Consider the following 55,763-nt stretch of genomic DNA (forward strand, 5'->3'; position numbering starts at 1 on the left):
GTTCAGCAATAGCTACTTCGGCTCCGGCAGTTTCTTCAGAGGTGTTCCGGTCCGAAGAACGGCAGGCGTTTCCTGCCCTTTCGCTGGCTTCCGGACCAAGCGTCGACGGAGTCTGCGTCCAGCTAGCAAAGGCGGGGTCGCCACCCATGACAACCGGTACAGCAATCATTCCCAAGGCGGCCGCAGCTGCAGCCGCGACAAGAATCCGCCTGCGGTTCCGCCGGGGCCGGCCCAGCTGCGGCAGGCTCGGTTGCCCGCGGTTCTGTCGCTGCAGGCTCGGTACAGGCCGTGAATCCGCAGCGGTTGCATCGCCGGCAAGAATGCGCTCCAGATCCTGCCTGCTGCGCTCAGTACCGGCACGGGGGGCCCCAGCTGCATCGAGAGACTTCAGCAGCACATCAATTTCCCGGTCTCGCATCATCACGGTTTCCTTCCAACGGCAGGCGGCTGAACAGCCGCAGAAGGCGGCACAACACCATACGGCGGCACAACACCAGGCGGCCGCACATCGCCCGACGGGGGCACATCGCCCGACGGCGGCACAACCCTGGACACGGGCAGATGGTCCAGCAGCAGCCGCAGCGCCCGGCGGGCGCGGGTGAGCCGAATTCGGTAGGCAACCGGGGAGATGCCGAGGACGGCTGCAGCCTGCGGGCCGGTAAGTTCTTCAAACACCGCCAGTCCCAGGGCCTCCTGATGAACTTCGGAGAGCTGCCGCCAGGCGCGGGCAAGGTCCAGCCGCTGCTCGACCAGGTCGATTTCGGGCGAGGTCAGATCAATGCCGGCCGAGGAACCGGGAATAGAAGCAGCAAGTCGCACGCCAAGGGCATTCCGCCGCTGGTCTCCGCGCCGGCCGTTGAGCATGATGTTGCGGCAGATGCCGAAGATCCAGGCACGACTGTCACCAGCGTCAGACGGCACGTCTTCAAAGCGCCGCCAGACCACCAGAAACGTCTCCGCCACCAGGTCTTCGGCATTCTCTGCACCCGTGCGCCGCTGCACGAACTTCAGCAGGTCCGGGTACACGGCCGCATAGAGCACCCTAAAGCGCGCCTCACGGTCCGGCTTTCCTGGGAACTGGGTCATACCCCGTACCTGTCCACCATGCGCCCGAGTGTTTCACACGGGCCGCAAACAAGCGGCAGACGCAGTACTACCCGGCGTACTGGCGCTTCAGGTCGGCCTTGCGGATCTTGCCGCTGGCGGTGCGCGGGAAGTCAGCCACGATCTCCACGGTCTTGGGGATCTTGTACCGCGCCAGGCGACCGTTCAGATGGGCTGCCACCTCCGCCGGATCGAGGCTGAAACCGTCACGGAGAGTGATGAGTGCCTTCGGCACTTCACCCCATCTCTCGTCCGCCACTCCGATCACGGCCACGCCGCTCACCGCGTCCAGCTCGCTGATGATCTGCTCCACCTCGGCGGGGTAGATGTTTTCCCCGCCCGAAATGATCATGTCCTTGAGCCGGTCGGAGATAAAGAGGAAGCCGTCGCCGTCGTAATAGCCCATGTCTCCCGAACGGAACCAGTCCCCGCCGTCGAAGGCGGACTCCGTGGCGTCGGGACGGTTCCAGTAGGACCGGATGACGTTTGGCCCACTGATCTGGACCTCCCCCACTTCACCGGGTTCGGCGGTACTGCCGTCGGGGCGCGCAACGCGGACGGACGTGAAAAAGTGCGGAATGCCGGCGGAACCGGCCTTTTCCCGGGAGTACGACGGCGGGAGGGCAGTAGCGCCCGGAGCTGTCTCTGTCATTCCGTAGCCGCCGGAGAAACTCAGGCCGCGCTCTTCATAGGCGTCGATGACACGCAGCGGCACGGCCGAACCGCCGCAGGTGAGCTTCCGCAGCGAACTGATATCCCGCTTCGCCCAGTCCGGATGTTCACAGAGCAGCTGGTAGGTGGTGGGCACGCCGCTGATGTAGCTGACACGGTACTTTTCGATAAGTTCCAGGGTGCGCCCGGGCTCGAACCGGGTCTCCAGGACGACCGTTGCTCCTTTGAGCAGGTTCGGAAGCACCCCCATGTCCAGCGACGCAACGTGGAACAGCGGGGAAATCATCAGCGCGATGTCGTTCTCCGCGACGTCATAGTCGACCAGGACGTTGAAACAGTTCCAGGCCAGGTTCGCGTGGGTGAGGAGCGCACCCTTGGGCTGGCCGGTGGTGCCGGAGGTATAGAGGATGATCGCGCCGTCCTCGAGCGCCACCGGAGCGTCCGCGAACCCTGCCGGATCGCCCAAGGCCGAGTCATAGGGCTGAGCCGGCGAACCCGATTCAGCCCGGGCGGCCCCGCTTCCGTCGTCGACAATCAGCCGAAGCCCGACGGCGGTGTCCACTGAGCCGCGCACGGCCAGCTCGTCGAGGGCCAGCGTGTTGACCAGTACGGTACTGCCGGAATCCTGCAGCGCAAACTGGATTTCAGGCGGAGCCAGACGGGTGTTCAGAGGCACAAACACCGCGCCGATCGAGCCGGCAGCAAAGAAGGTCTCAAGGAAGGAGGGGTGATTGTCACCGAGGAACGCCACGCGCGTTCCGTGCTCGACGCCGGCGGCCCGCAGTGCTGCGGCCAGGCGGTTGATCCGCTCATCCAGCTGCGCATACGTTGTTGCCTGGTCGCGGAAGACAAGCGCCGTCCTGGCTCCGGACTTGATGCGCTGCCGGTGGATCCATGAGCCAAGGCCCTGGTTCTGCATTTTCCAAACGTCCTTCGTCCGTACCGGAGGTGCCGAATATGCCGGATGTCCCGTGGGATTAGGTGGTAGTGCCGGAGCCCGCCTGAGGAGGTACAGACGGGCCCCGGCACGGCTCTTTATTCGACCGTCATGGCCTGCAGATCGGGGGCCTTCTCGACGAACTTGTACTTGAGCATCAGTTCGCCCAAGTCGTTGAGCTGTTCGGTGCGCAGCTCGGCGTCGTACTCCTCCATCTTCAGGTTGGCCGCAACTTCGGCCGGCATGTTCATAAAGGCGGGCAGAACTGCCTTGACGTCATCGATGTTGGCTTCGGCCTGCGGCAGGAGCTCTTCCATGGCGTCCTTGAACTTCTGGACCGTTTCCGCGTTGGCCGAGGCGTAGTTGCCGGAGGTGAAGGTCACCATGGTGGGCATGCCGGGAATGGCCTCCTGGTTGGAGTAACCCACCAGGACGTTGTCCGGGTTGGAAAGTGCCTTGCTGAGGAAGGGCTCCGGAATCCAGATCGCATCTGTGTTCCCCAGATCCAGCTGCGCTTCCATATCCTGGAACGGCATTTCGGAGAACTTGATCTGGGTGGGATCCGCGCCGGCCATGGAGGCTGCTTCCATGATCGTCAGGTCGCCCTGGGTGTTCACGGCGTTGACGCTGGCAGTCTTGCCCTCCAGGTCTGCGAAGCTTGTGATCCCAGAATCCGCCCTGGCCACAACGCCGTTGATGTCCTCGCCTTCGGCATAGGAGTTGGAGTAACCGGTGACGATCTTCATGTCCAGGCCCTTGTCCTTGGCCACCATGACGGTCAGCGGGTTGCCGACGGCGAAGTTCATTTCGCCGGTTGAGACAGCCGGCAGCATAGCCGCACCGCCCTGGCCGGTCTGGAGTTCGACGTCGAGCCCGTGCTCCTCGAAGATGCCCTCATCGACGCCGTACTGCATGGCCGCGGAAGGTGCGATGCCAATAACGCCGACCACAATCTGCTCGAGTTCGCCGTTAGCCGCAGCGGACCCCGAAGCGGACGGGGATGAGCTGGACTCGTCGCCTGACAGGCTGCCTCCGCCGCAGCCGGCCAGGGCCAGGGTTGCAACGGCGCCAAGGGCGAAGGCCCTCGCGGCCCGCCGGGAAATGAAGTGCCTCATGACTTTCCTCTTCCTTGAGGGGAGAAATGGATACTGCTGGGGAGTAGTGCCGGTACTGCGTTGGTGCTGCCCGGACCGCGGACGGGGCCGGGAGTGCGGGTTGGATCAGGAGTAGAAGCGGGCCAGGAACTCGGCGACGACGGCGGGGCGTTCCTCGCCGTCGATCTCGATGGTGTTGGACGTCTTGATCTGCACGCCGCCCTTGACCTCGGTGACCTCGGAGATCACCGAGTGGAGGCGGACCTTGGAGCCCACTTTCACCGGGTTGGTGAACCGGACCCGGTCCAGACCGTAGTTGACCTTGGTCTTCACTCCTTCCACGTCGAAGAGTGAGCTCCAGAGCGGAATGATCAGGGACAGTGTCAGGAACCCGTGCGCAATCGGCGCGCCGAAGGGCCCGTCTTTGGCCTTCTCCGGATCGGTGTGGATCCACTGGTGATCATCTGTGGCATCGGCAAAAGTGTTGACCTGGTTCTGGGTGATTTCGATGTAGTCGGTGTAGCCCAGGTCCCGGCCCACCAGAGAGGGCAGTTCTTCAAGGGTGACAACAGTGGCACTCATGTGGTTTTCCTAGCGGTTAGTTGGTGGCGGTCTCGGGCTGGAGGTCGGCCGGCAGCGGCGGGAATTTCTCCCCCACACTCTGCTGATTGCCGGTAAAGGGGAAGGCTTCGGCGAGTTCCGCATAGGTCCAGCCGCCGTCCCGGTATTCGGAAGCGACTGCTTCGGGGTGGGACCAGAGCTGCAGCCGGTCGCCGCCCACGCCGATCGCCTGGCCGGTAATCCCGGCAGCTTCATCGGAGGCCAGGAACGCAATCAGGCCGGCGACGTCGTCCGCGGTGCCGAAGCCCAGCGTCTTGCGGAAGAAGTCCGGCATGGCCTCTCCGCGCTCATCAGCTTCCACGGCGGCCGCAAAGTACGGGACGGTCTTGGTCATGGCCGTGGCAGCCACGGGAATGACGGCGTTCGCGGTGACTCCGGCCTTCTTCATTTCCATCGCCCAGGTCCGCACCATTCCCACGATCCCTGCCTTCGCGGCAGCGTAGTTCGTCTGGCCGAAGTTCCCGCGCTGGCCGGTGGGAGAACCGATGGCGATGATCCTTCCCGCCACGTTGTTCTCCTTGAAATACGCGTACGCTTCCCGGACGCAGGTGAAGGTTCCGCGCAGGTGCACGTTGATCACCAGATCGAAATCCTCGTCCGTCATCTTCAGCAGGGACTTGTCCCGCAGCACCCCGGCGTTGGTGACCAGGATGTCCAGTCCGCCGAAGTTCTCCACCGCGGCAGCCACCAGGGCCTTCGCGGTTTCCGTAGAGCCAACCGGGGCCACAACCGCAACGGCGCGGCCGCCCTCGGCCGCAATGGAGGCGGCGGCTTTTTCTGCAACGGCCTGGTCGACGTCGTTGACGACCACTGCCGCGCCCTGCCGGGCCAGCTCACGGGCGTAGGCCAAGCCCAGGCCCCGTCCACTGCCCGTAACGATCGCAACTTTGCCCTGAAGGGACATTCGAACTCCTCAGATATGTGTCCTGTCTCACACCATGACAACCGAGATAGTTGAGAAAGTCAACAGTTGAAATCGGGCGTACTCTTGATCCATGACTGAGACCGCCGATGCATCTGTGCGTAATGCAGCCCCGCCCGCAGAAGCTGGAATCGAGCGCCTGTATTCGTCGGAGCTGGCGAACGAGACGGAATTTCTGGCAGCACGCACGCGCTCGGTGGGTTCCCGCCGGGCGAATGAGGAATTGGCCTCGCTGGACTTGAAGGTCCGCTCCTATTCCGTCCTTTCCCTCGCCTGCAGCGGCCTGAATCCCTCCCAGCGTGAGCTGGCGGAGTTCCTGTTCCTGGATCCGAGCCAGATCGTTGCGCTGGTAGACCAGCTGGAGAAACGCGGCGCGGTGAAGCGCAAAGCCGACCCGCGTGACCGCAGGTCCAACATCATTACCCCGACGGCGGCGGGCAAAAGGCTGTACGCCGAGGCAGCCGCCGTCGTCCAGGCTGCCGGGGAAGGCGCGCTGAGCGCCTTGACCCCGGCCGAACGCGACCAGCTGCGCGACCTGCTGCGGCGGGTGGCGTTCGCCGACCAGCAGGACTAGCTAACCGGCACCCAGCGCTGCGTTCATGACCCGCGTCAGGGAAAGGAACCGCGGGTTGGCTGCCAGATCCTCAATCAGCACCGGCTTCCCGTCCGGCCCGGCCAGCGGAATACACCAGTTGGGGTATTCGCGTGAAGTGCCGGGCTGGTTCTGAGTGCGCCGTTCGCCTACGGCATCCACCAGTCCGACGCCGACCAGGGCGGAGGGGCTCAGCGCGATGAGCCGGTGCAGGGCTTCCACTGTCTCCTGCTCCGAGGCGTTTTCACCCAGCAGGCCGTGCCGGCGGGCCAGGTCGAGGATGCCCCGGGTCGCTGCACTGTCCAGTTCCCGTTCCTCCTCGACCGGACGGTTCAGCAGCCCGAGCGAATCCCGCAATGTGACGTGTTCCCCGGCGAGGTAGCCCGCGGCCGGCGGCAGGTCGTGCGTGCCAATCGTGGCCAGCGCGCTCGGACGGTAATCTGCCGGTTCGCGGGGCCCGTCGCCGGTCTGCTCAAACCATAGAATCGAAGTTCCCAGCACGCCGCGTTCAGCCAGATAGCCCTGAACCCAGGGTTCAAAGACGCCCAGGTCTTCACCGATGACGACGGCACCGGCACGCTGCGCCTCCAGCGCCAGGATTCCCACGAGGGCCTCATGGTCGTAATACACGTAGGCGCCCTGGCCGGGCTCCTGCCCCCGCGGAATCCACCAGAGGCGGAACAGCCCCAGGATGTGGTCCACCCGGACTCCGCCGGCATGCCGCAGGATGGTGCGCAGCATGTCCCGATATGCTCCGTAGCCGCTTTCGGCCAGCCGGTCCGGATCCCAGGGCGGCTGGCTCCAGTCCTGCCCAATCTGGTTGAACATGTCCGGGGGCGCGCCGACCGAGACGTCGGGTGACAGCACGTCACGCAGCGTCCAGGCATCAGCTCCGCCGGGATGGACGCCCACCGCGAGGTCGTGCACGATTCCGATTTTCATGCCTGCACTGACAGCTGCCCGCTGGGCGGATTCAAGCTGCTCATCGCAGATGAACTGCAGCCACTGGTAGAACGCGATTTCGTCTGCCAGTTCGGCGGATTTGGCCGCAGCCATGTCGCTGTGGAGGCCTTCCTGCCATTCGGGCGAATCCGGCGGGAATTCGGCGGCCAGCGCGCACCAAAGCGCAAAGCTGTCCAGACCGGGACCGGCGTCGCGGACAAAAGCCTCAAGCTGCTGGGCCCGCGCGGGGCTTCTGTGCACCTGGTAGACCTGGCGGAGGGCCTGCAGCTTCGCGGCGTAGGACGAGTTGCGGTCAAGCAGACGGGCATCGCGGTCAACGGCCTGCCGGCCGGCTGCCAGGGCTTCGACGGCGGCTCGTTCCGAGGCTGGAAGGTAGGCGTATTCTTCGATGGCTTCCACCCGGATGTAGAGCGGGTTGAAGAAGCGGCGGGTGGCCGGCAGGTAGGGCGAGTCTTCCACCGGGGGCACCGGTTCGGCTGCATGCAGCGGGTTGATGAGCATAAAGGCAGCCCCGGCGGTGCCGGACACGGCTGAGAGATCCGCCAGGTCTGTCAGGTCTCCGATTCCCCAGGACCGTTCGGACCGCACCGAGTACAGCTGGGCCATCATGCCCCATGCCCGTCCCCCCGTTTTGGGAGCCGGCAGCCGGTCAGGGGTAACGGCCAGCACGGCTTCGGCTTCCTGTCCGCCACCGGAAACATGCAGCACATGCCAGCCAAGCGGAAGACCCGCCGGTATCTGCAGCTGCCGGGCTTCCAGCTCAGTCCCGTCCACAATCGCCGTTTCCACGGCCTGGCCCGGGCCTGGCAATCCGGGAAGCGGCACGGAACTACCGTCCTCCAGCGTGATCCAGGCCTGGGCCTGCGCATCGCGGGGCAGGCGGACCGCTACCGGTACAGGCTGCTGCTGCCGGACCACCACGGCGGGTGGCAGTGTGCGCCGCCAGGGCGCCAGGGCAGCCTCTTCCAGAGATGCCTCGGCCTGTTCCTGAGTCCAGGCAGGTGCTCCGCGGGCCGCCAGGACACTGCTCAGGGAGGCGTCGGAGACCTGCTGGACACCGCCGTCCCAGCCGGTGAAGGTTGTGGCAACACTCTTGGCCTCGGCCAGCTGCTCCAGCAGCTCCCTTGCCGGTGCGGCGCCGTCGTTAAGTTCGGTCATCGGGTCTCCACTGTCATGCGTGCCAATCTAGGCGTTATGGCATGCCAAAGACAGTGGCGGCATGGTACGGACCGCCAAAGCACCGCGGTGCTGGACGTCAGGGCCGTTTTTCCACCAGCCGCCAGACGTCCTGGTAGTCCACGTGCTCCGCATACGGAGCAGCGAGGGCGGCGAGCGCCAGCGTGGTCCATTCCAGTTCATCCGCATAGCTTCGGCTGTCTGCCTCTGCGTCCTGGAGCATGCGGGAGAGGGCGTTGCGTCGGGCACCGCCAATGATGTCGATCAGCATCAGCTTCGCCTCGCATTCGCGCAGGAGCCGCTCCTCATACCAGCGGTCAGAGAGTGAGATCTCGGAACCGCCCAGCAGTTTGCGTGACTCCGCGGCGTCTTCGTGAAAGCGCGTCAGCAGGAAATCCACGATGTCCATGCCCAGACTTTACGCGCCGGAGAGTGCCTGCGTCAGGAGTCCGTGAGCGTTCCGGGAATATTTCCGGGTACTTGTCCGGTTGACATAACTAGGTCCCCTTCCGAATATCACAGGAGTTCAGTTTGCCCTCAGCATGCGCATCCCCGTCCCGTTCCGCTGCCCCTGCCCGCCGCGTCCGGAACATCAGTTCAATTCGGCGCGGAGACTACGTCGAAGCCCGCAGTGGTGAGAATGTCTATTACCGCGGCGAGGTGCGCGACACGGCACCCGGACTCGCGACCCTGTGGCTCAACGATGAGGAGTCCGGCATGCACACCGCAGTGAGCACCGAGGACTTCTCCATCTGGCGGACCCGCCGCTGACGGCATCCCGCCGCCCCGCCCGGGGAGTAAGGCTGCCTACTCAATCAGCGCTCCGGCGCTGATGTTGATTGTGGCGCCGGTGATGCTTGCGGCCATGTCCGAGGCCGCGAACACGGCGGCGTTGCCGACGTCCTGAAGCGTGGCGGCCCGGTTCAGCAGCGTCGCTGAGGCAATGGCCCCGGCAATTTCCTCCCGGCCTTCCATGTCCTGCGGCAGTGATTCCGGTACGCCGCCGGAGCGCAGTGTCACCACCCGGATGCCGTACGGGCCCAGCTCAATGGCCAGCTGGCGCCGCATCGATTCAATGGTTTCCAGCGCGGTGACCAGGCCGCCCAGATACTGTCCGCGGTCCTCGGTTCCGGAGCCTCCGAAGGCCAGGATCACCCCGGACTTCTGCTCCATCATGTGCCGTGCAGCAGCCTGGGCCGTAATGAACGTTGTCTGCACGGCTGTGGATACCGGCCGCAGATAGTCCTCCAGGTACATGGCAGCCATGGGTGTGCCCTGCACGTCCCCGTGCTGAATGACGTTCAGGGAGATGTCCAGGCTGCCCGCCGACTCCGCGACGTCGTCGGCGTGCGCATTGACCGCTTCCTGGTTCAGTGCATCCAGGACCGCGGTTTCAACAAGTCCGCCGCCCGCCCGGATGTCCGCTGCAACCTCCTGCAGCGGTTCCGGATGCCGTCCGGCGAGGAAAACACGGGCACCTTCCCTGGCGAAGGCACGCGCCGCCGCCCCGCCAATCGATCCGCCGCCGCCGTAGATAACCGCGTTCCTGCCGTTGAGCAGCATACCGGTGTCCTTGTCTGAAAAGATGGGGCCGAAGTGCGCCCATTCTGGCACCGCTCAGATCAGAGGGCCAGAGTCCAGGTCACGTCCCGGGGATCAACGTCGTCAAGCCGCGCAGGATTCCACTGCGGCTGGTCCCGGTCCAGCAGGCGGGCACGCACACCTTCACGGAAGTCGGGGCGGCCGATCATTCTCTCGGCCATCATCAGGTCCCGCTGCAGTACCTTGGCCAGATCCGGTTCGGCGGCGGCGGCCCGGACCGCGGCGAGGGCCACGGAAACGGAGAACGGCGCCATGCCGCGGATAGTCCGTGCTGCGTCGCGGGCAGCCGGGGCCGGGTGCCCGTCCAGGTTCGCCAGAATGTCAGCAACGTTGCCGCCGGTGTAGCACTCATCGATCCAGTCCTGCTCAGCAGCCAGCGGCGCTGCCGGAAGCTCGAGGGCAAACTTCGCTGCGACCTCTGCGGCATCATTCCCCGCTGATTCAAGTGCCGCCAGCAGGGCCGGCAGGGATTCTGAGGGGATGTAGAGATCCGCAAACCCGCACAGCACGGCGTCAGGCCCGGTCATCGTTCCGGCGGTCAGGGCCAGATGTGTGCCAAGTTCGCCGGGCGCCCGGGCCAGCAACAGGGAGCCCGCGCAGTCGGGACTGAAGCCGATGCGCACTTCCGGCATCGCAGCTTTGGTCCGCTCGGTGGCAATCCGGATCCCGGCATGCCCGGAAACGCCGACGCCGCCGCCCATCACAACGCCGTCCATCACTGCCACATACGGTTTGGGAAACGCTGCAACGCGAGCATTCAAAGCATATTCAGCGGTCCAGAATTCCATGGCCTGGGCGTCCGTGCCCGAGGCAATGGCCCTGATGTCTCCGCCTGCACACAGGCCGCGTTCCCCGGCGCCGTAGAGCACCACGGCCTGAACGTCGTCATCCGTCTCCCAGTCCTGCAGGACACGGTCCATGGCCCGGACCATGTCCAGCGTCATGGCGTTAAGGGCCTGCGGACGGTTCAGCCGGATGGTACCGAGAGTTCCCGATGCCCACGCTTGGAGCTCCTCCGTGGCATACGGGGAGGTGCGGACCGATGAAGGGGCAGACGAAGAATTCATGCCCGCTAGCATCCCAAGTTTTTCCGCCCGGCCCAACTCCGCGCCGTTCCGAAACATGAAGCCGCCGGCTGCGGGCGGTGCTGCCTGCGGCCGGCGGTTTCATGGTTTATCCAGTGATCCCTGCTTACCAGCGGACCTTGCGTTCGCGCCGGCCCTGCCTGCCGTTGGCATGGCTGGGCTTGCTGCCTTTGCCCAGGCTTTGCCAGCCGGGCAGGCCGACTTCCTGCTGCCGGGCTGCCGCGAGGCGCTGCAGCCCTTCCTCGCTGAGCCGGCGGGCGGCTGCGGGGGCGATGTTGACCTGCAGCTCCGCTTCCTCAGACGGCGGACGAATCAGGCCCGCCGGATCGACGGGATTCGGTGACGGGTTGTTTGTAGGTTCGGTCATGGTTTAGCTCCAGTTCATCTCTGGCTTGGCTGGGCCAGGGCGAAGCCCTTCCGGGCACACCGGGGCTGTACGCCACCGGCGGGTTTTCGAGCTGCAGACGGAAGGACGCGCAAGGCCATTGGCCTCGACAAGCGGTTTGTGTGGGTCTGCGTAGAGCGGTTTGCGCCGTAACGATCCAGCCGGGGATCCCGGCCGGGCGCAGTTCGCTACTCGAAAATGAGCATGTCCATGAGCAGGACCCTAACAAGCCTGGCCCGCGTTGAGAAGGGCAAATTCAAAACGTATTAGCGAAACCCTCCGTCGCTGCTCAGGACCTGCCCCACCATCCACCGTCCCTCGTCGCTGACCAGCCAGGCGATGAGCCGGGCCGGATCATCCGGTTCGCCAAACCGGCCTGCGGGGAAATGTGCCAGGACCTCGGCGATGACTTCCGGGGGCCGGTCGGCGGTGTCCAGGTTCAGGTAGCCCGTATTGACCGGTCCCGGGTTGACGGTGTTCAGGAGGATTCCGTGACGTGCCAGGTCAGCCGCCACGGACGGGGTGATGCCCGCCAGGGCCGCCTTTGAGGTGGCGTAGGCAATCTCCGAGTCCATGACCCCGCCGTTGATCTGCCCCGAAGTCATCCAGATAACCCGTCCTCCGGGCCTGCCGTCATGCCGGGCGGCGAACTCCCTTGTGGCCAGCAGCGTGGAACGCGTGTTGACCTGCCAATGAGCATCGAGCTTCTCCGGGGTCATCTCCGCCAGCGGACCGTCGCCGCCGCTGCGGGCATGGTTGCAGATCAGGATGTCCAGGTGCCCCAGTTCGGCAGAGGCCTCCCGAATCAACTCCTCGGCGGCACCCGCCTCCGAAAGGTCAATGCTGCGGTGGGCCAGTACGGCGCCGTCGCTGAGCTGTTCCCGCAGGCCGTCGGCAACGGCGGGAATCGAGTCCCCGCCCCAGGGCTGGTCGAGGTCGTGCGGCCGGTAATGGGCGGTGAACAGGCTTGCCCCCATGCGGGCGAGCCTGGATGCCACGGCATAGCCGATGCCCTGGCGGCGGCTCACGCCGGTTACGACGGCGGTGCGTCCTGCCAGCGGCAGCGGACTATCCATTCTTACGGCCTTCCGGGTTCAGTGTCGGCAATGGGGCTGGGGGTTCCGAAGCGGTGGGCGGTGATGCTGATGGCCTGCTCATGCAGGAACGGCAGCAGTTCCACCCGGCCGGATTCGGTAACCGGCTGGGCGTACACGGCACAGTCCGGCCGGCCGCCCAGGGCTGCTGCTAGTGTGCTCCGGTCTCCGCCCAGCAAACGGATCCGGGACGGAGGTATTTCCAGAGCCGCCAGCCGGGAGAGCCACTCGGCGTCGTTCTCCACGCTGACGGAACAGGAGAAGGCTGCCAGGGCGGCGGTGATACCGGGTGAAAGCGCCTCCGGCACAGACACCGTGACCGGGGATCCGGCGGTCAGCGCCGCGGACAGGACGCGCAGCACGGACGGCTGCGGCTCCGCTTCCGCCAGCCGGATGTGGACGGGAACCGGGAGGTAACGGAACAGATTCCGTTCCGCGCTGAGTTCGGAGACGTCTTTGGTCAGCCCGTATTCACGGGCCCAGGCGGCAGCATCTGAGGAAGCAGACCGGTCCAGGAACTGCAGGTCTTCGCGGGACAGGACGGACGTATTCCGAACCTGCTCCAGCAGGGCAGCGGGTTTCTCTGCCGGAGCGGCAGCTGCGTTTGAGGGGGCAGTGCTCCAGTTCCCCAGCCCCAGCAGGTAGTTGGGCCCGCCGGCCTTGGTCCCGGGACCTACGGAGGATTTCTTCCAGCCGCCGAATGGCTGGCGGCGGACGATGGCTCCGGTGATTCCCCGGTTCACGTAGAGGTTGCCGGCCTCAACGGTCCCGGTCCAGTAGTGGATCTCTTCCGGGTCCAGCGAGTGCAGTCCGGCGGTGAGCCCGTACTCCACCTGGTTCTGCAGCCGGACTGCGTCTTGGAGCGTTTCGGCGCGCATCACACCCAGGACGGGGCCAAAGTATTCGGTCAGATGGAATTCGGAGCCGGGCTGCACCCCGGCCCGGATGCCAGGGGACCAGACCCGACCCTCGGCGTCGAGCTTTTGAGGCTGAAGCACCCAGGTCTCCCCCGGACCCAGCTCGGTTAGCCCGCGGAGCAATTTGCCGGACGCAGGTTCAATGACCGACCCCATCTGCGTCCGCGGATCTTCCGGCTTCCCCACCACCAGGGACTGCACGGCGTCCAGAAGCTGGTGGTGGAAGCGGCGGGATTCGGCCGCGGAGCCCACCAGGATCACCAGTGAGGCGGCGGAACATTTCTGCCCGGCGTGACCAAAAGCCGATGCCGCCACGTCCCTTGCGGCCAGGTCAAAGTCGGCGCTGGGGGTTACCACAATGGCGTTTTTGCCGGAGGTTTCCGCCAGCAGTTCCAGCTCCGGCCGGAAAGACCGGAACAGTTCAGCCGTTTCATAGGCCCCGGTCAGGATGACCCGGTCCACCTGAGGGTGGGAGATGAGCTGGCGGCCGAGCTCGGACTCGCCCAGCTGCACAAACCGCAGGACGTCGCGGGGCACCCCGGCTTCCCAAAGCGCTTCGGCCAGCACCGCGCCGCACCGCGACGCCGGTCCCGCCGGCTTGAGCACCACGGCCGCACCAGCAGCGAGTGCAGCGAGGGTGGAACCGGCCGGAATGGCAACGGGAAAGTTCCACGGCGGGGTTACCAGCGTGAGCCGGGCCGGGTGGAATTCTGCGCCGTCGATGCTGTCCAGTTCCCGCGCCCGCTCAGCGTAGTAGCGGGCGAAGTCAATCGCTTCGGACACTTCCGGATCACCCTGGTCCAGGGTCTTGCCTGCCTCGGCTGCCATGACTTCCAGCAGCTGCGCGCGGCGGGCTTCGAGAATGTCCCCGGCCCGGTGCAGGATGTCCGCCCGGCCGGCACCGCCCAGCGCTGCCCAGTGTTCGGACGCTGCCGCGGCGCCGGAAATGAGCTCTTCGAGCTGTTCTTCAGTTTCGATCCGTGACGCGGCCAGGAGCTCCAGACCCAAATCCGATCCGGGCACGCGGGACAGGATGTCACGTCCCCAGCGCCGGTTGGCGGGCAGGGAGGGGTCCGTGTCCGGAGTGTTGGCGAAGTCCTCCGGCGCCGGTTCCGGCGGGCGGGTGCGGTCCTGCTGCCGCCGCGGTGCGGGGACGTTGCTGTCTGCTGCTGCCAGGGAAGCCAGGAACCGCTGTTTCTCTCGTTCAAAGAGCTGTTCCTGGTCCGCCAGGTCAAAGACTGCGGACATAAAGTTCTCGCTGCTGGCGCCTTCTTCGAGGCGCCGCACCAGGTAGGCGATCGCGACGTCGAACTCCTGTGGGTGCACCACCGGCGTATAGAGCAGCAGCGAACCTACTTCCTTCCGAACCACCTCGGCCTGCGCTGCGGCCATGCCGAGCAGCATCTCCACATCGATCCCGTCCCGGACTCCGCGGGTCCCGGCGAGCAGCCAGGCGTAGGCAATGTCGAAGAGGTTGTGGCCGGCGACGCCGATGCGGACGTTGCGGATCCGTCCCGGATGCAGTGAGTAGTCCAGCACGCGCTTGTAATTGGCATCTGTTTCGAGTTTTGATCCCCAGGTGGCCAGCGGCCAGCCGTGCAGCGAGGCTTCCACCTGTTCCATGGGAAGGTTGGCGCCCTTAACCAAGCGCACCTTGATGGGAGCACCGCCTGCGGCGCGGCGGGCGGCGGCGAAATCCTGCAGCCGCTGCATCGCTGCCAGCGCGTCAGGCAGGTAGGCCTGCAGCACCAGCCCGGCCTCAAGGTGGTGGAATTCGGGACGGGAGAGCAGCTCCATGAACACTGCCATGGTCAGCTCAAGGTCCTTGTATTCCTCCATGTCCAGGTTGATGAACTTGGACATGGGGGATTCGGCGGCGAGCCGGTACAGCGGTGCGAGGGTTTCGGTGACGTCCAGGACGGCTTCGTCGAAGGCCCAGGGTGCGTGGGGTGCCACGGTGGAGGAAACCTTGATGCTGACGTAGTCGACGTCGGCACGTTCGAGCAGCCGGCGGGTTCCGTCCAGCCGCCGTTCGGCTTCCCGGCGGCCCAGCACTGCCTCGCCGAGCAGGTTCATGTTCAGCCGGATGCCGTCGCGGCGCAGACGCTGGATGGACCGGCCGAGCCGTTGCTCTGAGGCATCAATAATCAGGTGGCCCACCATGCTGCGCAGTGCCCTGCGCGCAGCAGGGACCACTACTGCAGGAGCGGCCTGTCCAAGCACTCCGCCCGCACGGACGGCAGCTTTCAGATACCAGGGCAGGAAACCCGGAACCCGGGGCGCGAGCTGGGCGAGGTTCCGTGCGGCGACCTGCAGGTCCTCGGGCCGGATCACTCCGTCTACGAAGCCGACGGTAAAGGCAAGTCCTCCGGGGTCTTTGAGGATTCCGGCCAGTTGCGCAGCAGAGGCGTCCACTTCGAGAGTGGACGCCTCTGCGAGCCAGGATCGAACCAGCCGGATAGATTCCTCCGCGAGGTCGGCGGTTTCGGAATCGGAGCTGTACGGGGCATCATTGCCGGGGTGTGGCGATGTGGTGTGGGTCATGCTCCCAGTATTGGAGTCTTTGCTCCGAACGGGAAGGGGCTACCCGTTTCACCTGCGGATATGCTCCCTGGACCCTGCGTCGGCTACGACTGGTGCGGAGCCTGCGGGTACGCTCCGTGCTGCTGGGCTCCGGCATCGAACCGGGCGCCTTCAGGCTTGCTCGGCATCAGCGAGAAGACCAGGATGATGAGGCCGCCAAGGAACGGGATGAGCCCCAGCAGGATGAACCAGCCGTTGAAACCGCCGTCATGGAGTCGGCGCACGATCAGCGCGAGACCGGGAACCAGGATGGCCAGGGACCAGATCATCAGCAGAACGTAGGGGACCATAAAGCCGGGGCTGGACAGTGCACCCGTGGAGGGATCCACGCTGCCGGCCGCGGCGATACCGGTCCAGCTGCTCAGAACGGTGATGACTACGAAGTTCACCAGCATCCACCACCAGTATTCGCTGCGGCTCGCACGGCCGGAGAACGTGGCGTACTTCTTGAAGAAACGCTTTACTGCGTCGCCGAGGCCGGCGCCGTACAGCGGCTGGGACAGGTCGGGTGTGCCGGGCTGGGCCGGAGCATACGGGTTTTGTGCAGAGTGCTGTGACATTTCGGTTTCCCCCTGTGGACATTACGAACAAAAATGAAGGTCGCTTACTAATTAGGCGATCGAAGGGATAGTAGCCCACGATCACGCCGCCGTCGAGCTCGTTTGCGCACGTCAGCGGCTGGTTCATGCGGACGCATGGGCTTTGCTGGCCGGGCCCGCCTCCAACGGCTTATCCCCGGCCGGCAGCGCCGAACAGCGGCGCACCCCCGGTGAGTTCCTTCAGCGGCGTCGGACCGGCAATTTCGCCGGTGAAACCGCCGTTTTGGAATCCGAAAAGCACCCATTCGCCGTCGCGCTTCTGCACCAGCTGCGCCGCGTAGACGCCCTCGAGGTAGAACTCGGCGCTTTCCTCGAGTTTCCAGGGACCCAGCAGGGACCCGCCGGGCGCGATCCAGGTGCCCGTGGGAACCCGCGGCGCATCGACGCCGGGGGCGAATTCGGGCAGGCAGGAGAAGATCAGGACCGGCTGCCCGTCCACCATCCGTGACTGAATGACTTCCATCTCACCGAAGCCGGCGGGCGCAGACAGGGGCGGACGCACTTCCCAGTCCTCAAGATCAGTGCTGACGGCGTGGCCCACTACTGCACGGCCGGCCGGATCACCTTCATTGGAGCGGGCAGTTACCAGCATGTGCCACAGGACCGTGTCCTCGTCCCAGAACACGAACGGATCCCGCCAGGCCTCATCCGGCCAGGTCCCCTCCCCCAGCTTCTCGTACCAGCGCGGGTCCGCTTCCAGCGGCGGGCGGTCACAGCGGGTCCAGGTGACCAGGTCATCCGAGACCGCTTTGCCGATGCGCTGCTGCAGCCCGTCCTCTGCCCGGCTGACACCCGTGTAGAAGAGGTGCCAGCGTCCGTCCGACCCCTGCACGGTGCAGCCTGTCCAGGTGGCGAGGTCATCCCAGGCTGGCGCGTCCGCGGCTACCAGCGCGTCCGGCAGGAGGGACCAGTCCTCCAGATCCTTCGACACAGCATGGCCGATCGACGCGCGGTAATGCCGCCGCTGCGGATCCTGCAGGGCACGGGAGGCCCGCAGGAAGAACAGGTGGTACTGCTCGCCGTCGTCAGCCAGCCAGCTGTCCCAGGCCCAGTGATCGTTGAGTTTGAAAACCATTCTTATCCCTTCACGGCGGAGGAGGCGACGCCCTCAATGAACCAGCGCTGGAAGACCAGGAACACAACCAGTACGGGCAGCACCAGCAGCACGCCAAAGGCCATGACCTGCCCCCAGGCCGGTGGCAGCTGGCCGGCGAACACGCTGATCTGCAGCGGCAGCGGGCGGAGGTTCGGTTCGGAAACCATCAGCACCGGCCACAGGAAGGCGCCCCATTGGGTCAGGAAGGTCAGGATGGCCACCGATGCGTACACGGGCTTGCTCATGGGCGCGATGATCTGCGCGAAGATCCGCCAGGGTCCGGCACCGTCCAGGCGGGCCGCCTCGTCGATGCTGCGCGGGATGCCGGAGAAGAAAGAGTAGAACAGGAAGATCGAGAGCGCGTTGCCGATGAACGGGACGATCTGGATCCAGAGGGTGTTCCGCGCATCGTTGTACAGGTAGAACATCGGAACGGCGACGGCTTCGAAAGGCACGATGAGCAGCATCAGGATGCCCAGCAGGGCAATCCCCCGCCCCTTCCACTCCAGCCTGGAGAGCGCGAACGCGGCCATCGAGTTGACCACCAGCCCCAGGCCGACGACGGCGACTGTCACCGTGAAGGAAACCAGGAAGAACCGCCAGAGATGCCCGGTGCTGTCCGATGACAGGCTGGACGTGACGCCCGAGTAGTTGTGCAGTCCCCACTGGGTGACATCGAAGACCTTGAAACCGGCCAGGGTGTCCGACGCCGGCGCGAAGGACGCGGCGACCATGTAGGCCACCGGCGCCAAAAACACCAGGCTGGTGGTGACCAGCGCAACGTAGTGCGCGGTGATTCCGGCGCGGTGCCGCGGGCTGCTTCGGCGCAGCCTGGGTGCAGCGGGAGCCCCGCCACGGACGGCGCTGCTCCGCGGTCCGCTGTTTTGGATTGTGGTTGCCATTGCCTAGGCCTCCCGTTCGCGCGTGAGCCTGCGCTGGATCAGGGACAGGATCAGCACCAGGATGAAAAAGACCACCGAGATGGCGCTGGCCCGGCCAATGTTGTTCTGGTCGAAGGCTGAGGTAACGGCCTGGTACATAACGGTTCGCGTGGCGTCCTCATTGAGCCCGCCGCCTGATTTGGCCAGGACGTAGATCTGGTCGAAGACACGCAGCGAGAGGATGGTCGTGTAGAGCGCCACGAAGACGAGCGTGGTGCGGATGCCGGGCAGGGTTACGTGCAGCAGCCGCTGCCAGCCATTGGCCCGGTCCAGCTCAGCGGCCTCGTACAGCTCACCGGGAACCTGTTGCAGGGCCGCCAGGAGGATGACCATCTGGAAGCCGCAGCCCTGCCAGATTGACAGCACAATCACTGAGCCCAGGGCTGTCAGTTCCGAGCCGAGCCAGTCCTGGGCACCAAAGTTTCCACCGGAGAAGAAGTCAAGGGTGGCGTTGAGCAGGCCCTGGTCGCCGCGGGCCAGGATCAGCCGCCAGATGATGGCCACCAGTGCCATCGGAAAGATCACCGGAAGAAAGTACACCGCACGGAAAACTGCCATACCCGGCAGTGCCCGCTTGACCAGCATCGCCAGAGCCAGGGCCAGGGCGGTCTGTACTGGAACCACGATCACGGCGAAGATCAGGTTGTGCCCCAGGGAACTGAGGAACTGCGCGGAAACATCCGGATCCGTCAGGATCCGGGCGTACTGGGTGAGCCCCATAAAGCTGGGGTCTCGCGGATCCCCCAGCCGGACGTTGTACAGCGAGAATCCGATGGCGGCCACGAAGGGCACCGCCACGAACAGGATGAGCAGCAGCATGGCCGGTGCAGCCATGGCGGGCCCGGCGGCGCCGCGGCGTCTGGCCGGGCGTGCAGGTGCCGGCGGCTTACCGCTCCTGGGCGGCAGCAGTGACGTGGTGGTCATGGCGGGTTCCTCCATCCCGATCGCCGCGGGGCCGGGCACATGCTGTACCCGGCCCCGCCGCAGACGGGATTATTCGTCTTCGTAGCCGTTGTTGTCGGTGAAGTCGGAGTCGATCGCGCGGGCGGCCTTGTCCAGCTCTTCCTTCACATCCGCGCCGCCCCAGATGGCGAGCAGGGCACTGCCCACGGAGCTCGTCACCGTCGGGTAACCCGGAGTTAGGGGACGGGCGACGGCGATGCACTCGGCGGTGACGTCCTCGGAACCGCAGGCGGCGGCAAGGTTGTCTGCGAACAGGGCAAGCGGCTTGCTTTCGCCGTAAAGTTCGCTGGTTTCCAGGGCTGAGGTGCTGCCCGGGATCGCGGCGTTGGCGGCGGTCATCGTGGTGATTGATTCATCCGACATCAGGAAGTCCAGGAAGGCACCGGCAGCTTCCTCATTGCCTTCGGCAGCAGGCGTGGCGCCCCACTGCCAGGAACCGTGGCCGGCCTTGGTGCCGTTGCCGAAGTCGGGCAGGGGCATCAGGACCAGGTCCTCACCCAGTGCCTCGCTAAAGCCCGGGTACATCCAGTTGCCGGTCCAGGTCAGGGCGACCTGTCCCTCCTGGAAGGCCGTACCGCTGGTATTCGGGTCGGTGTATTCCTTCCACGAAGACCATTCGGTCAGAGCGTCGACGTTCTCCGCGGAGTTGAGGACACCCTCCGCCTTGCCGTCCTTCATCAGCGTTCCGCCGGCGGACCACAGGTTCGGACTGGTGGTGAACAGGCCCCACTCAGCGGCGAAGGAATTCGCCTCGCCCAGATCGATGGCGTTGCCGGACGGGCTGACTTCGGCGAGCTTTGCCAGGTTGGCCCGGAATTCCTCGACGGTCCAGGCGTCCTCGGCCGTTGCCGGTGCTTCGAGGCCGGCTGCCTCGAGCAGGGAGGCGTTGCCCCAGAGCCCAAGGCCGACGTCGAACATGCCAACGGCGTAGGTCTCGCCGTTGTAGGTGCCGCTTTCCTTCACACCGCCGATCCTGTTGTCCAGGACCTCTTCGGAGACGATCCCCTCGAGCGGGACCAGCTTGCGGTCATAGACGAAGGAGGCCATGGTGGGGGCGTCCATTTCCATGATGTCCGGCAGGTCCTCGGCCTTGGTGGCCTGAATCGTGCTGGTGTAGTCAGCTTCGGGCACCAGCGTCAGTTCAACCGTGATGTCCTCATTGGCATCGTTGAACTGATCCACCAGGTCCTGCAGCGCTTCGGCTTCGGACGCCTGGCCGGAGTGGGCCCAGACTTCGAGCGTGCCGTCGGCTTCATTGCCGGCGTCGCCGCTGCCGCCGCATGCTGTCAGCACCAGTGCCAGCGCCACGCCGGCGGCCCCCATCGATCCGGCGCGCAGCCGGGTCTTCCTCATTGAACGCATTTCCGCCCTTCCCGTAGGTTCCCCATGCCAGAAGCAAGTGGGCTGTCAATGTCGTTCAGTTTGGCCTAGACCAATTTCAGAGTCAATCGCTATGCTGAAGCCGTGACGTCACAATCCCATCCCGCCCCGAAGTACTACGTACTCAAGGAGCAGCTGCGTGCACTCGCCGCTCAGGGGGAACCGGGCACTCTTCTCCCCACCGAGCGGGCGCTGGCAGCCGAATACGGTACGTCCCGGACTACCGTGCGGCAGGCGATCGCCGAGCTTGTTGCCGAGGGTGTGCTGGACAGGATCCAAGGTCATGGAACGTTCGTGGCACACAACCGGCCCACCTACGTACGCCAGCTGACGTCCTTCTCGGAGGATGCCGCAGCGCAGGGACTGCGCAGCTCCAGCCGTCTGCTCGGCATCTCCACCGTCCCTGCGGAGGGTGAGGCTGCGCAGCAGCTCCAGGTGGAACCGGGTACTGCGCTGACACGGGTAGAGCGAATCCGGTTCATCAACGAGGAGCCACTGGCCCACGAGACTGCGCTGCTTCCGGGAGAGCTGCCGGACCTGGCCGAGGCACTGGACCGCACCGGCTCCCTGTACGCCGCACTGCAGGAAAGCTACGGCGTGCGGATCACTGACGCGGAGGACACCGTGCAGACACGGCTCGCCGGGCCGGATGAGGTCCGTCTGCTCGGCCTTGAAATGGGCTTTCCGCTGCTGGTCATCCACCGACTGGGCCTCGCCGGCGAGCAGCCGGCGGAATGGACCTGTTCGGCGTTCCGGGGAGACCGGTTCCGCTTTCAGGCCCGGCGCCACCGGGATTGACCATCCGGTCATTCAAGGGGGCCGGCCCGCGGAGCCTGACTGCCGAAACGGGCACCTTGGACACAGCGGAACCCCGCCACCCGAAGGCTGCGGGGTTCCGTTTATCTCTCAGCTGGGGAAGGCCCCGGCGCTCAGCGCGAGCCGCCTGATCCTGAGCCGGAGCCCGAATCGTCGTGGCCTGAGCTGTGGTGCCCGGACTCATGGCGACCCGAGCCATGTTCCGATCCCGTGCCTCCTTCAGACCCAGCGGACATGGTGCGTCCGGAGGCATCCTCCACTTCGGTGTCGATTTTCTCCTTGCGCACGTCTCCGGAAACGGTTTCGGACCCGGTGACGGTTTCGGTATCCAGCCGCACACGCTCCACCGGTTCGGTGTGCTTCTGCACGACGGGTTCCTCGGCGTGGAGCGTGACTTCGTATTCGTCCTCACGCATCTCCGGTCCGCTCATGGCAGCGTCACGGTTGGCGTCCGTGATCGGCTCCCGCTCGATCACCACTTCTTCATGACTGACCGGCACCTGCGTGGTGACAGTGTCCGTCACCGTGTACTTGCGCAGCCTGGCCCGGCCTGTCTCATGGCGTTCGGTGCCTACGTCGAGCCGCTCCTCCGACCGCGTCATGGCGTCATCAATGCCGGAGCGGGAACCGGAGGAGTCGGAAAGGCCGGTGGTACCCGACTGGCCAGTGCCTGTTCCCGTGCCGGAGCCGGAGCCCATTCCGGACCCTGACCCCGAGCCCATGCCGGAGCCTGAACCGGATCCCGATCCGGACTGCGTATCGTCAATCAGCCCGCTGCGCCCCCGGTCAGTATCTGAAATGGTCTCCGTGTCGGATTCGATGATGGTATCCGTGCCGGCATCAGCGTTCAGGGAATCGGCGTCGGAAGTCCCGTCGTCGTAGGTGAAGCCGTAGTAGCGGTAGAGCGTGACTTCTTCCTCGGCACTGATGGAGCCGTCGCTGGCAATCTGCGGGGCGTTCTTGACCTCATCCTTGGAGTAGGGCACCAGCACATCGATGCCCTCAACGCTGGCCTCACTGAGCGGGACAAACGTCTCACTGGTTCCGAACAGGCCCGTGTTCACCGTGACCCAGGCCGGTTCGTTGGTCTGGTCATCGAGGTAGAACGTTCCCACGGATCCGATTTTGTCGCCGTTGGGACCCAGTACGTTCCCCGAAGCGGCCATGAGTCCTTCGACTTGCTCGTTGCTGATCATCGTGTTTTCTCCTTCGGCAGCGAATCTGCGCCGGGGGTCCGGCACAGCGATCACGATTCTCGAGCCGGGATCCGATCCAGCCGCTTCCGCCCGCAGCGCCTGAATCACCGTGCCGGGCGGGTGACCGCCCGGGGCGGCACCGTCACCGGCGCCGATTCCGGCTCCTATGGCCATTTCTCCGGCCGGGCCTGAATTGCCAAGCCTACTTATTATTCCACTGCCTGTGTGCAGGCGCGTCAATAGGAAACCGGGTACGCCCGAAGATGGGCCCAAAGGAGCGGTAAACACGGCTCCGGCATGGGAAAACGACGCGGAGCCTGTGGGAATGAGGAGGCTAAAGCGAATCCTGCAGCGACTCGCGGACCTGCTTGCGCAGCACCTTGCCCAGCATGGACTTGGGGAGTTCCTCGATCGCGACGATCCGCCGGGGCACCTTGTACGGTGTCAGCCGTTCCCGGCAGAACGCCCGCAGGGCCTGCTCATCAAGTTCAGTGTCAGGCTGCATAACGACGGCGGCAACCACCTGCTCGCCGCCGGCACCGCGGGGCAGTCCCACCACCGCGACGTCGGCAACGCCCTGGTTGCTGCGGAGAACTTCCTCCACCTCGGACGGAGAGACGTTGAAGCCGCCGGTAATGATCAGTTCCTTGCGCCGGTCCACGACCTTCACGAAACCGTCTTCGTCAACGGTGACGATATCCCCGGTGCGAAGCCAGCCGTCCGGGGTCAGGATCTCTTCGGTTTCCTCCGGGTTGTTCCAGTAACCGGCGAACACCTGCGGTCCGCTGATCAGCAGCTCGCCCGGCTCGCCCTGCGGAACGTCGCGGGTGAGATCGTCCGGATCAGCGACCCGCATCCGGGTGCTGGGGAACGGCACGCCGATTGTCCCGTTTCGGCGGGTTTCCGCGAACGGGTTGCCCAGAGCCACGGGGGAGGATTCAGTCAGCCCGTAGCCTTCCACCAGCAGCCCGCCGGAGACTTCCTCCCAGATTTCGACCGTCTGGGGTGAAAGGGTCATGGCACCGGAAATCGCGAAACGGATGGTGGAAATGTCGATTCCGCGCTTCTTGGATTCGATGGCCACCTTCTCGTAGATGGGCGGCACGGCACAGAACACGGTGGGCTTGGACTTCTTCGCAGCGTCCAGCACCAAATCGACGTCGAACTTCGGGAAGAGCACCAGGCGTGAGCCCGTGAGCATGGCAAACGTCAGGTAGAGCGTCAGCCCAAAGGCGTGGAACATCGGCAGCACGCCGTAGATGACTTCCTCGCCTTCCTTGGCGCCGTGCATCCAGGCCTGGCCCTGCAGTGCGTTCGAGCGCAGGTTGTAGTGGGTGAGCATGGCGCCCTTGGGCACGCCGGTGGTGCCGGAGGTGTACTGCAGGGCTGCGAGGTCACCTACGGCGGGTTTCGGGTGCAGCGGGTCGATCGGGTCGTTGGCGAGCAGCTTTTCCCAGGGGATCGTGTGCTCGGTCTTGGTGGTCAGCCCTGCCCGGGTGCGGCGGATCGAGGGGATCGGCAGACGCAGGCCAATCCGCTTCAGGCGGGGCATGGCCTTGGTGATGTCCACGGAAATGATGGAAGGCACGGCGAGGTCGTCCGGGAAGTCCTGGATCTTTTCCACAGCCTTGTCCCAGACGATGGCTACCTGGGCGCCGTGGTTTTCGAACTGATGGCGCAGCTCGCGCTCGGTGTAGAGCGGGTTGTGGCCTACGACGACGCCGCCCAGTCGCAGCACCGCGTAGAAGGCGATGAGGTACTGCGGGCAGTTGGGCAGGATGATGGCCACCCTGTGCCCCTTCTTGACGCCCAGTTTCCGCAGCCCTTCGGCGGCCCGGTTGATCTGGTCGCCGAGCTGCGTGTACGTGGTTTCAGCACCGAAGAACTCCAGCGCCACCTTGGGCCCGAACCGTGCCACGGCGTCTTCGACCATGGAGGTCAGGGATTCGGTGGGCAGTTCAATTTCTGCCGGCACACCGGGCTGGTAGTGCTTTACCCACAGCGGTTCCTGGGCAGCGGTCATGGAAGGAGCTCCTTAGTTTCGGTACTTTTCGACTATATTCCAGTCACCGCATAGGTGGGGAAAGCACCGGGAACTCCCCCGTCTTGCCGGGCCCGCTAACCGGCTGCCAGCCCTCCCAGGTACCGCGCCAGCTGCCGCGGGGCGGAGACCGGAGCAGCGGCGTCGACTGCTGCGTTGTAGTTCGTATTGGTGTTCACGTCATAGGTCAGTACCCGGCCGTCGGCCGCTTCGATGAACTCGATGCCGCAGACCTCCAGGTTCATCCGGCGTGCGAATTCCTCGTACTGGCTGATGATGGGGTGCTCGAAGCCCTCCCGCAGGCTGAAGAGCTGGGTGTCCGGGTCCGGTGCGATGGATGCCCCCGGCGGCATAATGGGCGTGCCGGTTGCGGGGTCAATGGCGCAGGCGTCCGCAGGGCAGAGCTGGAAGCCGCCGCGGGCTGTGTCCGCACGAATGGCGTAGACGAATTTCCCGCCTACGAGTTCGACCCTGCTGATGGAGGGGTCGGCGGCCTGGATGAATTCCTGCACCAGGGTGATGCCGTCCTGCGGCTCCTCGAACTCGTCCGATGCGACGTAGTCGGCCAGCTCACCGTGGGATTCGAACTTGCGTACGCCCAGGCCTTTGCCGCCCTGGTTGTGCTTGAGGATAAACGGCACCGGGAATTCCTTGGCAGCGGCCAGAATCTGGCCGCGTCCAATCGCCGCGACGGTGCGGGGCGTCTCGATGCCTGCTGCCCGCAGGGCCGTGAGCTGGTCTACCTTGCTCATTTCAAGTTCCAGCACCCGCCGGCCGTTGACGGTGCGCCGGCCGTGGGCTTCCAACCAGGCCAGGACTGCCCGGGCGTAGTCCTTGGAAAGACCGTGCCCGCGGGTGTGGGAGGAGGCGCTGATCCGGGACCAGAAGATTCCCTCCGGGGGCGCTGCGTCCAGGTCCAGCACGCCGTCCGTGAGCAGCCACTCGTAAACCTGCACGCCCTCGGCTTCAAAGGCTTTGGCGAAGGGCGGGAACCAATCGGGATTCTCGTGCAGGGCGTATACGGGCAGTGCCATGGTGGGACCTTTCAACAGCATTGGAGCGTGAGGGAAGCCTACTGGATGAAGATCCCGTTGCCCGGACCGAGGGGGAGGTTAAAGACATAAAAGACGGACAGCACCGCTACCCACGCGATCCAGAAAACCACCGTGAAGGGAAGCATGCGTGAGATGACCGTTCCCAGCCCGGCCGAGGGTTCATACCGGCGCAGCATGGTCAGCAGCACAATCATGTACGGGTTCAGCGGGGTCAGCACCTGGGTGGCGGAGTCGCCCACCCGGAATGCCGCCTGCACAAAGGCCGGTTCGTATCCCAGCAGCGCGAACATGGGCACAAACACTGCGGCCATAAGGGTCCACATGGCTGAACCGGAAATGATGAACAGGTTGAGCAGCGAGGCCAGGACTATAAAGGCCAGGATGGCCGGGTAACCGGTGAGGCCGATGGATTCCAGTCCGGAGGCGCCCGCGACGGCAATCCAGTTGCCGATTCCGGACCAGTTGAACAGCGCAATGAACTGGCCCAGCACAAAAGCCAGGACCAGGAACCCGCTCATCTCCTTGATGGACTGGCCCATCACCCGGGGAATGTCCCTGGCATGGGGCATGGTCCCGGTAATCCGTCCGTACACCAGGCCCGGAATCACGAACATCACGAAGACGATGAAAACGATCGAGGAGAGCAGCGGAGACGAGGGCAGGAACCCGCCATCCTCGTTGCGCCAGGGCGAGTTGGGCACCAGCGCCGCCGCGGCAATGATCCCCGCGACGACGGCACCCAGCACCAGTGACCTGCGCAGTCCGCGCCGCTCCACCGCCGTCAGGTTCGGGTCCAGCGCCTGATCGGCCTCACTGCCTGCCTCGTCGGGGTCCTCTGACTGGCTGCGCGGCACGGCCTGCTTCACCAGCCGCGGTTCCAGGACCTTGTCAATCAGGAAACCGGCGGCGAGGATCAGCACTGCTGAGGAAGCCACGTTGAAGAAGTAGTTGGACAGCGGATTGACCGGCGCGCCGGGGTTGGGCAGCGAACCGGTCACCGCCGTCGTAATGCCGGCGAACAGGGCGTCCAGGGAGGTGACCAGCATGGAGGTTGAATAGCCGGCCCCGGCCGCGGCGAAGCCGCCCAGCAGCCCGGCCACCGGATGCCGCCCGGCAGCCTTGAACACCAGCGCGGCCAGCGGCGGAATCACCACGAAGGCAGCGTCCGCCATGATGGACCCGGCCACGCCCACCAGCCCGACGGCGTAAGGCAGCGCCCAGCGCGGGGCGGCACCGAAGGCCCGGCGGATCATGGCCGCGAGCAGCCCGGACTTTTCCGCAACGCCCACCGCAAGCAGGATCGGCAGCACCGTGGCCAGCGGCGGGAAACCAAGGTAGTTCTCCCCCAGCGTGGTGGTCAGCCAGCTCATCCCCTCCGCGGTGAAGAGTCCGCGGATGCGGGTCGCTTCATCGCTGCCGGGAACGGTGACACTGACGTTGGCCCAAGCCATGGCCGTGGAAGCTACCGCCACGATTCCGAAGAGCAGCAGGAAAAGAATGAACGGATCGGGCAGCCGGTTGCCGACCCGTTCCACGCCGGCCAGCAGCCTGTCGGTCACTGAGGAGCGGACGGCGGCGGGGGCAGCGTTCATGGGGCGTCCTTCGGTAGTGCGGGTTCCTAAGGCGGGGTTGTGGTGCGGGCTTTCCGGGCCAGGGCTTCCGAGCGTCAGTCGAAGTATCCTGCGACGTCCACAGGCCCGCCGGCATCGGCGAATTCCTGCGCTGCCGCGCGCTGCAGCTCCGGGTCGCAGAAATAGTCCAGGGTTGTCAGCGCCAGGCCGGCGGCGCCGTCGGCAGCTCCCCTGGCCGCCGCCGGCGACCCGGCCGCTGCGGCGAACTCGCGCGTGTGCAGGGCCACGTCAGGGGCTGAGATGGCGATCAGCGGATGGATTCCGGGCACCCGGTAACTGACGTTGCCGAAGTCCGTCGACGCCGCCAGCGTCTCCGAGACCACTCCTGCCGGCAGCGGGTCCCGTCCGCGGCGGCGCTGGCTCTGGAGCCAGCGGGCGCTCAGGGCCCGGCTGGAGCGCACGGGCAGCGACGGCGGTTCCTCGTCCCAGTCAATGTCCACGCCGATGCCCGTCATTAGTGCAGCTCCGCGGGCTATGTCCTCGATGCGGCCACTGAGCTCCCGCAGCGTTTCGGGGTATTTGGAGCGGGCATAGAACTTCATTTCCGTGAACTCCGGAATGATGCTCGGCCGCTCGCCGCCAGCGGTGATGATGGCGTGTATCCGGTCCGACGGCGGCATCTGCTGGCGCAGCAGACCAACACCCTGATAGGCGAGGGTAGCGGCGTCGAGCGCGTTGCGTCCCATAAACGGCTGGGCGGAGGCATGCGCTGCAACCCCGTGGAACGTCACGGTGAGCACCCGGCGGCCCAGCCAGACCTGGTCCACCACGTCGGTTCCCAGCGGGTGCACCATCATCGCGGCGTCCACCCCGTCCAGGGCGCCGTTCTGAATCATGACTTCTTTGCCGGAATAGCCTTCCTCCGCGGGCGTGCCGAGAAAAAGCACCGTGCCGGGGAAGGCATCCGGATCATCCCGGAGGGTTTCAGCCAGAGCCAGGAAAGCGCCCGCGCCGGCAGCGGCAATGACGTTGTGCCCGCAGGCATGGCCAATTCCGGGGAGGGCGTCGTATTCGCCCATAATGGCCACCACCGGGGAGCCGGATCCAGCCTGCGCCCGCACTGCTGTTTCCAGTCCGTGGACGCCCACAGCGGCGTCGATCCCGTGCCGTTCCAGCAGGTCGGCGACCCGGCGGGCGCTCCGGTGCTCCTGATAGGCAGTTTCAGGGTCCTGGTGCAGCTGCGCAGCCAGGTCCGCCAGCTCAGGGGCAAGCGCGTCAACACGGTCGAGCAAGGCGTCGGCGAGCGCTTCGGGAGCACCGGCAAAAGCGGAGTCTTCATGCTGGATGTGCCCGCGGCGGATCTGTGTTTCCTTATCCAGGTAGTCCAGGTAGGCGGTGCTTGGCTGCGTTGGATCAGTCATGCTGGCCACCCTATGACTGATCCAACGGTGATATCTATCGCGGCCCCGTAGTCCCCGGACAGGGGTTCCGGTGCGGGCCCGGTCCCGTTTAGGATTCGCTCCGGATTCGCTCCCGGTCCGGAAACCGGCCTAGCGGCCGCGGCCGCCGATTCGTGCAACCAGTCCCTGCGGCCCCCGGCTTCCCACGGCGGCAAGCACCTTGTACCGCTTCGACGGCACGGAAACCCCCTTGCCGGCGAAGGCATCGGCAAGTCCTTCGCGCACCACACGGTCTGCGTCCAGCCACATCCACTTGGGGTAGAGCGTCTTGTCCATCTGCATCCGCTGGTGGAATTCCGTGTGCACAAATCCCGGACAGACGGCGGTCACGGAGATGCCGCGGCCGGCATAGTGCAGGTTGGCCCAGCGGCTGAAGTTGATAACCCAGGCCTTCGCTGCACTGTAGGTGCCGCGCGGAATGAAGCCTGCCACGGAGGCAACATTGATGATCCGTCCGCCGCCGCGTTCCAGCATGGAGTTCACCGCCGCATGGCTGAGCAGCAGCGGCGCCTGGACCAGAACCGCCAAGTGGTCGATCTCAGTCTGGGCCGGGTTGGCATGGAAGTCGTTCTTCAGCCCGTACCCGGCATTGTTGACCAGGACGGCAACGTCAGGCTGCCCCACCCGTGCGGCAACGCTCTCCACGCCCTCCTTCGTGGCAAGGTCAGCGGGCAGCACAGATGCTTCAACGTGGTACCGGGAGGAAAGCACTTCAGCCTTGGCCTTTAGCCGTTCTTCGTCCCGTGCTGTCAAAACCACGTTGTAGCCGCGCTCTGCAAGGGCACGGGCGAATTCTGCGCCAAGTCCCGCTGTGGCTCCGGTGATTACTGCCGTTTCAGTCATTTGGACAGCCTGCTATGAGCGCAGGGTATTTGGCAACGCACACATTCAGAGCGGCGTTGCCTCTGCCGCGGGGACGCTCCTACCGTGGGAGGACCGGCTTCGCCCGGGCGTCTTGTTATCAGGAGTGCCATTGGCCCAGAGCACCGCTCATCCGTTTCAATATGCCGACCGGGCTGACGCCGGCCGGGTCCTTGCCGGTGCCCTGGACGAGTACCGCGGCCGTCCCGGCCTGCTGGTGCTGGGACTTCCCCGCGGCGGCGTCCCGGTGGCCGCGGAAATTGCCGGTGCGCTGGGAGCAGAACTGGACGTGGTGCTGGTGCGCAAGGTGGGCCACCCGCGCCAGCCGGAGCTGGCAGCCGGGGCCGTGGCCGAAGCGGGCGGCGCGTCGGCTGAAGTCTGGAATGAGGCGATCGTGCAGGCGTGGCTTTCCGCCGCAGGCGCCCGCGGGCAGGCAGACCTGGACGCCGTCCTGGAAGCTGAACGCGGAGAACTGCAGCGCCGGGCACGGGCCTTCCGCGGCGGCCGCAGCCCCCAGGACATCCGCGGACGTCCGGTGATCGTGGTGGACGACGGCATAGCCACCGGCGCCACCTTGCGCGCGGCGCTTTCCGCAGTCCGCAGCCTGGACCCGGGCTGGCTGGTGGCAGCCGCCCCCATGTCCTGCGGCCCGGTGGAGGCGCTCGCGGCCGCGGCAGACGACGTCGTTATTCCCTGGCCGGACAGCGGGCTGCCTGCCGTGGGCTCCGCCTACCGCCGGTTCGGGCAGACCAGCGAGGACGAGGTCCGCACCCTGCTGGGCATCCCCTGAGCGTTCCGGCGCTCCAGCCCCCGAATCCGCACTTCCGTGCTGGTCTGGCGCGTTGGCCAGGAGGATAATCCGAAGAGCTTGGGGACAGGATTTCCAGGAGCTCGGGAGGCTCGAAATGTCCATGACCAACGGTGCTTTCTACGGCTGGGGAGGACTCGGCCTGGATACCAGCGAGCTTTCTGCCCGAACCATCTCCGCGGTGCGGACAGGTTTTGGCGTTGTCGGCGCGGTGTCCCTGATCCTTGGCCTGCTGGTTCTCTTCTGGCCAGGGGCCACGCTGTCGGTCATCGCATTTTTCTTTGGTTTGTATTTCCTGATTTCCGGCGCGCTGAGGGTGGTCAGCGGCATCGCCGCACCGCTGACGCCGGGCCTGCGGGTACTGAGCATCATCGTGGGGCTGCTGCTGTTCATCGTGGGCATCGTCGCCATCCGCAACCCGCTCTCCTCGCTGGCGGTCCTGGGCATGCTCGTGGGCATCGCCTGGATCATTGAAGGCATCATGGCCCTGGCTGAGACTGAGTCGGGCGGCTCGCGCTGGTATGCCATCACCTTTGGCATCCTGAGCATCGTGGCCGGCATTGTGGTGCTGTTCCTGCCGGTTGAATCCCTGGCAGCCCTGGTGATCTTCGGCGGCATCTTCCTGGTGGTCCTTGGCGTGGTGCAGCTGGTCCGCGCCATCACCTTCGGGCGGGGAAGCGTCCGTACCGCCTGATCCTCCTCCCACCTGCGGTTTCAGGTGCCGCCCAGCGCACTCCCAGCAGCTGTTAACACAGCCCTAACCTGCCCGCGCTGCCGGCTGTAACAAGAGCGCTCCTACGCTAAGGACAGCGGTGCGGCTCCGGCCGCATCCCCAGTCTCGGCCTCCTTCACGTATCGATCCCGTACCGGCCTCCGCGAGCCGGTCCGCACCCGGATTGGAGCCGCTCCATGGATTCAGGAAATACGGCCTGGCTTCTCGCCAGCTCGGCGTTGGTCTGCATGATGATTCCCGGCATCGCCTTCTTCTACGGCGGCATGGTTGGATCACGCCGGATCCTCAACATGATGATGATGTGTTTCGGCAGCGCCAGTCTGGTTGCTGTCCTGTGGGTGCTGTTCGGCTATTCCGCAGCCTTCGGAAACTCACTCACCCCGCTGGGCGTCCTCGGCAACCCGCTGGAGTTCTTTGGACTGGACAGCCTGCTCAGCGAGGATCCGGAAGCCGCTCTGCCGGTTGCCCTCTTCGCCGCGTTCCAGCTGATGTTCGCCTGCGTGACGACGGCGCTGGTCGCCGGAGCTGCCGCCGGGCGAATGAAGTTCGGTGCCTGGATGGTCTTCGCCGGGCTCTGGGCCGCCCTGGTCTACTTCCCGGTGGCGCACTGGGTCTTTGCGTTCAGCAGCGAGGACGGCAGCGTCACCGGCGGCTGGATCGCCAACAGCCTGGGAGCGATCGACTTTGCCGGCGGAACGGCGGTTCACATGAACGCCGGCGTCGCAGCCCTGGCGCTGGCCCTGGTCCTCGGCCGAAGCCGCGGCTGGCCACACGTCATCACCCAGCCGCACAACCGGCCGCTGGTCATCCTGGGAGCGAGCCTGCTCTGGGTGGGCTGGTACGGCTTCAACGCCGGCTCTGCGCTGAGTGCCGGGCACACCGCCGCCGTCGTTTTCCTGAACACCGCGGTTGCCGCTGCCGCCGGCCTGCTCGGCTGGGCTTTGATGGAACGGCTGCGGCTGGGACGTTCCTCCACTCTGGGGGCAGCCTCCGGCCTGATCTCCGGCCTGGTTGCCATCACCCCCGCCTGCGGCGCCGTCAGCCCGCTGGGAGCCGTGGCGATCGGTGCGATCGCCGGACTGGTTTGTTCCCTGGCGATTGAGCTGAAGTTCCGGCTGGGCTATGACGATTCGCTCGACGTCGTTGGTGTGCACCTGGTGGGCGGTGTGATCGGCACCCTGCTGATCGGGTTCTTCGCTACGGCGGCCGCCCCCAACGGCGTCAGCGGCCTGTTCTACGGCGGCGGCTGGTCCCTGCTGGGGATCCAGGCGGTAGCGACGGTTGCCGTCCTGGTGTACTCGTTCGTGCTGACCTGGGCGATCGCGAAGGTCCTGGACATGGTGATGGGGCTGCGGGTTCCGGAGGAGCACGAGGTGCGCGGCATCGATATGGCTGCCCACTCGGAGTCCGCCTATCTGAACGAGGAGGAGCCCGCCGAACTGGGCGCTCCCGTCCGGCCCTAGGCTTCCCTCCTCCCCTCCCCCTCCCCCATCGAGATGACAGAAACTGCCCGTTAGAGCGTTGTAACGGGCAGTTTCTGTTATCTCGTTTGCGGTGAGGGGGTTATGTGGAGTAGAGGCCCTCTTCCTGGCCCAGATAGGTCTCCACCAGCTCGCGGGCATGCGCGGTATCCGGCCCTTCCTTCTCCAGCGCATCCATCATGTCCTGGCCTTTGGTGCGCCCGGCCGGGAACGGCGGCAGCAGCGGAATGTCCGGATCGGAGAGCACCTCGATCAGCACAGGCCTGTCGGCATCCAGGGCGGCGTCCCAGGCCGGGCCGATCTGGGCCGGATCCTCCACCCGGATACCCTGCAGCCCCAGCAGTTCGGCGTACCGGGCGTAGGAGAAGTCCGGCAGCGCCTGGCTCTGGTCGAAGCGCGGATCCCCCTCCATTTCGCGCTGTTCCCACGTCACCTCGGCCAGCTCGCGGTTGTTCAGCACCATGAGCACAAACCGGGGATCGGCCCAGCGCGGCCAGAGCCGGCTGACGGTGATGAGCTCGGACAGTCCGGCCATCTGCATGGCGCCGTCGCCGGAAAGTGCCACCACGGGCCGGTCCGGAGAAGCCAGCTTCGCGGCAAGTCCATAGGGAATGGAGCAGCCCATGCTCGCCAGCGTGCTGGAAAGATGGGCCGGCACCCCGGCGGGCAGGCGCAGCTGCCGGGCGTACCAGTAGACGCTGCTCCCGACGTCGACGGCCACCTGCGCATTGTCGGGGAGCCGGCTGCTCAGCTCCCGCACCGCCAGTTCCGGGTTCACCGGGTTCGCCGGGGTGGCCGCGCGTTCGGCGGCCAGCCGGTGCCAGTCCCGGACAGCGGTTTCGACGGCGGTGCGCCAGCCGGATCCGCGGCGCTCGGTGACCAGCGGCAGCAGTCCATCGAGGGACGCTGCGGCGTCGCCGGTGACAGCCGCCTCCACCGGGTACCGGTTGCCGATCGCCGCGGCGTCGACGTCGATCTGCACGGCCCGCGCGGCACCGGGCGGCGGATAGAACTCGGTCCACGGATCGTTTGAGCCGATGATCACCAGGGTGTCGCATTCTCCCAGCACGAACCCGCTGGCGCTGGTGCCCAGATGCCCCATCACGCCTGCGGCCAGCGGATGGGACTCGTCCACGTACGGTTTACCCATCAGTGACGTCGTGATCCCGGCGCCGGTTTTCTCCGCGAGTGCCTTGACCTGCGGCCAGGCTCCCCGGGAGCCCTGCCCAACCAGGAAAGCCACCCGGGCGCCGTCGTTAATCACCGCGGCCGCAGCCTCAAGATCGGCCTGCGCCGGCACCAGGTTCGGCGGACTCCACACGGGTGCGCTGGTGACGATGCCGTGTTCCTGGTCCAATTCCGGGGCCGGCGCCTGCTGGACGTCGTGGGGAATGATGACGACGGCGGGAGCCCGGTCCGCGAGCGCGGCCTTGAACGCGCGGTCCAGCACCAGCGGCAGCTGCTCAGGGCTGTTGACCTGCTGGCGGAAGGAAGAGGCGACGTCCCTGGTGAGGTTGAGCAGGTCGATTTCCTGCATGTAGGCCGATCCCAGGACGCTGCGGGACTGCTGGCCGATGATCGCCACTACGGGCACGCTGTCCATCTTCGCGTCGTACAGGCCGTTGAGCAGGTGGACGGCACCGGGACCCTGGGTTGAGAGCATCACGCCGGGCCGGCCGGTGTATTTGGCGTGCCCCACGGCCATAAAAGCGGCGTTTTCCTCATGCCGGGCCTGAACGAACTCCGGGGATCCTGCCCGGCGCAGGGCGCCCAGGACCGTATTGATTCCGTCCCCGCTGTAGCCGAAGATCCGGTCTACGCCCCAGGCCTGCAGCCGTTCGACGATGACATCTGCAACGAGCCGTTCTGCCATGGAAACCTCCATTAGTCAGCATGCTTACGGGTTTGTCCGCCACTATTCCATGACGCAGTCACGCGGGCCAAGCGGGCGGGAGCCCGGCCGCGCCGCTGGCGACGCGTCACATGACGGTGATGTACATCACTCCTGACGTACCCTAGAGTCACTCACCACTCCCCCGTGACAAAGATGCCCGCCAGGAGGTGCCCAGCCGTGCCGACTCCGTCGACGCCGAAGGAAACCGGCGTGGCCGCCCTTACCCAGGCAAACGCTGGCCGCACCAGCCGTTTTTCCACCACCCAGGCCCCGCTTGGCCAGCGCCTCGACCTCTGGGAGGAATACAACGAACTGGCTCTCTTTGGACTGCGCTGCAGCACCCTCTCCGAGCGCAGCCTGCTGGCAACCCAGACCAACCTGACGCTGCCCCAAATCCGGCTGACACATATCAGCGGCAACGACCACGTGATTGAGCGGGCGCCGGAGAACATTCGCCGCAACCCCGTGGATGCAGTAATGCTGTGCCTGCTGCTCGAGGGAAACGCGTTCTTCTACCACGATGGAGGCTGTGAAACCCTCACGGCCGGAGAAGCGGTGGTCTACGACGCCAACCGGCCATTTATGTACGGATTCTCGACTGACATGCGCCAGGTCATCGTGGAAGTTCCCCGCGAACTGCTGCGCCAGCGGTCCGTCCGGGAAGAGTACTTCCGGCCGCGGGTCCTTCGGCTCGCCGGATCGCCGGGAGCCACCCACGCCAGGACCACGGCCAACGCCGTACTGGGCGCTTTCCGGGACCAGGAAGCGGACACCGCAAACCTGGAGACGGACGTGCTGGAAATGTTTTCCATCATCACCGGGGAGCCCGGCGGATCGCCGTCCACCGCATACCTGGCATCCGCGAGGGACTTTATCCGCGGCCAGCTGGGCAGGCCCGATCTTTCACTGGCGCGGGTAGCCCAAGCCGTTGGTATCAGCGAACGGCACCTCATTCGGGTCTTCGCCGAAGCAGGAACCAGTCCGGCGAAGTATGTCATGGAGACCCGGCTGGACCGGGCCCGGGAACTCCTGACGGATCCCGCCACTATGGCCACCCCCATTGCCGAGGTTGCAGCGGCAGTGGGATTCATTTCCGCCGCCCACTTTTCACGCGCCTTTCGGCATCACTTTGGCTGCACACCCCGGGATGCACGGGCAGCTGCACCAAAATAGGCACCCCAGCTGCCGGCCTTGCCTGATCCGGACACCGGATTGACCAATCCGGACATACCCTTCATGAGAGTCCGCCACCCGGAGACAGTGGGATCTACATCACATCCAGTGTCATTCCGAAAGGCTCCGGACCACATGAAAACCTCACCACGATATTTGCTGTTCGCCGTTCCGGCGCTGGTTCTCTCGCTTGCAGCCTGCGGTGGAGACGCCGAGACGTCCCCGGCCGCCGAGTCCAGTGCCGCATCAGTAGATACTGCCGCCCTGGAGAGCATGATCGCTGACTTCCAGAAGCCCCTCGAAGAAGAGGTGCCTGCAGAGTCTCCTGCCATCGCTGCAGACAAGAGCATCGTCGTCATCCCCTGCACGTATGCCTCTGAAGCCTGTGCACGCGGCGCTGACGCCGCCATGGAAGCGGCCGATTCCCTGGGCTGGGAAACACGCATGATTGATCCGGGCGGCAATCCGGAGAAGGCCCGTCAGGCTGTCGAGCAGGCGATCCAGCTCGATGCGGACGGGATCATCTTCACCGCAGCCGTTGGAGACCAGATCGACGCCGCTCTTACGCAGGCGCGGGACGCCGGCATCTTCCTGGTGAACAGCATGTCCCCGGCAGATGACCGGTTCGACGTGGAAGTTGTACCCGACGAGGACGTGTCCGGAAAAATGATGGCGGCCGCCATTGCCCAGGACAGCGGCGGGGATGCCAAGATCCTGGTAACCACAGATCCCGCGTTCCCCTCCATTACCGCCCGCACCGCAGCCTTCACGAAGTGGCTGCCCGAGCTGTGCGGCGGCTGCGAAATCGTTGAAACCATTGAGACGCAGATGTCTCAGCTGCAGTCCGGACTGCCGCCGCAGATCCAGGCCACCCTTACGGCGAACCCGGACATTGACTACATCTGGACCCACACCGGTGCTGCTGTGGTTTCGACGCAGGCCACCGTAGCGAGGAGCGCCAGCGGCGACACCATCAAGATGGTCTCCTACGACGGCAACTCCGCCAACCTGGACCTCATCAAGGACGGAAAGAGCCAGTTTGCTGACGTCATCAAGCCGATGGAGCACACCGGTTATCTGTCCGTGCACGAGATGAACAAACTCTTCGCCAACGGCGCCAGCGGCCACCAGGTCATCGAGATGCCGAAGCGGATGGTGCTTCAGGACACCTTGCCCGAGCTGCCGTGGACGGGAGATTCCGATTGGAAGTCCTCCTTCACGGCCTTGTGGGAGAACGCGGGCTAATCCTGCGGACCCACGCGGCCGGCCCGGCCTACCGGGCCGGCCGCACCCCGTACCCCCGCATCCAACATTTCAGGAGCATCCCATGGAGCACTCCGCTGCTCTCAGCATCCGCGGCGTCAGCAAGACGTTCACCGGCCAGCGCGCCCTCGACGGCGTTGACCTGGACATCGCATCCGGCAAGGTCACCGCACTCCTTGGCATGAACGGTTCAGGCAAGTCGACGCTGATCAAGATCCTGGCTGGGGTCTACACGCCGGATCCGGGCGGAACAGTATCCGTCCGCGGCCGCGGTTTGTCCCTTCCCCTGACTCCGGCTGCTGCCCACGAAGCAGGGCTGCGCTTCCTGCACCAGGACCTCGGCCTGGTGGACGCATTGACCATCGCAGATAACTTCGCGCTCTCGGACGGTTTCTTTGCCCGCACAGCGTTTTCCCCTGTCAGGCTGCGCCGGGAGCACGCGCACGTCGCCGCCACCCTGGAGTTGCTGGGAATCAAGGAACATCCCGGCAGGCTGGTAGGCGACCTGTCGCCGTCCACCCGGACCATGGTCGGCATTGCGAGGGCTTTCCAGCACCGCACCGGAGACGAAGAGGACAGCAGTGCACCCGCAGACGTGGATGCCCTGCGGCGGAACATCCTGATCCTGGATGAGCCCACGGCCTCACTTCCTGCCAGTGAAGCGGACCGCGTGCTCGCGCTGCTGGACATGCTCCGCGGCCACGGCGGCACAGCAGTGTACGTCAGCCACCGGATCGAAGAGGTCCGGCGCATCGCCGACAACGTTGCCGTGCTCCGCGACGGACAGCTCGTGGCCGACGAGCCCCTGGGCGAGCGCAGCGCCGCAGAAATCGTGTCCCTGGTCATCGGCCGCGAACTGGAAGCCCCGAACATACGTCCCGCTGAGGAACGTGAGGGAGCGGTGCTGCTGAGCACGCGCGGACTTACCGGCCCACGGCTGGCAGGTGTGGACCTGGATCTGCGGGCAGGTGAAGTCCTGGGCGTCACCGGACTGATCGGCTGCGGCCGAAGCGAACTGGTCAGGATCATCGCCGGCGCCCAGCAGCCCGTATCCGGCACGATGACCCTCGCAGGAAAGCCGTTCACGCCCAACTCGGCGGCCTCTGCGATCGCTTCGGGAGTGGCCTGCGTTCCACAGAACCGCCGCCGTGATGGGGTGGTACTGGATCTCGGCGTCGGCGAGAACCTCACGCTCGGACGGCTAAGCCGCCACCGGCGGGGGCCCGTCCTGGACCGGACCTCGGAGGGAACGGCGGCCGAGGACCTTTCCCGCCGTTTCCTCGTCAAGGCGTCTTCCCTCGCAGCACCGGTCCGGAGCCTCTCCGGCGGCAACCAGCAAAAGGTGGTTGTTGCCCGCGCAGCAAGCGGATCCCCCCTCGTGCTGCTGCTTGATGAACCGTCCCAAGGCGTGGATGCCCTGGCCAGACAGGAAATCAGCAGGCTGCTCAAGGAACTGGCCGACGCCGGCGTGGCCATCCTCGTTGCCAGCACCGACTACGACGACTTCGTCGGTCTTGCCGACCGGGTCGTGGTACTGGACCGGGGACACATTTCGGCCGAACTCTCCGGCACCGAAATCACCGAGGATGCGATTGCCCTCGCCTGCCAGACCGGCACCGCCGCCTAACCCGAGCCCCCTTCAGCCAATCCACCAAGGAGCCTCTCCTGTGAACCTCCGTTTCAACCCCGGGATCCTGATGAAGAACTACGGAATCGTAGTCTTCCTGGTCCTGATGATCGCCGTTTTCTCGCTCCTGATGCCGGATACCTTCGCCACTTCAGGCAACTTCCGCCAGATCCTCGCAGATCAGGCGGTGCCGGGCATCCTTGCCCTTGCCGTGATCCTGCCTCTGGCAGCCGGAGAGTTCGATCTCTCTGTTGGTGCGAACCTGGGCATCTGCACCATCACGGGCATCGTTCTGGCCGGAAATGGCGTGCCGCTGCCCCTGATTCTTCTCGCCACGCTGGCCCTCGGCATGCTGATCGGCGCGGTGAATGCCTTCATGACGATCGTCATCGGAGTGAATGCCTTCATCGCGACCCTTGGCATGGCTACGATCCTGGCCGGGCTGAACCTGCTACTGACCAACTCCACCCTGATCACCCACTCCTCCGACGCGTTCTCCGCCCTGACCGGAGTGCGCCTGCCCGGCGGCCTGCAGGTTGTCATCTTCTACTTCCTGGCGGCTGCCCTGGCCCTCTGGTTCTTCCTGGAACGGACTCCGTTCGGCCGCTATCTCCGAGCCACCGGGATGGGACGGGACGCAGCCGAGCTGTCCGGTGTCAGAACCAAGCGGTATCTCGCAGCTGCCTTCATTGGGGCGGGACTGCTCGGCGGGCTGGCCGGAACACTCCAAGCGTCACGTGCGGGAAACGCGACGCCGGACCTCGGACCGGAATTCCTGCTGCCCGCCTATGCCGCAGCGTTCCTGGGCGCCACCGCCATCCGGGCCGGGTACTTCAACGTCTGGGGCACGGTCGCCGGTGTGTACCTGCTGGCCGTCGGGGCAAACGGGCTGGTTATCCTCGGTGCCAAAACCTGGGTTACCAACATCTTCAATGGCGTAGCACTGCTGATCGCCGTTTCCGCCGCCACTCTGGTCCAGCGCCGCCGCAAACGGGTAGTCCGGACCATTCCGGCAGCGGACAATGAATCCATCCCGGCGGGCCCTCCGGCCGCAGAGTCGGGACGTTCCTCGTCTGCAAAAGCCTGAGGCCGGCATAGACCTTCGGCTGCGGTACTTCAGGACTGCCCGTCCTGCCTTTGTATTTACCCACCCCACCTGCATTTAGGAGCAGTCATGACCCTCCTCGCCACCTCCATCTGGCACGGCAAAATACACACCGATTCGTGGACTTCCGGTTCGGCCGGGCTCCTGGACATCACCGAACCTGCGACCGGGCACGTCCTCGGCTCCGTGGGTGCAGCAGACCGCGCCGATGCCCTTGCCGCTGCCAGCAGGGCCGCTGACGCCCAGCGCACCTGGGCCCAGGCAAAACCCGAAGAGCGGGCCGCGGTCCTGCGCCGGGCAGGGATGCTGTTTGAAGACCATGCCAAAGAGATCCAGGGCTGGATCGTTCGGGAGACCGGCGCCATCGAGGCCAAGGCCGGCCTGGAAACCCACATCGCCGCCAACGAGTGCTATGAGGCCGCGGCGCTGCCGGCCCACCCGGCAGGAGACGTGCTGACCAGCAACGAGGACCGCTGGTCCTTCGCACGGCGGCGGCCCGCCGGCGTCGTCTCCGTCATTTCGCCGTTCAACTTCCCGCTGATCCTCTCGATCCGTTCCGTGGCTCCGGCCCTGGCGCTGGGCAATGCCGTGCTGCTCAAGCCGGACCCCCGCACTACGGTCTCCGGCGGCGTAGCCATTATGCGGGTCTTTGAGGAAGCGGGGCTGCCTGCGGGCCTGCTGCAGCTGCTGCCCGGCGGAGCGGACGTAGGCCAGGCGCTCGTGGAGGCACCCGAAGTCCGTGTCATTTCCTTCACCGGCTCGACGGCGGCCGGGCGCAAGGTCGGAGAAACCGCCGGACGCCTGCTCAAGCGCGCGCACCTTGAACTGGGCGGGAACAACGCGCTCATTGTGCTCCCGGGCGCGGACCTTGACCTGGCGGCGTCGGCCGGCGCGTTTGGCTCGTTTATGCACCAGGGACAGATCTGCATGACCACGGGACGCCATCTGGTCCACGAGTCGCTGCTGGAAGACTATGTGGCGCGGCTCTCGGATAAAGCCCGCAGCCTCCCGGTCGGAGACCCCTGCACCGGCCAGGTTGCCCTGGGGCCCATCATCGACGAGCGGCAGCGGGACAATATTGACCGGCTGGTCCGGGAAGCGAAGGACGCCGGTGCACAGATCGCGGCCGGCGGCACATATGAGGGGCTTTTCTACTCCCCCACTGTCCTGACCGGACTCACCCCGGACAATCCGGCCTGGACCCAGGAGATCTTCGGCCCGGTGGCGCCCGTGCTTTCCTTCTCCACGGTGGAGGAAGCCATCGCGCTGACCAACGCTTCGGAGTATGCGCTGTCCGTGGGGATCCTCGGCGACGTGGGTCTGGCCATGGAAGTCGCCGACCGGGTGGTTTCAGGCAAGGTGCACATCAATGAGCAGACGGTCTCCGACGAGGCGAACTCGCCGTTCGGCGGAATGGGCGCCTCGGGCACCGGTTCACGGTTCGGCGGCTCCGCGGCGAACATCGATGCGTTCACGGAAATCCAGTGGCTGACCGTGAGGCCGCAGATCGCCCCGTACCCCTTCTAGGGATGCAGAAAGACCGGGTCCCCGGCAGGTTCTCCTGCCGGGGACCCGGTCTTTTGTGGCTGGTTAGCGCTGACGGACGGGGTGCCCGCTGATGATCGAGACTCGGTTGAACGCATTCATGGCCACCGTTGCCCAGCTGAGCACGGAGAACTGCTCGGGGCTGAGCTGCGCGCGGTATTTAGTGAAGACTTCTTCCCGGTCCTCACCGGCAGGCAGATGCGTCAGCGCTTCCGCCAGCCCCAGGGCTGCCCGTTCCGTTTCGTTGAACAGGTTCGTGTCCCGCCAGGCGGGCAGCACGGCCAGGCGCTGTTCACTCTCCCCGGCTTCGCGCGCCTGGCGGGTGTGGAGGTCCAGGCAGAAGGCGCAGCCGTTGAGCTGGGAGACCCGCAGGTTGACCAGTTCCATGACGATCCTGCCCAGCCCTGCCTCTTCGGCGGCGCTGCGGATGGCGGCGGCGGTGGCGGCGAGCGCCTGGTAGACGGGGCGGTGCTGCTTGTCGATGAAGACCTTCTCGCTCAACGTGCTGACTCCTCCTGGTTCTCTGCGGCGGGTTCGGGCCAGTCAACGATGCCCGAATACTCCGGATGTTTTTTCAGCCAGCGGGCAACGTAGGGGCAGTATGGCACCAGCCGCAGTCCGGCGCCGCGTACGTCTTCGACGGCAAACCGCACCAGCTCGGAGGCTACACCCTGCCCCTGGTAAGCGTCGGAAACCTGGGTGTGTGTGAAGGCCCGGCTGCCGGGCTGGTCCCGGTAGGCGGCGAACCCGGCGACTGTGCCGGCGCCGTCGTCGATCGCTTCGTAGCGGTGCTCCGCAGGGTTGTGCTGGATGTTCATCAAGGTGCCTTTCTCTGTCAGCTGCGCGGACGCAGCCTGGCGTTGGGCAGTACGGGTGCAGGCAACGGCGGAAGCGGATCATTCGGGACAGCCGTAAAGCGGGTTGCGGGCTCCATTCCGGGATGGGTTTCCGCGCCGATGTGCTGCTGCCAGTCGCGGCGGTACTGGACAACCTCATCATGGCTGCGGCCAATGAAGTTCCACCACATGACGATCGTTTCGCCCAGCGGTTCGCCGCCGATCAGCAGCGCCCGGACGGCGGCACCGGCCGGTGCGCTGATCCGCAGGGTATCGCTGCCGGGCGGCAGGTAGGCCAGTTCCCCCGGGTCGACGGCGGAGCCTTGAAAGTGCGGCGAGCCGGTGTCCGCGAGGAGCCCATACTCGAACCGGGGATCGGCGTCGAGCTCCAGCACGGTGCCCGGTTCCAGGAGCAGTTCCGCCCCGATGATCGGGGAGTGTGTGCGCACCGGGGAGACTGATCCGGCAAGCGCACCCAGAAAGACGCGGGCCTCCCAGCCGGAGCCGCGGACGGGCTCGGGTGCGTAGTGCTCGAAGCGCGGATCGGTATGGCGCGAGGCATCCGGCAGGGCGAGCCAGAGCTGGACGCCGTGCAGGACGCTGGCCTGCGGCGTGGAGACCTCGGAGTGGGCAATGCCGCGGCCTGCGGTCATAAGGTTGAGTTCGCCGGGAAGGACCACGGCGTGCGCTCCGGTGCTGTCCCGGTGCTCGATTTCGCCGGTGAAGAGCCAGCTGACGGTCTGCAGGCCGGTGTGCGGATGGGGTGGCACCACCATCCCTCCGGTGCTGGCGACGGCGTCGGGACCGTAATGGTCCACAAAGCACCAGGCGCCGATCAGGCTGCGGCGGCGCTGGGGAAGCGTGCGGCGGACCGGCATGGCCCGCGGGCCGCCCAGCGGAACGTCGCGGGGAGTCAGGATTTCGACGTCGGCGGCGGGCATACCGGCGCACTCGACTTCCAGCGGAGCGGTCTCGACGTTGCTCATACCTTCCCCAATCCATTCTGTTAGGCAGCTATTCCCCCGATGGTACATGCATATGCATCTAAATGGCAGGTGCCCGCTCCCGAGACAACAGAAACTGCCCGTTTGAGGGCTCATACGGGCAGTTTCTGTTATCTCGGGAGTGGGGAAGCCGCAGAACAGGCCGGACCTAACTCCGGGGCACCGCCGGCGCTAGGCTCATGCCATGGCAAAAGTCATCTATTACGTTGCTTCGTCATTGGATGGCTTCATCGCCACAGAGGACGACAGCCTGGACTGGCTGCTGGGATTCGGCTTCGCTTCCTTCCAGGACCACTATGACCAGTTCATGGCCGGAGTGGGGGCACTCATCATGGGTTCGCAGACCTACGAATGGATCCGCCGGGAACAGCCGGACACCTGGGACTACGGCGCCCTGCCCTGCCTGGTGCTGACGCGCCGGGAGCTGCAGGCGCCGCCGGATTCCGGCGTCCGGTTTGCCGCCGGTGAACCCGGACAGATCCTTGAACAGGCCCGGTCGCTTGCCGGGGATCGGAATGTCTGGGTGGTCGGCGGCGGCGACGTGGCAGCACAGTTCGCGGACGCCGGCCTGCTGGACGAGCTTTGGATCACCTACATGCCCGTTGCCCTCGGCACCGGGCGGCGGCTGCTCCCGGTCACAAGCCCCACCGCCCCGATGCATCTGATCGGCACCACTTCCTTTAACGGCGGTGCGGCGGAACTGCGTTTCGCCCGAGGCTGAGCACCGCCCGCGCCGAGGGCCGCAGGCGGTATGCGTGTCGCGCGCACGGTGATTCCCAATGCCCCGCGCCGGGGACGGTAAAGTTCACTCCAGCACCACGTCCCACATAGCACACGACCAAAGGCCGCCGTCCCATGACGACTGACGTTTCTGCCCGCAACAATGTCCGGATCCTCGGCAACAGTTCGGGCCCAGTGGTCATGTTTGGTCATGGCTTCGGCTGCGACCAGCAGATGTGGCGGCGGGTGGTGCCGTACTTCACGGCAGACTACAAGGTGGTTGTGTTCGACCACGTGGGTGCCGGCGGCTCTGACAAGGGCGCCTACTCGCCGTCGAAATACTCCAGCCTCGACGGATATGTGCAGGACCTCCTGGAAATCTGCGAAGACCTGGACCTGCGTGATGTCACCTTCGTCGGCCACAGCGTCAGCGCCATGATGGGTGTTGCTGCCGCAGCCGCAGCACCGGGACGGTTCGCGAACCTCGTCCTCCTGGCATCCTCCCCCAGCTACATGGATCGCCCGGAAGACGGATACACCGGCGGATTCAGCGCGGCGGACATCGATGAACTCCTGGTCTCACTCGATGCAAACTACCTCGTGTGGGCAGCGGCGATGGCACCCATGATCATGGGGAATCCGGACAGTCCCGAACTCCACAACGAGCTGGAGGGCAGCTTCTGCCGCCTGGATCCCGCCGTAGCGCGCGACTTTGCCAGCGTCTCGTTCCGCTCAGACGTCCGTGCCCAGCTGGAGGACGTCAAGATTCCGTCGCTGATCCTGCAGTGCTCGGACGATCTCCTGGCGCCGCCGCACATCGGCACCTACACGCAGGACAGGATTCCCAACTCAACTCTGGTCCAGCTGAAAGCCACCGGACATCTGCCGCACGTCAGCGCACCCGCAGAAACCGCGGATGCCATCCTTTCCTACCTGTCCCGGACCCCGGCGTGAGCGAAGGACCCGCGAAAGCAGGGCCGGCGCCGGCTGCCCTTGACCTGGATTACCAGGAGCTGTTCCACAGTTCCCCGTCGGGCTACCTGGTTACGCTCGAGGACGGGACGATCGCGGAGGCCAACGCGACCTTCGCGAACTGGATCGGCTGCCCCCGCGAAGACCTGATCGGAACCAGCCTCCTGTCCCTCCTTCCGGTAGGTGACCGGATTGTGTACTCAACGCACGCCCTGCCGCAGCTCGGCGTGGGACGGGCCTTCGCTGAGCTGGCCGTCGATTTCCTCAGCGCGGACGGAACCCGCCTCCCTGCCCTGATCTCAGCCAACCGGCAGCCTGCCGAAGGCTCCCGGCCGGCCATGGACCGGGTTGTGGTCTTCAACGCCCACGAACGCAGGCTCTATGAGCGCGAGCTGGTCACAGCGCTCCGCGCCGCGGAACAGGCTGAGGCAGCCCGGGCCAGTGCCGAAGCAGTAGTGCTGGAAAAGCAGCGGGCGCTGCAGGAGAAGGACCGCGTACTGCAGGAAAGCCTGGCTGAAAGCCGCCGCAAGGAGTCCCTCCTGCAGACAGTCCTCAACACCGTGGAGGTGGGTGTCTCCGTGGTTGATGAGGAAGGCAAAACCATCCTCACCAACTCCCGCCAGCGCTTCATCAACCGCAGGGCCCTGCCACCGGGGGCCACGGAGGCCAACGAGTGCGAACTGCTGATCTTTGGGCCTGACAGGGTCACGCCGCTTCCGCCGGAAATGCGCCCTGTTCGCCGCACCGTCCTGGGCCAGTCGTTCTCTGACCAGCTGGTGTTCTTCGGATCCGGTGAGCAGCAGCGTGCCTTCAGTGTGACCGCCCGTTCCGTGCAGCGGCAAGGCGGGTTCCAGGGTTCGGTGCTGGCCTTCAGCGACGTGACCGGCCTGGTGAACGCGGTTGCTGCCAAGGAAGACTTTGTGGCCAACGTTTCCCACGAACTGCGCACCCCGCTGACCTCCATTATGGGGTACCTCGATCTGGCGCTGGAGGACGAGGACCAGATCCCCGGCTACGTTGCCTCATCCCTGCGGGTCGCCCTGCGCAACTCGGAGAAACTGCTGGAACTGGTCTCGGACCTGCTGTCCGCCGCCGCCGGGCCCAGCAGCATTGAGCAGGTTCCGGCCGATCTCTCGGAGCTGCTCCGCAACGCGCTGACCTCGGTGGCGCCGCGGGCAGAAATCAACAAGGTCCAGCTCATATCTGATTTCCCGCCCGAACTGCCGGCCGTCCTGGATCCACAGCGAATCAGTCAGGTCGTGGACAATCTTCTGTCCAATGCGGTGAAGTACTCCCCCGACGGCGGCAAAGTTGCGGTGCGTGCCTGGAGCACCCCGGAGAACCTTGCCTTTGAGGTCTCAGACACCGGCATCGGTATGACCCAGGCCGAACAGGCTGAGGTATTCACCAAATTCTTCCGGTCAGGGACCAGCCGGAAGGCTGCCATCCCGGGAGTAGGACTGGGGCTGGTGATCAGCAAGAACATCGTGGAAGCCCACGGCGGATCCATCACCCTGCAGAGCGAGGCCGGGCAGGGAACCGTCTTTACGGTCCTGCTGCCGCTGCGGGTGAAGTGAACGGAAGGGTGCGGATTTTGTCCGGTTTTGGCGCATGTGAAAACATCGATGCGGAGCCCCCTTCCGTGGTTCCTGCGCCTGCGGCCGGACTGCAGGACAACACACCTCGGCCCGCTCAGGACCGGAAGTAGAACTGGTAGCGCATGGACGGCATCTCGACTGCCCGGAGGGTACTCCGGAGGCTCGGCTCCTTCTCGTTCGTGGGAACCGTGGCCTTCCTGGTGGATATCGGCCTGTTCAATCTTCTCGTCGCCACGGTCCTGGATGACAACCCCATCTCAGCGAAGATCGTCTCCGTCATTGTCGCTACGACCATTTCGTGGCTGGGCAGCAGGTATCTCACCTTCCGCCGCACCCGCGGACGCAGCGTACGGTCAGAGACCATCCTGTTCGCACTCACCAATCTAGTGGGGCTGGGGATTGCCACCGGCTGCCTGTTCGTTTCCCACTACGTTCTGGGCTTCACCAGCCAGTTCGCAGACAACATCTCCGGCAACGTCATCGGCATCCTCCTGGGGAACATCTTCCGGTACTTCGCCTACCGGTACGTCGTCTTCACCGAGCCGAAGGGCAGCACGGGCAGCCCCGCACGCGAAGACGCGGAACTGCCCCGCTAGCCTCACATTGCCGGCGGCTCCGGTGCGGCCGGCGGCTGGCTGGGCATGGATGCACCGGACGGCGACGACGGCGCCGAGCCCGGTTCAGAACTCAGCTCGGCCACCTCATACCGTGCCAGCCCTGCTGTCTCACCACCGTCGGCCACAAACTCGGCACCCGTGGAGAAGCTGGATTCATCGCTGGCCAGGAACAGCACCAGGTTCGCGATCTCTTCCGGCTCACCCATGCGGTGCAGCGCCACGTGGTCCTGCCCTCCTTCCAGCCCTTCCGTCATGGGCGTCCGCACCGCACCGGGGTGCACCGAGTTGACCCGGATTCCGTACGGGCCAAGGTCAATGGCAACAGATTTGGTCAGCCCCCGCACTCCGTATTTTGCGGCTGTGTATCCCGGCAGATCTTTGTACCCCTGCAGCCCGGCGGTGGAGGAAAGGTTGATGATCGAGGCTCCGGACGAGTGTTTCATCGGTTCCACCACTGCCTTGATCCCCAGGAAGACTCCGGTCAGGTTGATGGCGATGATCGTGTTCCACTGCTCCAGGGTGTAGTCCTCTATGCTGCCGAAGTTGGCGATTCCGGCGTTGTTCACCAGCACATCGACACCGCCGAACCTCTCCACGGCTTCGCGGACTGCCGCGTCCCAGTCTTCGGGGCTGGTCACATCCAGGTGAACGAATAATCCCTGCCCGCCCAGCGAATCCGCCAGGGCCCGGCCGTCGGCGTCGAGCACGTCACCGATCACCACCTGCGCGCCCTCGTCGGCGAGCCGGCGGACAACCGCGGCCCCTATCCCCCGCGCGCCTCCGCTGACCAAAACCGTCTTGCCTCTGACCCGTCCCATGGAACCTCCTCGGTGCCGGCCGCCGGAGCGGTGCCACCCCTGGTCAACGGCCGTCTCTGCACATCCAACTACCCGGCGGGTCAGAAGTCACGGTTTGGGACTAGAGGTGGCGGAGGTACCGCTCGGGTGAGGAAAGGAAGGAGCGCCAGCTGTCCACGAGTTCTAGGTCCTCCCAGGCCCGGCGCCGCAGCCCCCATGGTCCCAGCTCCATAATCTCCGCCCCGGGCAGCGCAGCCAGAAGCGGAGAGTGGGTGGACAGAATGACCTGCGACCGGCCGTCAGCTAACAGTCCCTTGAGCACTGAGAGAAGGCTCAGACAGCCGGAGAAGGACAGCGCGGACTCGGGCTCATCCAGCACCCACAGCCCGCGACCCCGGAACCGGTCCGCGGCCAGCTCCAAAAAAGACTCCCCGTGGGACATCTCGTGGAATGGGATATCAGGCAGGCCCGTCCTCGGGTTCTCCTCCAGGTAGGTGTAGAAGCTGTGCATGGTTTCGGCCCGCAGAAAGTACCCGCGCCGGGTGGCACCCGCGTTCCGGACCAGCCGCAGATGATCGGCGAGAACGGATTCCGTGGAGCGCGTACTGTGCCGCGCACCCGTTGAGCCGCCTTCGGCGGACAGTCCGTAGGCCAGGGCAACGGCCTCCACGAGCGTCGACTTCCCCGACCCGTTTTCGCCCACGAGAATGGTCGCGGGGCCCAGGTCCAGGCCGCGGTTCAGGAGGTGTGCCACTGCTGGGAGCTCTGCAGGCCAGGATCCACGGTCCAGCGCATGGGCCGGATCTTCCTCGAGCCGGCGGACCGGATACCTGTGCAGCGCCATGTGCCCCATTCTCGCAGCACCGTCAATGGCGCCGGCGACGGGAAGATCGCACAAAAAAGACTGTGCCCCGGCCTTTCGGGACGGAGCACAGTCTGGTGGAGATGGGGGGAATCGAACCCCCGTCCGACGCCGACGTGCCTGGACTTCTCCGGGCGCAGCCTGCACTGGATTTTCTTGGCCCCAGCCATCTGAGCAGGCAAGTGGCTGATCCGGGCCCAGCCGTTCAAAAAGTCCCGGACACCTGAACGGCAGCAGTGTCCGGCAGTGGCTTCCTAAACGACGCCAGGATCCGGAACGGAAGCGTTTCCGGTCTGACGGACTCACTCTGGCCTAGGCGGCGAGAGCGAAGTCAGTGCGCATAGGTTTGGCACTTATTGGTTTACAGGGGGCGTTAGCGAGATAACCCTGCATCCTCGGCCCGCTTCTCCAAACGCGGCAAACATCGTCGATACCGATCATCCCCATATTCAGTTACACAACCATTAACCCACCGGGTCCGCAGAACATTCCAGCCCCTACGCCAAGATTGTTCCTATGCAGATTCTGGACCGCAGCCTGACCGAGCTCACTGCCGAAGCACGCCGACTGGCAGCAGGACCCCGCCGCATCCTCGGCATCACCGGCCCGCCCGGTGCAGGAAAGTCAACGCTCGCCGCAGCGCTGGCGGCTGAGCTGGGACCGGAACTCGCCGTCGTGGTTCCAATGGACGGTTTCCACCTCGCCAACCGGGTGCTGGACGCAGCGGGCAGCAGAAACCGCAAAGGCGCTCCGGATACGTTCGACGACGCCGGATACGCGGCGCTGCTGCGCCGGCTGCGGGGGCAGACTGAGCCGGTGGTCTACGCCCCGGAGTTCCGCCGGGAGCTGGAAGAACCAGTGGGTTCGGCAGTGCCGGTCCGGAGGGAGGTGCCGCTGGTCATCACGGAGGGCAACTACCTGCTGCTGGACTCCGGAGCGTGGCCCCGGGCCCGGGAACAGGTCGACGCCGTGTGGTTCCTGGCGCTTGGGGATGCCGAACGCGTCCGGCGGCTTCAGGAGCGGCACACAGCTTTCGGCAAAAGCGCCGCCGATGCCAGGAAATGGGCGCGGGGAAGCGACCAGGCCAACGCCGACCTGGTGGCTGCACACGCTGCCCGTGCCGACGCCGTCGTGCGCCTGCGGACCTAGCCGACACGCGGATTACCGCGTATGTCTCCAGTGACAAGGCTGCTTTTGGATTTATGCCGCCGGAGGAGTTTTGTTGAGCCCATGTCCGTGAACTTCCTCCGCCGGGTGGCGCAGCTGCTGGCCGGTCTTTTCTTCTACGGTTTCTCCATTGGCATGATGATCCGTGCCGGGCTGGGAGTCTCACCGTGGGATGTCCTGGGGCAGGGCACCAGCCTGCAGACCGGCATCCCCTTCGGGTTCGTGACCAACCTGATCGGACTCGGCGTGCTGCTGTTGTGGATTCCGCTGCGGCAGAAACCCGGCCCCGGCACCGTGCTGAACGTGCTGCTGGTGGGGCCGAGCGCCGAAGTCGCCTTGGCCGTACTGGCCACGCCGGGGAACGTTGTAGACCAGATTGTGCTGTTCACCGCCGGGCTGGTCCTGCTCGCCGTGGCCACCGGCCTGTACATCGGTGCGAGGATGGGCCCCGGGCCCCGGGACGGACTGATGACCGGACTTCACGCCCGCTTCGGCTGGCCAATCTGGGCTGTGCGCACCGGCATCGAAGTGACGGTGCTGGCAGTGGGCTGGGCGCTGGGCGGCGCCGTCGGCCTGGGCACCGTGGCCTTCGCCCTGCTGATCGGACCCATGGTCAACCGCACCGTGCCGTTCTTCCACATTCCGGCGCGCGCTGCGTCCGCCTGACCCGGCGGCAGGGCCTGCCCAGCCATGGCCGTGCGCCCTACCCGAGCTTCTCCAGGGCGGTGCGCATGGTCCGCAGAGCTGCCGGGTCGATCCGGTCGAAGAACAGTTCCCTCATCTGCGCAATATGCTCGGGGAGGACCTGCTCCAGCAATGCGCTGCCTTCTTTGGTCAGGGTCATCCTGACCGCACGGTCGTCCTCCGGGTCAGCGGTCCGTTCCACCAGCCCCCGGGCTTCCAGCTGCTTCGCCTGGTAGGTCAGCCCGCCCTTGGACACCACAAGTGTCTGAGCCAGTTCACCCATGCCGATGCCTTCCGGCGCTGAGCCCAGCTGGGCGAGCACCGTGAACTGCACCTCGGTCAGCCCGTAGGGCCGCAGATGACCGGTGACGGACTTCTGCAGCAGGTCACCGGCCCGTCGAAAGGCGAAGTATGCGGCCAGCTCCTCAGCGGTGAGCGACGGGGCCAACGTGCCTCCTATTGTTTAAATTCAAAATAGGTACTAGGGTTCAAAACTGTTCAAGTTCAAACAATATCAGGCGTTGCGGCGCCGGACAGGAACGGCATCATGAACATCACCATTCTCGGCACAGGACACATGGCCCGCACCCTTGGCAGCGGATTCCTCAGGGCCGGCCACACGGTGGTTTTCGGCTCGCGGACCCCGGAGACAGCTGCGGACCTGCCGGCCCCGGCGCTTGGCCACGCCGAGGCGATCGGGCGAAGCCCGGTGATACTCAGCGCCCTGGCTGCGGCCCACTCGCTGGAAACGCTTACCGGTCTGCGCCGGGAGCTCGCCGGACGTGTGCTGATCGACATCGGCAACGCGGTAAATGGGCAGCTGGACCTCATCTATACCGATTCCAGCCTGGGGCAGCGTCTGCAGGAGTCGCTGCCGGAGACGAAAGTCGTCAAGACGCTGAACACGGTGGGCGGCCCCATCGGGGCGGACCCCACCGAGCTTCCGGCACCTACCAGCGTCTTCCTCTCCGGGGAGGACCAGGAAGCCAAAGAAATGGTCTCCGGCCTGCTCACGGACCTCGGCTGGGCACCGGAGCAGCAGATCGATCTGGGCGGCATCGACACCGCACGTGCAGTCGAGCACTACTTCCTGCTCTTCGCCGCCCTGATGGGCGCACTGCGCAGCCCGAGCTTCAACCTCGCCATCACCCGCTGACCCGGGCGGCGCCGCCTCCTCGGTCCTGCAACCCGCCACCCACCGCCGAGAGGCCAGTTAGGGCTCGTTTGGAGCCTGAAAAGAGCCGTAACTGGCCTCTCGCGGGCTGGCCGCTCTTGGAGACCTAGGCGGGAACGACAACGGCGAGCGGCAGGCTTCCGCACGGATGCACGGCAGCCAGCCGGCCGGCGTACTCGGGCCCGCGGAGATCCATCCGCGCCGGATCCGGCGTCTGGCGCCAGTCCCCCACCAGCAGCCGTCCGGCGGCCAGCTGGGGATCCGCGGAGACCACCACGCGGCCCACCCGGTTCACCAGTGACGCTTCGGGATGCACGGCGCGCAGGTCCGGAAGCAGCACTTCCTCCAGCGATTCAACGAACACATCGGCTCCGACCACGCCCACCACCGTGCCGCCCACGCGAACCGGCGAAGTCAGCGTCACCGTGTACTCATCGGTGCAGATGAAATCCACGTACGGTCCGGTCACATGGCTGGCACCGGTCTCCAGGGGAACGGTGAACCACTCCCGCCGGGAATAGGCCTCGCCCATGCTCTCCACGGATGAGAGCACAACCTGGACTTCCTTGCTCCGGCCCTGCCACCAGGCCATATGCCAGGGCGCGTCGGCCAGGGCTTCGTGCGCCGCCACAAAACCGCCCCCGGCCAGCGGATAGTCGGTGCGGCCCAGCAGTGTGGTGGTTAGCGGCTCGACGACGGCATCCACCTCGCGGCGCGAAGGGCGGGCATCCGGGCCGCTGAAGAGTTCCTCCAGCAGGGGTTTCCATTCCTCCAGAATCTCCAGCAGATCCTGGAAAAACCGGCCGAGGTCCGCCGGCTGCGCTGCCGGCGATGGGGGTGGACTGTCACTGCGGGAAATGCTCATGCTTTCCTCCTGGCGGGTGCGGGTGGTTTCTCCGCCGTAGTGAAGGCGGCGGAGGAGTGAAGACGGGTGTGTTCATCGATCAGCCAGGCCACGGAGGCCTGGACGTACTGGCGGACCAGTGAGCGTGCTCCGGACGTGTCAGCGTCGGCTACGGCACCGCAGATCCGCCGGCACAGCTGCACCATGGCGGAGTTGAAGGCGGGATCCGCGTGGGCCAGGCCCAGCAGGGATCCGTAGTCAGTGTGGAGCCTGACGTACTCACGTGTCAGCCGGGCTGACTGACTCAGCGCCGCGAGTTCGAGCAGGAAATCGCCGACGGCGCGGTTGCTGCCGCCCGCGGGAGCGTCCAGCAGATGTGCCAGCGCTTCCACGTCTTCGCGGTCGGCGGCCTCCGCTGCCAGCTCCGCGGCGGTGGCCGCGATTGCTGCATAGTGGATCGCCAGATCTCGCAGTTCAACCCTGCTCATGCCGGTGAGCCGGCGGCGCACCAGCACGGACCGGTCCCCGGACGGCAGCGTAATAAACGTGCCGCCTTCGCGTCCCCGCCGGGTTTCTACGAGTCCGCGGGAGCGCAGGCCGGCCAGCGCTTCACGCGCCGTTACCGTGGCCACCCCCATGGATGCGGCCAGTTCAACCTCCGTGGGCAGCCGGTCCCCGTCGGCGAGCGCCCCGGCCGAAATCCCCTGAACTATGCGTTCTTCGACCCGGCTGGCCTTTCCTGCGTCGCCAAGCGGCGCGAAGACGGCGGTGAGGAGGCGTTTCTGCGGAGCGGTGTTCTGGGGCATGTTCACGATCTTTCCAGCTTGGCGGGCCGGACTGCGCCAGCGTGCCGGGCCGCGCATCCGTAACAAGAAATTTACTTGAAGTGACCTGAATTACATATAACATCTGGTTTCATAGCTTTACTACCTGACGCGCTTCGGCGCTTCCAGCTGAAGTGAAAGGATCCACCGTGCGAGCCAGCACAGCACCTCTCTCCCCTGCCGCCGAGGACAAGGCGCCCTCGGGCAACGCCATCAGCCTCTCCTCCGTGACCAAAAGCTTCGGCGACTTCACCGCGGTCAAGGACCTGGACCTGGACATCCGCTCCGGCGAATTCTTCTCCCTGCTGGGCCCTTCGGGTTCCGGCAAGACCACGGTGCTGCGCATGGTTGCCGGCTTCGAGCCGGTTACCAGCGGCACCATCAAGCTGCACGGCACCGACGTCACCGGCAAGGCCCCGTTTGAGCGCAACGTCAACACGGTCTTCCAGGACTACGCCCTCTTCCCCCACCTGACAGTCGCGCAGAACGTGGGCTACGGCCTGAAGCTGCGCAAGACCCCCAAGGCTGAGCGTGAGCGCCGGGTTGCCGAAGCCCTGGAAATGGTCCGCCTGCCGCAGGTGGCAGGCCGGCTGCCTTCCCAGCTCTCCGGCGGCCAGCGCCAGCGCATCGCCCTGGCCCGGGCCCTGATCCTGCGCCCCCAGGTGCTGCTGCTGGACGAACCGCTCGGCGCCCTGGACAAGCAGCTGCGCGAACAGATGCAGATTGAGCTCAAACAGATCCAGCGCGAAGTCGGCATCACCTTCATCTTTGTCACCCATGACCAGGAAGAGGCACTCACGCTCTCGGACCGGATTGCCGTGTTCAACGACGGCGGCATTGAACAGGTGGGAACCCCGGAAGACCTCTACGAGCGGCCGGCAACCCGCTTTGTGGCCACCTTCCTGGGCAGCACCAACCTGGTGGAGGGCGACCTCGCCCGCCAGCTCACCGGCGCGGACGGTCTGGTCAGCATCCGGCCCGAACGCATCCACCTTGCCGCACCGGGATCTCCGGCACCCGATGGCTTCTCCGCCGTGCCGGCCACCATCGAGGAAATCGTGTACACCGGCCCCACAACACGCTATGTCGCTGCTACGGCCGCCGGGGACCGGCTCATCGTCCAGGAGCAGAACGACTCCCGAGCCACCGCCGCCTCCCGGGGCGACGCCGTCGAGCTCCAGTGGCCCTCACGTTTCAACTTCCGCGTTTCCTAATCCTCCAGCTTCACTTTCCCAGCCGCTCACCGGCCCTGCTCCACCCGCTCCGCACCCACTATGAAAGGTTCTCCCATGAAGATCACCAAGGCACTGCCGCTGGCAGCGCTCACCTCGCTCTCGCTGGTCCTGGCCGGCTGCGGCGGGGACGCATCCACTGACTCAGGCACCACCGGCATCCAGGTTCCGGACCTGCCCATGGCCAGCGAAATCGGCGAAAGCGAAGGCCAGGTCAACATCATTGCCTGGGCCGGCTTCGTGGAAGACGGTTCCACCAATCCCGACGCCGACTGGGTGTCCGCGTTCGAGGAAGAGACCAAGTGCGAGGTGAACCGCAAGGTCGGCGCCACCTCGGATGAAATGGTCCAGCTGATGCGCAGCGGCGAATACGATCTGGTCTCCGCCTCCGGTGACGCGTCCCTGCGCCTGATCGCCGGCGGCGACGTGGCCCCGATCAACACCGAGCTGATCCCCAACTTCGGCAACCTCGTGGAAGGCCTCAAGGGCCAGGTCTATGACACGCTGAACGGCAAGAGCTACGGCGTACCGATCGGCCGCGGCGCCAACGTCCTGATGTACAACACGGACCACGTCGCCGAGGCCCCGGACTCCTGGGCTCCGCTGTGGGAAGAGGACACCGAGTACGCCGGCAAGACCATGGCCTACGATTCCCCGATTTATATTGCCGACGCCGCCGTCTACCTGATGGCCACGCAGCCGGACCTGGGCATCACCAACCCGTACGCGCTCGACGAAGAGCAGCTCGCTGCCGCCGTCGAACTGCTCAAGACCCAGAACGGGCTGGTGGGCGAGTACTGGAACGACGCGCTGAAGGCTGTCAGCTCCATCTCCTCCGGCACCGCTCACATGGGCACCGGCTGGCAGGTCATTGTGAACCTGGCCCAGGGCGACGGCGGCAAGGTCGAATCCGTGCTGCCCAAGGAAGGTGCCACCGGCTGGTCCGACACCTGGATGATCGCCGCTGAGGCGAAGAACCCGAACTGCGCCTACAAGTGGATGGACTACGCCTCCTCCGCCGAGGTCAACGCCCAGATCTCGCAGAACTTCGGCATGGCCCCGGCCAACGCCCTGGCC

The 55,763-nt window shown here is 65.6% G+C and carries 53 protein-coding genes and 1 other RNA gene (2 of these 54 only partly in view); 20 read left to right on the forward strand and 34 right to left on the reverse strand.

Going from position 1 to position 55,763, the window contains the following annotated elements; genetic code table 11:
• From ACWGQ2_RS15210 to ACWGQ2_RS15235, 6 genes are all read right to left on the reverse strand, one after another.
• Positions 1–421, reverse strand: partial view of a hypothetical protein gene (locus tag ACWGQ2_RS15210; RefSeq protein ID WP_452018715.1) — the 5' portion only. 410 nt of this gene lie to the left of the window's left edge; the window shows 421 of its 831 coding nt (coding positions 1–421); its start codon is at positions 419–421; its stop codon lies beyond the left edge, outside the window.
• Positions 421–1,086 (reverse strand): RNA polymerase sigma factor, encoded by a 666-nt coding sequence (locus ACWGQ2_RS15215; RefSeq protein WP_452018717.1) that lies wholly within the window; start codon positions 1,084–1,086, stop codon positions 421–423. Before ACWGQ2_RS15215 ends, ACWGQ2_RS15210 begins: the two co-directional genes overlap by 1 nt.
• Before the next feature lie 67 nt (positions 1,087–1,153).
• On the reverse strand, positions 1,154–2,695 hold the full coding sequence (locus ACWGQ2_RS15220; RefSeq protein ID WP_452018719.1) for an acyl-CoA synthetase: 1,542 nt from the start codon (positions 2,693–2,695) through the stop codon (positions 1,154–1,156).
• A 116-nt stretch (positions 2,696–2,811) separates the two neighbouring features.
• Entirely contained in the window at positions 2,812–3,828 is a 1,017-nt protein-coding gene (locus ACWGQ2_RS15225; protein ID WP_452018721.1) for an ABC transporter substrate-binding protein, read from the reverse strand.
• A 105-nt stretch (positions 3,829–3,933) separates the two neighbouring features.
• A complete protein-coding gene (locus tag ACWGQ2_RS15230; protein ID WP_452018723.1) occupies positions 3,934–4,389 on the reverse strand; it encodes a MaoC family dehydratase in 456 nt (151 codons plus the stop codon).
• Between the two features lie 16 nt (positions 4,390–4,405).
• Positions 4,406–5,332, reverse strand: a complete 927-nt coding sequence (locus ACWGQ2_RS15235; protein WP_452018725.1) for an SDR family NAD(P)-dependent oxidoreductase — start codon at positions 5,330–5,332, stop codon at positions 4,406–4,408.
• 91 nt (positions 5,333–5,423) lie between these two features.
• Between ACWGQ2_RS15235 and ACWGQ2_RS15240 the strand changes: the two genes are divergently transcribed.
• Positions 5,424–5,924 (forward strand): MarR family winged helix-turn-helix transcriptional regulator, encoded by a 501-nt coding sequence (locus tag ACWGQ2_RS15240; RefSeq protein WP_452018727.1) that lies wholly within the window; start codon positions 5,424–5,426, stop codon positions 5,922–5,924.
• Here the strand turns inward: ACWGQ2_RS15240 and malQ are convergent, their stop codons facing one another.
• Positions 5,925–8,063 carry a 4-alpha-glucanotransferase gene (gene malQ, locus ACWGQ2_RS15245; RefSeq protein ID WP_452018729.1) on the reverse strand — a complete coding sequence of 713 codons (2,139 nt, stop codon included), beginning with the start codon at positions 8,061–8,063 and terminating at the stop codon, positions 5,925–5,927.
• A gap of 97 nt (positions 8,064–8,160) precedes the next feature.
• Positions 8,161–8,490 carry a DUF6221 family protein gene (locus tag ACWGQ2_RS15250; RefSeq protein ID WP_152225807.1) on the reverse strand — a complete coding sequence of 110 codons (330 nt, stop codon included), beginning with the start codon at positions 8,488–8,490 and terminating at the stop codon, positions 8,161–8,163.
• A gap of 122 nt (positions 8,491–8,612) precedes the next feature.
• Between ACWGQ2_RS15250 and ACWGQ2_RS15255 the strand changes: the two genes are divergently transcribed.
• Positions 8,613–8,852, forward strand: coding sequence for a hypothetical protein (locus ACWGQ2_RS15255; protein ID WP_452018732.1), 240 nt, complete (start codon positions 8,613–8,615; stop codon positions 8,850–8,852).
• 36 nt (positions 8,853–8,888) lie between these two features.
• Here ACWGQ2_RS15255 and ACWGQ2_RS15260 read toward each other — a convergent pair whose 3' ends face one another.
• From ACWGQ2_RS15260 to ACWGQ2_RS15305, 10 genes are all read right to left on the reverse strand, one after another.
• Complete coding sequence (locus ACWGQ2_RS15260) at positions 8,889–9,644, reverse strand: SDR family NAD(P)-dependent oxidoreductase (protein WP_452018734.1); 756 nt, start codon at positions 9,642–9,644, stop codon at positions 8,889–8,891.
• Positions 9,645–9,703: 59 nt separating this feature from the next.
• Positions 9,704–10,750 (reverse strand): 3-hydroxyisobutyryl-CoA hydrolase, encoded by a 1,047-nt coding sequence (locus ACWGQ2_RS15265; protein ID WP_452018736.1) that lies wholly within the window; start codon positions 10,748–10,750, stop codon positions 9,704–9,706.
• 124 nt (positions 10,751–10,874) lie between these two features.
• A complete protein-coding gene (locus ACWGQ2_RS15270) occupies positions 10,875–11,135 on the reverse strand; it encodes a hypothetical protein (RefSeq protein WP_452018738.1) in 261 nt (86 codons plus the stop codon).
• 284 nt (positions 11,136–11,419) lie between these two features.
• Complete coding sequence (locus ACWGQ2_RS15275; RefSeq protein ID WP_452018740.1) at positions 11,420–12,229, reverse strand: SDR family oxidoreductase; 810 nt, start codon at positions 12,227–12,229, stop codon at positions 11,420–11,422.
• A 2-nt stretch (positions 12,230–12,231) separates the two neighbouring features.
• On the reverse strand, positions 12,232–15,708 hold the full coding sequence (locus ACWGQ2_RS15280; RefSeq protein WP_452018742.1) for a bifunctional proline dehydrogenase/L-glutamate gamma-semialdehyde dehydrogenase: 3,477 nt from the start codon (positions 15,706–15,708) through the stop codon (positions 12,232–12,234).
• Positions 15,709–15,791: 83 nt separating this feature from the next.
• Positions 15,792–16,307, reverse strand: a complete 516-nt coding sequence (locus ACWGQ2_RS15285) for a DUF805 domain-containing protein (RefSeq protein ID WP_452018744.1) — start codon at positions 16,305–16,307, stop codon at positions 15,792–15,794.
• 169 nt (positions 16,308–16,476) lie between these two features.
• On the reverse strand, positions 16,477–17,421 hold the full coding sequence (locus ACWGQ2_RS15290; protein WP_452018746.1) for a glycosyl hydrolase family 32: 945 nt from the start codon (positions 17,419–17,421) through the stop codon (positions 16,477–16,479).
• A 2-nt stretch (positions 17,422–17,423) separates the two neighbouring features.
• Positions 17,424–18,344 (reverse strand): carbohydrate ABC transporter permease, encoded by a 921-nt coding sequence (locus tag ACWGQ2_RS15295; RefSeq protein ID WP_452018748.1) that lies wholly within the window; start codon positions 18,342–18,344, stop codon positions 17,424–17,426.
• 3 nt (positions 18,345–18,347) lie between these two features.
• A complete protein-coding gene (locus tag ACWGQ2_RS15300) occupies positions 18,348–19,307 on the reverse strand; it encodes a carbohydrate ABC transporter permease (RefSeq protein ID WP_452018750.1) in 960 nt (319 codons plus the stop codon).
• Positions 19,308–19,376: 69 nt separating this feature from the next.
• A complete protein-coding gene (locus tag ACWGQ2_RS15305; RefSeq protein WP_452018752.1) occupies positions 19,377–20,708 on the reverse strand; it encodes an ABC transporter substrate-binding protein in 1,332 nt (443 codons plus the stop codon).
• A gap of 102 nt (positions 20,709–20,810) precedes the next feature.
• On the opposite strand from ACWGQ2_RS15305, the gene ACWGQ2_RS15310 reads away from it, so the two are divergent.
• Positions 20,811–21,524, forward strand: coding sequence for a GntR family transcriptional regulator (locus ACWGQ2_RS15310; RefSeq protein ID WP_452018754.1), 714 nt, complete (start codon positions 20,811–20,813; stop codon positions 21,522–21,524).
• Positions 21,525–21,655: 131 nt separating this feature from the next.
• Here ACWGQ2_RS15310 and ACWGQ2_RS15315 read toward each other — a convergent pair whose 3' ends face one another.
• The 6 genes from ACWGQ2_RS15315 to ACWGQ2_RS15340 all read right to left on the reverse strand — a co-directional run bounded on the left by ACWGQ2_RS15315 (position 21,656) and on the right by ACWGQ2_RS15340 (position 29,708).
• Complete coding sequence (locus ACWGQ2_RS15315) at positions 21,656–22,912, reverse strand: YsnF/AvaK domain-containing protein (RefSeq protein ID WP_452018756.1); 1,257 nt, start codon at positions 22,910–22,912, stop codon at positions 21,656–21,658.
• A 160-nt stretch (positions 22,913–23,072) separates the two neighbouring features.
• Complete coding sequence (locus tag ACWGQ2_RS15320) at positions 23,073–24,761, reverse strand: long-chain-fatty-acid--CoA ligase (protein WP_452018758.1); 1,689 nt, start codon at positions 24,759–24,761, stop codon at positions 23,073–23,075.
• Between the two features lie 95 nt (positions 24,762–24,856).
• The gene (locus tag ACWGQ2_RS15325) at positions 24,857–25,813 is read right to left on the reverse strand and encodes an ATP-grasp domain-containing protein (RefSeq protein WP_452018759.1); all 957 of its coding nucleotides are present in this window, start codon (positions 25,811–25,813) and stop codon (positions 24,857–24,859) included.
• 38 nt (positions 25,814–25,851) lie between these two features.
• A complete protein-coding gene (locus ACWGQ2_RS15330) occupies positions 25,852–27,426 on the reverse strand; it encodes an AbgT family transporter (protein WP_452018761.1) in 1,575 nt (524 codons plus the stop codon).
• Positions 27,427–27,500: 74 nt separating this feature from the next.
• The gene (locus ACWGQ2_RS15335) at positions 27,501–28,826 is read right to left on the reverse strand and encodes a M20 family metallopeptidase (protein ID WP_452018763.1); all 1,326 of its coding nucleotides are present in this window, start codon (positions 28,824–28,826) and stop codon (positions 27,501–27,503) included.
• Between the two features lie 129 nt (positions 28,827–28,955).
• Positions 28,956–29,708 carry an SDR family NAD(P)-dependent oxidoreductase gene (locus tag ACWGQ2_RS15340; protein WP_452018765.1) on the reverse strand — a complete coding sequence of 251 codons (753 nt, stop codon included), beginning with the start codon at positions 29,706–29,708 and terminating at the stop codon, positions 28,956–28,958.
• Positions 29,709–29,838: 130 nt separating this feature from the next.
• On the opposite strand from ACWGQ2_RS15340, the gene ACWGQ2_RS15345 reads away from it, so the two are divergent.
• The 3 genes from ACWGQ2_RS15345 (at position 29,839) to ACWGQ2_RS15355 (ending at position 32,730) form a co-directional block, all read left to right on the forward strand.
• Positions 29,839–30,516 carry a phosphoribosyltransferase gene (locus ACWGQ2_RS15345; protein WP_452018767.1) on the forward strand — a complete coding sequence of 226 codons (678 nt, stop codon included), beginning with the start codon at positions 29,839–29,841 and terminating at the stop codon, positions 30,514–30,516.
• A 115-nt stretch (positions 30,517–30,631) separates the two neighbouring features.
• The gene (locus ACWGQ2_RS15350) at positions 30,632–31,228 is read left to right on the forward strand and encodes an HdeD family acid-resistance protein (protein ID WP_452018769.1); all 597 of its coding nucleotides are present in this window, start codon (positions 30,632–30,634) and stop codon (positions 31,226–31,228) included.
• A 215-nt stretch (positions 31,229–31,443) separates the two neighbouring features.
• The gene (locus tag ACWGQ2_RS15355; protein ID WP_452018771.1) at positions 31,444–32,730 is read left to right on the forward strand and encodes an ammonium transporter; all 1,287 of its coding nucleotides are present in this window, start codon (positions 31,444–31,446) and stop codon (positions 32,728–32,730) included.
• A 100-nt stretch (positions 32,731–32,830) separates the two neighbouring features.
• On the opposite strand, the gene ACWGQ2_RS15360 is transcribed toward ACWGQ2_RS15355, so the two are convergent.
• Positions 32,831–34,621: a thiamine pyrophosphate-requiring protein gene (locus ACWGQ2_RS15360; RefSeq protein WP_452018773.1), complete on the reverse strand. Its 1,791-nt coding sequence runs from the start codon at positions 34,619–34,621 to the stop codon at positions 32,831–32,833.
• A 231-nt stretch (positions 34,622–34,852) separates the two neighbouring features.
• Here ACWGQ2_RS15360 and ACWGQ2_RS15365 point away from each other — a divergent pair, with 231 nt between their 5' ends.
• The 5 genes from ACWGQ2_RS15365 to ACWGQ2_RS15385 all read left to right on the forward strand — a co-directional run bounded on the left by ACWGQ2_RS15365 (position 34,853) and on the right by ACWGQ2_RS15385 (position 41,337).
• Positions 34,853–35,815 carry a helix-turn-helix domain-containing protein gene (locus tag ACWGQ2_RS15365; protein ID WP_387014080.1) on the forward strand — a complete coding sequence of 321 codons (963 nt, stop codon included), beginning with the start codon at positions 34,853–34,855 and terminating at the stop codon, positions 35,813–35,815.
• A 135-nt stretch (positions 35,816–35,950) separates the two neighbouring features.
• Entirely contained in the window at positions 35,951–37,060 is a 1,110-nt protein-coding gene (locus tag ACWGQ2_RS15370; RefSeq protein ID WP_452018776.1) for a sugar ABC transporter substrate-binding protein, read from the forward strand.
• Positions 37,061–37,142: 82 nt separating this feature from the next.
• Positions 37,143–38,705 carry a sugar ABC transporter ATP-binding protein gene (locus ACWGQ2_RS15375; protein ID WP_452018778.1) on the forward strand — a complete coding sequence of 521 codons (1,563 nt, stop codon included), beginning with the start codon at positions 37,143–37,145 and terminating at the stop codon, positions 38,703–38,705.
• A 40-nt stretch (positions 38,706–38,745) separates the two neighbouring features.
• Positions 38,746–39,792: an ABC transporter permease gene (locus ACWGQ2_RS15380; RefSeq protein ID WP_387014072.1), complete on the forward strand. Its 1,047-nt coding sequence runs from the start codon at positions 38,746–38,748 to the stop codon at positions 39,790–39,792.
• A gap of 87 nt (positions 39,793–39,879) precedes the next feature.
• A complete protein-coding gene (locus ACWGQ2_RS15385; RefSeq protein ID WP_452018780.1) occupies positions 39,880–41,337 on the forward strand; it encodes a benzaldehyde dehydrogenase in 1,458 nt (485 codons plus the stop codon).
• A 63-nt stretch (positions 41,338–41,400) separates the two neighbouring features.
• Here the strand turns inward: ACWGQ2_RS15385 and ACWGQ2_RS15390 are convergent, their stop codons facing one another.
• The 3 genes from ACWGQ2_RS15390 to ACWGQ2_RS15400 are packed head-to-tail and all read right to left on the reverse strand — an operon-like array spanning position 41,401 to position 43,177.
• On the reverse strand, positions 41,401–41,856 hold the full coding sequence (locus ACWGQ2_RS15390; protein ID WP_452018782.1) for a carboxymuconolactone decarboxylase family protein: 456 nt from the start codon (positions 41,854–41,856) through the stop codon (positions 41,401–41,403).
• Complete coding sequence (locus ACWGQ2_RS15395; RefSeq protein WP_452018784.1) at positions 41,853–42,173, reverse strand: GNAT family N-acetyltransferase; 321 nt, start codon at positions 42,171–42,173, stop codon at positions 41,853–41,855. The genes ACWGQ2_RS15390 and ACWGQ2_RS15395 overlap by 4 nt, the downstream gene beginning before the upstream one ends.
• A 17-nt stretch (positions 42,174–42,190) precedes the next feature.
• On the reverse strand, positions 42,191–43,177 hold the full coding sequence (locus ACWGQ2_RS15400; RefSeq protein WP_452018786.1) for a pirin family protein: 987 nt from the start codon (positions 43,175–43,177) through the stop codon (positions 42,191–42,193).
• 202 nt (positions 43,178–43,379) lie between these two features.
• On the opposite strand from ACWGQ2_RS15400, the gene ACWGQ2_RS15405 reads away from it, so the two are divergent.
• The 4 genes from ACWGQ2_RS15405 (at position 43,380) to ACWGQ2_RS15420 (ending at position 47,081) form a co-directional block, all read left to right on the forward strand.
• Positions 43,380–43,916 (forward strand): dihydrofolate reductase family protein, encoded by a 537-nt coding sequence (locus ACWGQ2_RS15405; RefSeq protein WP_452018788.1) that lies wholly within the window; start codon positions 43,380–43,382, stop codon positions 43,914–43,916.
• 134 nt (positions 43,917–44,050) lie between these two features.
• On the forward strand, positions 44,051–44,869 hold the full coding sequence (locus ACWGQ2_RS15410; protein WP_452018790.1) for an alpha/beta fold hydrolase: 819 nt from the start codon (positions 44,051–44,053) through the stop codon (positions 44,867–44,869).
• Positions 44,866–46,464, forward strand: a complete 1,599-nt coding sequence (locus tag ACWGQ2_RS15415) for an ATP-binding protein (RefSeq protein ID WP_452018792.1) — start codon at positions 44,866–44,868, stop codon at positions 46,462–46,464. Before ACWGQ2_RS15410 ends, ACWGQ2_RS15415 begins: the two co-directional genes overlap by 4 nt.
• Positions 46,465–46,607: 143 nt before the next feature.
• Entirely contained in the window at positions 46,608–47,081 is a 474-nt protein-coding gene (locus tag ACWGQ2_RS15420; protein WP_452018794.1) for a GtrA family protein, read from the forward strand.
• Between the two features lie 2 nt (positions 47,082–47,083).
• Here the strand turns inward: ACWGQ2_RS15420 and ACWGQ2_RS15425 are convergent, their stop codons facing one another.
• From ACWGQ2_RS15425 to ssrA, 3 genes are all read right to left on the reverse strand, one after another.
• The gene (locus tag ACWGQ2_RS15425; RefSeq protein WP_452018796.1) at positions 47,084–47,920 is read right to left on the reverse strand and encodes a glucose 1-dehydrogenase; all 837 of its coding nucleotides are present in this window, start codon (positions 47,918–47,920) and stop codon (positions 47,084–47,086) included.
• Between the two features lie 100 nt (positions 47,921–48,020).
• Entirely contained in the window at positions 48,021–48,743 is a 723-nt protein-coding gene (locus ACWGQ2_RS15430) for an AAA family ATPase (protein WP_452018798.1), read from the reverse strand.
• Between the two features lie 93 nt (positions 48,744–48,836).
• Positions 48,837–49,206: a transfer-messenger RNA gene (ssrA, locus tag ACWGQ2_RS15435) on the reverse strand.
• Between the two features lie 71 nt (positions 49,207–49,277).
• Between ssrA and ACWGQ2_RS15440 the strand changes: the two genes are divergently transcribed.
• Positions 49,278–49,910, forward strand: a complete 633-nt coding sequence (locus tag ACWGQ2_RS15440; RefSeq protein ID WP_452018800.1) for a nucleoside/nucleotide kinase family protein — start codon at positions 49,278–49,280, stop codon at positions 49,908–49,910.
• Between the two features lie 81 nt (positions 49,911–49,991).
• Positions 49,992–50,594 (forward strand): membrane protein YczE, encoded by a 603-nt coding sequence (gene yczE, locus ACWGQ2_RS15445; RefSeq protein ID WP_452018802.1) that lies wholly within the window; start codon positions 49,992–49,994, stop codon positions 50,592–50,594.
• Positions 50,595–50,631: 37 nt separating this feature from the next.
• Here yczE and ACWGQ2_RS15450 read toward each other — a convergent pair whose 3' ends face one another.
• Positions 50,632–51,060: a MarR family winged helix-turn-helix transcriptional regulator gene (locus ACWGQ2_RS15450; RefSeq protein WP_452018804.1), complete on the reverse strand. Its 429-nt coding sequence runs from the start codon at positions 51,058–51,060 to the stop codon at positions 50,632–50,634.
• Between the two features lie 99 nt (positions 51,061–51,159).
• Here ACWGQ2_RS15450 and ACWGQ2_RS15455 point away from each other — a divergent pair, with 99 nt between their 5' ends.
• On the forward strand, positions 51,160–51,768 hold the full coding sequence (locus tag ACWGQ2_RS15455; protein ID WP_452018806.1) for an NADPH-dependent F420 reductase: 609 nt from the start codon (positions 51,160–51,162) through the stop codon (positions 51,766–51,768).
• A 124-nt stretch (positions 51,769–51,892) separates the two neighbouring features.
• On the opposite strand, the gene ACWGQ2_RS15460 is transcribed toward ACWGQ2_RS15455, so the two are convergent.
• On the reverse strand, positions 51,893–52,651 hold the full coding sequence (locus ACWGQ2_RS15460; RefSeq protein WP_452018808.1) for a PDC sensor domain-containing protein: 759 nt from the start codon (positions 52,649–52,651) through the stop codon (positions 51,893–51,895).
• A complete protein-coding gene (locus ACWGQ2_RS15465; RefSeq protein ID WP_452018810.1) occupies positions 52,648–53,436 on the reverse strand; it encodes a FadR/GntR family transcriptional regulator in 789 nt (262 codons plus the stop codon). Before ACWGQ2_RS15465 ends, ACWGQ2_RS15460 begins: the two co-directional genes overlap by 4 nt.
• Positions 53,437–53,603: 167 nt before the next feature.
• On the opposite strand from ACWGQ2_RS15465, the gene ACWGQ2_RS15470 reads away from it, so the two are divergent.
• Both ACWGQ2_RS15470 and ACWGQ2_RS15475 read left to right on the forward strand, forming a co-directional pair.
• Positions 53,604–54,668, forward strand: coding sequence for an ABC transporter ATP-binding protein (locus tag ACWGQ2_RS15470; RefSeq protein WP_452018812.1), 1,065 nt, complete (start codon positions 53,604–53,606; stop codon positions 54,666–54,668).
• A 75-nt stretch (positions 54,669–54,743) separates the two neighbouring features.
• Positions 54,744–55,763 carry the 5' portion of an ABC transporter substrate-binding protein gene (locus ACWGQ2_RS15475; RefSeq protein ID WP_452018814.1) on the forward strand. It continues 180 nt past the right edge of the window, so the window shows 1,020 of its 1,200 coding nt (coding positions 1–1,020); the start codon lies at positions 54,744–54,746; the stop codon falls past the right edge of the window.

It is taken from the genome of Arthrobacter sp. NPDC055585, assembly GCF_053619115.1.

Excerpts from the sequence above, each read along its gene's own strand:
- ACWGQ2_RS15215 (WP_452018717.1), bottom strand. The coding sequence starts at position 1,086 with ATGACCCAGTTCCCAGGAAAGCCGGACCGTGAGGCGCGCTTTAGGGTG.
- ACWGQ2_RS15220 (WP_452018719.1), bottom strand. The coding sequence starts at position 2,695 with ATGCAGAACCAGGGCCTTGGCTCATGGATCCACCGGCAGCGCATCAAG.
- ACWGQ2_RS15225 (WP_452018721.1), bottom strand. The coding sequence starts at position 3,828 with ATGAGGCACTTCATTTCCCGGCGGGCCGCGAGGGCCTTCGCCCTTGGC.
- ACWGQ2_RS15230 (WP_452018723.1), bottom strand. The coding sequence starts at position 4,389 with ATGAGTGCCACTGTTGTCACCCTTGAAGAACTGCCCTCTCTGGTGGGC.
- ACWGQ2_RS15235 (WP_452018725.1), bottom strand. The coding sequence starts at position 5,332 with ATGTCCCTTCAGGGCAAAGTTGCGATCGTTACGGGCAGTGGACGGGGC.
- ACWGQ2_RS15240 (WP_452018727.1), top strand. The coding sequence starts at position 5,424 with ATGACTGAGACCGCCGATGCATCTGTGCGTAATGCAGCCCCGCCCGCA.
- malQ (WP_452018729.1), bottom strand. The coding sequence starts at position 8,063 with ATGACCGAACTTAACGACGGCGCCGCACCGGCAAGGGAGCTGCTGGAG.
- ACWGQ2_RS15250 (WP_152225807.1), bottom strand. The coding sequence starts at position 8,490 with ATGGACATCGTGGATTTCCTGCTGACGCGCTTTCACGAAGACGCCGCG.
- ACWGQ2_RS15260 (WP_452018734.1), bottom strand. The coding sequence starts at position 9,644 with ATGCTGCTCAACGGCAGGAACGCGGTTATCTACGGCGGCGGCGGATCG.
- ACWGQ2_RS15265 (WP_452018736.1), bottom strand. The coding sequence starts at position 10,750 with ATGAATTCTTCGTCTGCCCCTTCATCGGTCCGCACCTCCCCGTATGCC.
- ACWGQ2_RS15270 (WP_452018738.1), bottom strand. The coding sequence starts at position 11,135 with ATGACCGAACCTACAAACAACCCGTCACCGAATCCCGTCGATCCGGCG.
- ACWGQ2_RS15275 (WP_452018740.1), bottom strand. The coding sequence starts at position 12,229 with ATGGATAGTCCGCTGCCGCTGGCAGGACGCACCGCCGTCGTAACCGGC.
- ACWGQ2_RS15280 (WP_452018742.1), bottom strand. The coding sequence starts at position 15,708 with ATGACCCACACCACATCGCCACACCCCGGCAATGATGCCCCGTACAGC.
- ACWGQ2_RS15285 (WP_452018744.1), bottom strand. The coding sequence starts at position 16,307 with ATGTCACAGCACTCTGCACAAAACCCGTATGCTCCGGCCCAGCCCGGC.
- ACWGQ2_RS15290 (WP_452018746.1), bottom strand. The coding sequence starts at position 17,421 with ATGGTTTTCAAACTCAACGATCACTGGGCCTGGGACAGCTGGCTGGCT.
- ACWGQ2_RS15295 (WP_452018748.1), bottom strand. The coding sequence starts at position 18,344 with ATGGCAACCACAATCCAAAACAGCGGACCGCGGAGCAGCGCCGTCCGT.
- ACWGQ2_RS15300 (WP_452018750.1), bottom strand. The coding sequence starts at position 19,307 with ATGACCACCACGTCACTGCTGCCGCCCAGGAGCGGTAAGCCGCCGGCA.
- ACWGQ2_RS15305 (WP_452018752.1), bottom strand. The coding sequence starts at position 20,708 with ATGCGTTCAATGAGGAAGACCCGGCTGCGCGCCGGATCGATGGGGGCC.
- ACWGQ2_RS15315 (WP_452018756.1), bottom strand. The coding sequence starts at position 22,912 with ATGGCCATAGGAGCCGGAATCGGCGCCGGTGACGGTGCCGCCCCGGGC.
- ACWGQ2_RS15320 (WP_452018758.1), bottom strand. The coding sequence starts at position 24,761 with ATGACCGCTGCCCAGGAACCGCTGTGGGTAAAGCACTACCAGCCCGGT.
- ACWGQ2_RS15325 (WP_452018759.1), bottom strand. The coding sequence starts at position 25,813 with ATGGCACTGCCCGTATACGCCCTGCACGAGAATCCCGATTGGTTCCCG.
- ACWGQ2_RS15330 (WP_452018761.1), bottom strand. The coding sequence starts at position 27,426 with ATGAACGCTGCCCCCGCCGCCGTCCGCTCCTCAGTGACCGACAGGCTG.
- ACWGQ2_RS15335 (WP_452018763.1), bottom strand. The coding sequence starts at position 28,826 with ATGACTGATCCAACGCAGCCAAGCACCGCCTACCTGGACTACCTGGAT.
- ACWGQ2_RS15340 (WP_452018765.1), bottom strand. The coding sequence starts at position 29,708 with ATGACTGAAACGGCAGTAATCACCGGAGCCACAGCGGGACTTGGCGCA.
- ACWGQ2_RS15350 (WP_452018769.1), top strand. The coding sequence starts at position 30,632 with ATGTCCATGACCAACGGTGCTTTCTACGGCTGGGGAGGACTCGGCCTG.
- ACWGQ2_RS15355 (WP_452018771.1), top strand. The coding sequence starts at position 31,444 with ATGGATTCAGGAAATACGGCCTGGCTTCTCGCCAGCTCGGCGTTGGTC.
- ACWGQ2_RS15360 (WP_452018773.1), bottom strand. The coding sequence starts at position 34,621 with ATGGCAGAACGGCTCGTTGCAGATGTCATCGTCGAACGGCTGCAGGCC.
- ACWGQ2_RS15370 (WP_452018776.1), top strand. The coding sequence starts at position 35,951 with ATGAAAACCTCACCACGATATTTGCTGTTCGCCGTTCCGGCGCTGGTT.
- ACWGQ2_RS15375 (WP_452018778.1), top strand. The coding sequence starts at position 37,143 with ATGGAGCACTCCGCTGCTCTCAGCATCCGCGGCGTCAGCAAGACGTTC.
- ACWGQ2_RS15385 (WP_452018780.1), top strand. The coding sequence starts at position 39,880 with ATGACCCTCCTCGCCACCTCCATCTGGCACGGCAAAATACACACCGAT.
- ACWGQ2_RS15395 (WP_452018784.1), bottom strand. The coding sequence starts at position 42,173 with ATGAACATCCAGCACAACCCTGCGGAGCACCGCTACGAAGCGATCGAC.
- ACWGQ2_RS15400 (WP_452018786.1), bottom strand. The coding sequence starts at position 43,177 with ATGAGCAACGTCGAGACCGCTCCGCTGGAAGTCGAGTGCGCCGGTATG.
- ACWGQ2_RS15405 (WP_452018788.1), top strand. The coding sequence starts at position 43,380 with ATGGCAAAAGTCATCTATTACGTTGCTTCGTCATTGGATGGCTTCATC.
- ACWGQ2_RS15410 (WP_452018790.1), top strand. The coding sequence starts at position 44,051 with ATGACGACTGACGTTTCTGCCCGCAACAATGTCCGGATCCTCGGCAAC.
- ACWGQ2_RS15420 (WP_452018794.1), top strand. The coding sequence starts at position 46,608 with ATGGACGGCATCTCGACTGCCCGGAGGGTACTCCGGAGGCTCGGCTCC.
- ACWGQ2_RS15425 (WP_452018796.1), bottom strand. The coding sequence starts at position 47,920 with ATGGGACGGGTCAGAGGCAAGACGGTTTTGGTCAGCGGAGGCGCGCGG.
- ACWGQ2_RS15430 (WP_452018798.1), bottom strand. The coding sequence starts at position 48,743 with ATGGCGCTGCACAGGTATCCGGTCCGCCGGCTCGAGGAAGATCCGGCC.
- ACWGQ2_RS15440 (WP_452018800.1), top strand. The coding sequence starts at position 49,278 with ATGCAGATTCTGGACCGCAGCCTGACCGAGCTCACTGCCGAAGCACGC.
- yczE (WP_452018802.1), top strand. The coding sequence starts at position 49,992 with ATGTCCGTGAACTTCCTCCGCCGGGTGGCGCAGCTGCTGGCCGGTCTT.
- ACWGQ2_RS15455 (WP_452018806.1), top strand. The coding sequence starts at position 51,160 with ATGAACATCACCATTCTCGGCACAGGACACATGGCCCGCACCCTTGGC.
- ACWGQ2_RS15460 (WP_452018808.1), bottom strand. The coding sequence starts at position 52,651 with ATGAGCATTTCCCGCAGTGACAGTCCACCCCCATCGCCGGCAGCGCAG.
- ACWGQ2_RS15465 (WP_452018810.1), bottom strand. The coding sequence starts at position 53,436 with ATGCCCCAGAACACCGCTCCGCAGAAACGCCTCCTCACCGCCGTCTTC.